This is a genomic window from Streptomyces sp. NPDC111744 (genome assembly GCF_055634995.1).
In genome coordinates this window covers 1-57,091 of the sequence record NZ_JBVKCG010000032.1, presented here as the reverse complement: position 1 = coordinate 57,091, position 57,091 = coordinate 1, and the positions used below count along the sequence as shown (strand labels likewise).

Genomic DNA, 57,091 nt, shown 5'->3' with positions numbered 1-57,091 from the left:
CACGCGCGGACCAGCGACTGTGGGCACGGCCTAGCCTCAAGGCCGTGCTGGGCTTTCCTGCCGGCGTCCGTGCCTGCTTGCTCGATCTCGACGGGGTGCTCACCCGGACCGTGAAGGTGTGCGCGGCCGCCCGGAACAAGATGTTCGACGACGATCTCTGCACACGCGTGACGAGTGAGGGGACTGGCTTTGTGCCCTTCGAGGTGGTCGACGACTACGACGACCGCGTCGACGGCGGGCCCCGTGAGGACGGGGTGTCCATGTATCTCGCCGCACGAGGCGTCCACCTGCCTGAGGGAACCCCGGACGACCCGTTGGAGGCGGAAAGCGTGAACGGATGGGGTATGCGACAGAGCGGTCTGGTGCTGCGTGCGGCAACCGCTGCCCTGGGCCGCGCGGTGGTGTCGTCCGGCGCGGACTGCCGAGGCGGGGTGCCTCCCGTCGGCAGGGACATGTTCGACGGGCGAATCGACGCGGTGGTGACACGCGGCCGCCGGCGGCGCGGCAAGCCCGCTACGACCTGCTCTGAGGCGGCCCGCGCGCGGGGAGCGAAGCCCGAGCCGGGCGCAGTGTGCGAAGACGTCCCGGCCGTCGTGGTCCGCGGTCCGGCCGAGATCCTGGAGTCGCGGTGATCACCCATCCCAGCTTCACAGTGGAGCCATGGTGCCTGCGTGAAAGCGAGCTGAACCTGGACCTGCTCGCCCAGAGCGAGTCGGTTTTCGCGCTGTCCAACGGGCACATCGGATGGCGGGGAAACCTCGACGAGGGTGAGCCCCACGGGCTGCCCGGTGCTTACCTCAACGGCGTCCACGAGCGGCATCCGCTGCCCTACGCGGAGGCCGGCTACGGATATCCCGAGTCCGGCCAGACGATGATCAACATCACCGACGGCAAGGTCATCCGCCTGCTGGTCGATGATCATCCGTGCGATCTGCGTTATGGCCGGCTGCTGGAGCACGAGCGGGTTCTGGACTTCCGTACGGGTGTGCTCAGCCGCACCGCGCGGTGGACCTCTCCCGGCGGCCGTACGGTCCGGATCACCTCGCGGCGCCTGGTGTCCTTCACCCAGCGAGCGGTGGCCGCCATCGTGTACGAGGTCGAGCCGGTCGACGGACCGGCCACGGTGGCCGTACAGTCCGAACTCATCGCCAACGAACAACTGCCCCGCCTCCAGGGCGACCCTCGAGTTGCCGCGGCGATCGAGTCCCCGTTGACGCCGGAAGAAGGCTTCGCGCAGGGCACCCGACTGCGGCTGTTGCACCGCACCGACCGCAGCGCACTACGGGTGGGAGCGGCCGCCGACCATCTGGTCGAAGGGCCGGAGAGCACCCGCTGGACGGCGGAGAGCGAGCCTGATGTCGGTCGTCTGACGGTGACGGCGGACCTGGCGCCCGGGCAGCCGCTACGGCTGTTCAAGTTCGTGGCGTACGGCTGGTCGGGGCAGCGCTCGCTACCGGCCGTGCGCGACCAGGTCGACGGCGCGGTGGCGGCCGCGGTCAGCACCGGCTGGGACGGGCTGGTGGCCGGGCAGAGGGCCTACCTGGACCGGTTCTGGGCCGGAGCGGACGTGGAGGTGGAGGGGGATGCACAGATCCAGCAGGCGGTGCGGTTCGCTCTCTTCCACGTGCTCCAGGCGGCCGCCCGGGGCGAGAACCGGGCGATTCCCGCGAAGGGGCTGACCGGTACGGGGTATGACGGGCACTCCTTCTGGGACACGGAGTCCTATGTGCTGCCGCTGCTGACGTTCACCGCTCCGGAGACCGTCGCGCCGGCGCTGCGCTGGCGGCACGGGATCCTGCCGGCGGCGCGGGAACGCGCCCGTGAGCTGAATCTGTCGGGGGCCATGTTCCCCTGGCGGACGATCGACGGTTCGGAGTCGTCCGGCTACTGGCCGGCCGGGACGGCTGCCTTCCACATCAACGCGGACATCGCCATGGCAGCGGTCCGATACGTCCTGGTGACCGGAGACGAGGAGTTCGAGCGGAACGAGGCACTCGACCTCCTCGTCGAAACAGCCAGACTGTGGCGTTCCCTCGGCCATCACGACGCGGACGGTGTCTTCCATATCGACGGCGTCACCGGACCCGACGAGTACAGCGCGATTGCGCGGGACAACCTGTACACCAACCTGATGGCCCGCCAGAATCTGCTGGCCGCCGCAGGCGTGTGCACGCGTCATCCGGACCGGGCCGAGGAACTCGGTGTCGACGACGAGGAGACCGCCGGCTGGCGCGAGGCCGCGGCCCGCATGGCGGTGCCGTACAACGAAGCGCTCGGCGTGCATGAACAGTCGGCGGGATTCACCAGTCTCCAGCGCTGGGACTTCGAGGCCACCCCACCCGAGCACTACCCGCTCCTCCTGCACTACCCCTACTTCGACCTGTACCGCAAGCAAGTGGTGAAGCAGGCCGACGTCGTACTGGCGATGCTGGAGTGCGCGTACGCGTTCACCGAAGAAGAGAAAGCGCGCAACTTCGCCTACTACGAGGCGCTGACCGTCCGTGACTCCTCTCTGTCGGCGTCCTGTCAGGCGGTGCTCGCAGCCGAGACCGGGCACCTGCGACTGGCCTACGCCTACCTCGCGGAGGCCGCGCTGATGGACCTGGACGACCTGGAGCACAACACCCGTGACGGCCTGCACATCGCCTCCCTCGCCGGGACATGGATCGCCTTGGTCTCCGGCTTCGGCGGTTTGCGGCGACATTTTGACGACGAAGGGAGGCCGGGCCTGCTGGGGTTCGCACCGCGCCTGCCCGAAGCGCTGTCCAGGGTGGCCTTCACGGTGCAGGTAGGCGGACAGAGGCTGAAGGTCGATATCGGGCAGACCCGCGTGCGCTATCGGCTGGTGGAAGGCGAACCTCTGACCGTGCTCCACTTCGGGGAGCCGATGACCGTGACCGTCGACGAGCCGGTGGACCGACAAGTCCCGCCCCCGCCCGACTATCCCGAGCCCCAGCAGCCCCGGGGCCGCCGTCCGGAGGGCCTTCCGAGCGAGGAGGAGCCCCGCGAAGAGACACAGGAATGACCTCCTCCCTCCTTGTCCGGCCTTTGGCCGGGGCGGTCCGACGGTGGCGGTCGCTGGTGTGGAAGCACTGCGGCGACGGCTGGACGATGTCGGTCATGCACGCGCGGCGGCCCGGTTCGGTCGGGCAGCCGCGTCGGGACCGTCAGGGCTGGACAGCCGGCCTGGCAGGGTTCCCGGCCGACAGTCCGTTCGTGGAGGCTCCTCGTGGATACTGGCTGGCTGTCGGGGCCCGGGCGGGAGGACCGGCGGCGCCTGTTCGACCACGGGTGGATCGTGCCGGCAAGACCGTCGTGATCCACCGTGCCGTGGAGGCAGTCGGCTCGCTCGCGGTGCGGCTCCGGCGGGAGGCGGGAACCCGAGTGATCGGCACCGGCCGGTCCGCCGACCGGGACCCCGTCATCGCTCTCGCTCCCGGCGACCGCACGTTCCTGGACCTCGACGCCGGCCGGCTGACGGCCACCGCCGAGGTTGACGTGGTGTCCGATGCGGTGTCCGACGTGATCTGCGGCGACGTCCTCCCGTGGGCGGCTGGGCGATTGCCGGGCACTACGGCTTCGGGGCGGACGGCTCCAGGCGCGGGTCGGCGCGGTCCACCCGTTGGCCGAGGCGGTCGCGGCCTTCGTGTCACCGACACCGCGAGGATCGGAAGGCGAACCGCGGCCTGATTGTCGCGGTCGGCCGGCAGGACCTCGTCGAGCAGGGGGATCAGCCGGGTGACGTCGTTGCGTTTGCCGCTGGTCAGCAGGACTGCGGGCGGGGTGCCGTGCCCATCGGTGATCAAGTGGTGTTTCGGACCGGCGGCTCAGCCCCGGCCGACCGGCGAGGGCCCGCGTGCTGCCACCTTTCGAGCGTCCTGATCGCCGCCGACGAGCACGGCGAAAGCCTTACCGACAGCTGGGAACCGACGGAACGTGGTGCTCGGGGTGACGGAATGCGCGGGACGCAAGGTCACTCCGCTGGGCGGCTGCCGCGTGTCCGTCGGCGCTCGCGGGGCTCACTGTTAGGCGTCGGCGCCCCCGCTAGCCGAGCTTCCGCAGCACCTCGGTGATGTTGGTCCGGTACCTGCGCAGCGCCTGCAACCCGGCGGCGTAACGGTCGCGGTGCTGTCTGATGTCCACGGCCTGCTTCTGCGCCCGTACAGAGTGCCAGAGCTCGGCCGTATGGTGGCGGCGCTTGCAAGTGACGTCCGCGACGGCCGTGGCCCGCTCCCGCGGCGTATGCCGGGTGTTGCCGTCACTGCCCCGCTGCCATGCGTCGTCCGTGTACGCCGCGACGGGGTCGGGATAGCGGGTGAACCCTTGTTCTGCCACACAGCGGGACCACTCATCCCAGGCCGCGCGGAGGCGCGGGTCGCGCTTGACCGCCTTGTCGACCTCGATCGCCCGTGTGCTTGCGTAGAGCCAGTCCTGCTTGACGTCGATGCCGCGCATCAGCCGCCGGCTCGCCGCGGTGTTGCAGGCGGGCAGGTCCGCATACTCAGCGTTGGTCATCCGGCGGCCCTGCGGTTGGAGGACCAGGGGCTTTGCCGGGTCCCAGCCGTAGCCCCAGCGGCGGGCGGCGGTGAGATCCAGGGCGCCGTAGTCGGTGCTGACCGCGGTGGCGACGACGGGGTCGCCGGGGTAGCGGGGGTCGAGCGGGAAGTTCGAGTGGCCACGCTCCGCCATGCACTGCCGGGTCAGCAACGCCGAGGCCCGCTGCGATCGTTGGTAGTCCTGCGGGGTGTAGTCGTAGCGGTCGGCCGGCAGGGGGCCGAGGTCCGACGCCGTGCGGATGACCTCCGGGTGTTCTGGACCGGAGGCGCAGATCGCCGCCAGCACCGCAACTCCCGCCACGGCACCCGGCCGCCACCCCCGCCTCGTCATGCGACGGAATGCTACCGGGCGGCGTACAGCGGGCGGCCCGGGCCCCAGCGGCTCATCCACGCACGCCGAGTTTCCAGGCGACAGAAAGCTCGATCAGGCGACGCCCATCGAGCAAAGCCACGTTTCAGCGGGTCAGCAAGTCAGTTGACCGCAGTTGAGTGACGGTTGTGCCCCCCCCGCCCTGATAGCTGCACCGCAGGTGGCGCGAGAGACGATGGGCGTGGCGTACGGTCGGCGCCGCGACTCTCCACCTCACCATGATCGCATCGTCGGCGGGGTCGCTGGTGGACACGGCCGTCCTGGAGCGGCATGCCACGGGCTCGCTCCCGGCTTTCGCCGGCACGCCCTCGAGTACGCGGCCATCCCCACAGGATCTCGAATAACTGACCACGACGATCGGAAAGCCCAGGGTACGGCTCGGTCGCCGCACGGTACAAAGATCAGACACCAGCGGCACCTCAAGCCGAGTCGGACACCGCCGAGTTGTTGTCGACGACCACGGCCTGCCACCCCACGAGGTTCGGGTCCGGATTCACGACGCAGGCCACCTCCGCGGATGATCGACAGGGAATCGCGCTGGATCAACACGCCAGGGGAACCTGGGTGCATGCAGACGGACGACCGCATCGTTCCCCGGATCGGTGTATAGCTCAGCCTCGGTACGCTCCACCCGGTCATCCAGCCTCAGACCGTGTGAGGCGGCTCGGGGTGCCGAACTGTCCCATGAAGCACCGCCCGGCGCCTCCGACGGAAAGCCAACTCGCCGCCCACGATGATGTCCGGACTCGGGGCGGCAGGAACTCGTATCGCAGTTGTCCGGTGTGTTCTGACGGAGTCGAGGGGCTCGCCAAGGCTGACGGCCGGTCGAAACGGCCCTTGCGGATCCCGCGTTGTCGAGGACGGACTCAACCGAACGGCGTGGTCGAGGACCACACACCGAACCACTGCTCGGCGCCCCACTCCTCGAACCGCTCCACTTCGGTGAACCCCAGCTTCGCCGCGAGGCGCATCGAGCGGTCGTTGGCCGTCTGGGTGCAGAGCACCACCGGCTCGCTGGGAAGCACGTCGGCGAACCAGTCGAGTGCCGCTGCGCATGCCTCGGCGGCGTACCCGTATCCCCACGCCTGCGGCAGGAACATGTAGCCGAGTTCGGTCTGCCCGGCATCCGGACGGACGTGTCCCGGACGCTCTGCGTCGCGCCGGTCGAGCGTGATCATGCCGACCATCGCTCCGTCGAGATCGATCACGAAGAGGCCGGGACGCTGCCCGGGCACCTCAGGCACCGCGCGCTCGAGCTCGACACGCGGTCGGGGGCCACCGATATAGGTGCCCACCTCTGGCGAGGCGAACAGCTCGATGAATGCCGCACGGTCGCGGGCCTCGGCCTCGCGGAGCACAAGCCGCTCGGTCCTGATCGGGCCAGGCGGCCAGGGGAGGGGGCCAAGCTCAGTCATGGCGGGCAACATATCGCACGCCCGTCGGGCGGCAGCCCGAGGCGACCGACAGCGCCGGCAGCTTCCGGCCCGTGGGCCCGCTCTGGATCTCGCGTCCGTGCCCGGCCCGGAATTGTGGCCGTGACCCTCCGGACAACCGGGGCGAGTTGTTCGACGGCCTTGTGCGCGGCTTCCGGGTGGGGAGGTCGGGCGGGTCCGGGCGGCCTGACCGGCGCCCGGTCGGTCCCGCGGCCGTTCCCGTTCCCGTGGATCACTGGCCGAGCAGACGGTGGACGGTGTCGGCCACGCATCGGCTGCGGTCGGCGCCCGTGGCCTCCACCGCGGTGGTGAGCCCGGGGGCGGCGGTGTCCCACATCGCCCGAGCCTTCCGCAGTGGCTCGGGCTCGGCTCCGAGACGGACGCTGCGTTACGCCCGGGCGTCGGCCGGGACCCTGACCGAACGCGACGCCGCCTGGGCGGCCCGCGGCGGTCGGTGGGAACCCTGGGGAGGGGGAGCACCCGCCCTACGGCGGTTTCCGCCTGCGACTGATGGATTCCGGGTGTGGTGCGAAGGGCCGGTCCGCCGGCGAGACCCCATCCGTGCGAAGCGTCTGCTCACCGCCCATGCCCTGGCCCGTGCCGATGCCGCACGCCGTGCCCCACTGGACTTCACGCTGCTGTCCGCTTGGCAGCGCGAAGTCCTGGGCGTAACAAAGGCACCGTTCCGCGCGAACGACGCCTATGCGAAGGCCGGGCGCGAGCGCTACGCCCTGACCTCGCACACCCAGGCCCACTTTGCCACCTGCCTGCGCGAGGCGACCGAGGCGGAGCTCCCGCTGGCGGCCCGCGCGGCCCGCGCTTACCTCGACGTTGCGTTCTTTCACCCGTTCACTGACGGCAATGCCCGCGCGGCTCTGCTGACCCTGGTCCACATCCTGGGCCGTGAGGACGTCGTCCTTCCAGAGGTCGGTCCTCTTCAGACCACCCGCTATGCGGACGACTCCGCGGCGCCGCAGACCTGGTCACACTTGTCGACGTACTCAACCGCCGCCGAAAGCAGGCGAGATCAACGCCAGCCTCCGTGGAAACGAAGCGGACCGACTGGTAACCCCATCCGCATGCCGGCACTGAGTCGTCGTGGGGCACCGGGCGGCCAATCAGTGCGAGCCATCGGTGGCAGAGCCTTTTGAACCACACCCGGTGCCCTGGGTGGGTGAACCATACGAAGGGCTCACCGCCTCCCGCAGAACAACGTAGGGAGCCCCTTCCAACCTGGCTGCCAGGGACCCGACAAGGCCGTTGGGTTGGAAGGATTGACGGGCCTCCAGGTGACGGAATCATGGCGTGCCGGGCGAGTGCGTGAGCTGCAGGCGTGGTGCTGGCGGCAGCGGCGTATGCGCTTTCGTTTCTGGTGCGGCGCGGAACGCCTCGATCACGTAGGCGGCGAAGCGGCGGGAGGCCTTGACCCGGACGGCACGCGGCGTGTCTTGGAGGCCCCGGTGGGCCATGAGCATGAGGATCAGGTCGTCGACGACGAAGCCGGGGCGCAGATGGCCGCTCTCCTGGGCGCGGCGGGCCAGTTCGCCGACCGCACGCAGAGTCCGCTCCCGGTCGGCGGCGAGGTCCATGGCCTCGGGGAATGCCGTCATAAAGGCGTCGGCGAATCCCCGGCTGTGCGCGTGGAGTTCGCAGATCCGCTCGATCAGGCTCCGAAATCCGTGCCATGGGTCCGCGTCCGTAAGAGCGTCGCGGATGGCGGCATCACAGGCTCGCCGCTGCTCGGCGAAGGTCTCCGCGATCAGTGCCTGCTTGGTCGGGAAGTGCCGGTACAGCGTTGCGGGGCCGACGCCTGCATGCCGGGCGACCTCGCGCATGGGCGCACTCAGCCCCTCTTCGCCGAAGACCGCGCGGGCGGCGTCCAGGATGCGGGCCCGGTTGTCGCGGGCGTCGGAGCGCACAGTCTGAGGCAAATGGCTGGTCATCGTTTCTCACTTTAGCCAAGCGGACGGGGGCGTCCGTTACGGTCCGATGGCGGTGCCGCCGCCCTGTCCCGGCACTTCGCCGGTGATGCCCCGGCTGTGGGGGCCGGCTCGACGCCCGCGGCCGCAGCAGCTGCGATCCGTCCCCTCCACCGACCCGAGGAGCAGAGATGAAAGCCGTCCTGATCAGGACGTTCGGAGACCCCGATGGCCTGGACGTCGTCGATGTGCCCGTGCCCGTTCCTGCCCCGGGGCAGGTGCAGATCGCCACGGAGGCGATCGGGGTAGGCGGCGTGGACGCCGTGATCCGCCGGGGAACGCTCGCCGCCTACGGTTTCCGGGAGGGCCATCTCCTCGGCAGCGAGGTCGCGGGACGGGTCACCGCGGTGGGAGAGGGCGTGGACTCCTCGTGGATCGGGCGGCGGGTGTGGGCGTTCACCGGTCTGTCCGGTGGGTATGCCGAGCAGGCCGTCGCCGTTGTCGAGGACGTCCTTGCGCTGCCCGACGGTCTGACCGGCGCCGACGCGGTCACCCTCGGAGGCTCCGGCGTGGTCGCCCACTTCGCGCTGGCCCGGGCCCGTTTCACGCCCGGCGAGACGGTGCTCGTGCGCGGTGCGGCGGGCAGCATCGGGATTACGGCGGTCCAGCTCGCAGCCAGGGACGGCGCGAGCGTGGTGGCGGTCACCACCTCGTCGGTGGAGCGTGGCGCCCGCCTGCGGGACCTGGGCGCGACCCATGTCCTTGACCGCTCCGGCAAGGGCGGCCCGGACGCACTGACGGGCTTCGACGTGGTCATCGATGTCGTGGGGGGTTCCCAGCTTCCCCTTTTCCTGGACAAGTTGAACTCCAACGGGCGGTATGTGGCTGTCGGTGTGGTCGGCGGCCAGCCGCCGGTGGACTTCGGCATGCGGCTGATGGACGCCTTCCGCAGGTCGTTGTCGTTCGCCACTTTCAGCTCCGACACCGTGCCCGGCCCCGAACAGCAGGCCGTGCGGTCGTCCCAGTTCGCCGATGCTGCGCACGGGGACCTGCGCACGGTCGTGCACGAAGTGTTGCCGCTGGAGCAGGCGGTGCAGGCCCACCGCAAGATGGACGCGGGGGAGGTGTTCGGCAGGGTCGTGCTGGCGCCCTGAGCCGGGCCGGGACGGCGTTCGCGGCCCGGTTAACGAAACGGGACCCGGCTCAGGCCGTGACTGGCACCCGGCGCCGATGGTGACCATCGTCGGCGCCGGGCAAGCGCGTGGCGTGCCCAGTTACCGTTGTCTCGTCCGGCATCAGGGATGCGTCGCCGTACGGGTGCCGCGTGATGATGCCCCGGATGGCCGTGAGCCACACCACGAGCAACCCGGTCGTGCAGGCCGAGGTCGGCATCTCCTACGTGTCGGTCGCGGGCGCGGTCGCCAACCGGACCGCGGAGAACACCGGCTGGGACTTCAATGCGACCCGCACCGTCGCACCGCATCCTTGCCTCGAATGCCCTGGTCAGGCCCTACCCGTCGCGAGCATCGCACGTTGAGAGAGAAGTCGACGCCGGGGCTCCTGCGGCGATACGCCGCCGAACTGGACGTCCCAGCAACCGCTTCGCCAGGTGAGGGAGACCGCGCGCAGGGGTGGCACGGCGAGATGCCAGAAAGCTCTTGCCGGTACGGCCAGGGCATCGATGAGCACGGCCCTGATGACGGCTCCTTCAGTGATGGCGACCGCGTGGCCCGTGTGCGGCGCCATACTGCTCAGCCAGTCCGCCGACCGGCGGCAGAGCTGTCGTACGGACTCTCCGTCGTGCGGCGTGGCATCCGGATCCGTGAGCCAGGCGGTGAACCCGGCGGGGTCGGTTGCGACGACTTCGCCGACAGTGCGACCGGACCACCTGCCCACGTCGAGATCGCGCAGCATGGGCTCGGACGATGCCATGAGACCCATGGCGTCAGCAGTCTCCGAGCAACGGATCGAAGGCGCCCGGACGGCCGGCTCGCAGGGAGAGAGCACTGCTCTCGCGGCGCCTGCCATGCGTATGCCGTCCTCGCTGAGATGGGCGTCTGCGAGGAGCGGGTCCACAGTGGGGTCACCGCCGGGCGCGCACAGAAGCGTCAGGTGAATCGACATGGGGTGTGCCCCTTTCCTGGCCGGGCGTGGCTTCAGACGGTGTGGACCGCTGCCGACACGTCGTACCTCACGTGCTCAACAGTCGGTCCAGGCCCCCCGGCAGCACCATCCGCCAGGTGTCCGAAACCACCCCGCCGACCGGCCGACCTCCCCCTGCGGCTGGTGACAGCCGGAGTGCCGGCCACAGCGTCGGCAGGAGCACGGGGAGAGCGGGAAGTGTGCGGGGACGAGGCAGGGACGGCCCCCCGCCCGCGTCCTGCGAACGCGTGGATGGTTGTCTCGGCGGCCTTCACCGGTTGCGATCATGGGGCAATTGGAGGCGGAGCTCGTAGCCACCCTCAGCCGTGGGGCCGGATGTGACGGTGCCGCCGAGGAGCTCCGCGCGCTGGGCCAGTCCCGCCAGGCCGTGGTGGGCGCTCGGCAGGGCGAGCGCGCTTCGGGTGGGGGCGGTGTTGGTGACCGTGGCGCGGAGGGTACCGTCCCTGACCTCGATACGGACGGTCACGCTGGCGCCGGGGGCGTGCTTGCGGACGTTGGTCAGTGCTTCCTGCACGGTTCGGTAGACGGCGCGCTGAACCGTGGGCGGAGGCTCCTCGGGCAGATCGATCTCCAGCTTCGCTTCGATACCTCCGGCCTCCAGCAGATGCTCCAGGTCGGCGAGCGAAGGCTGCGGGGTGAGCTCCGTGGGCCTGCTGCCCGATGCCCGCAGGACGCCGACCATGTGCCGCAGTTCTTCCAGGGTCTGCACACTCAGTCGGCGGATGGTGGCCGCGGCTTGTCTCGTCTCGGCGTCCCGGCCGCCCACCTGGAGCGCTCCGGCCTGTACGGCGATGAGACTGACCTGGTGGGAGACCACGTCATGCATCTCCCGGGCCAGCTGGGCGCGCTCCTTCGCCATTACGCTCTGCGCGGTCAGCAGCCGTTCCTGCTTGCGGGCCTCGGAGATGTCGGCGAGCCGCAGCGACAGCTCGCGTCGGGCCTGGACGAGCTGGCCCAGGAAGACGGGAGCGGCAGCGGTGGCCAGGGTGTAGCTGAGATGGAACAGGCTGTTCGTCTGGGACAGCTCGGTGGCGTCGAGGGACGACCACGGCCAGGGCAGGAAGTCGATGATGGCGTAGAGCAGTGCGCAGCCGGCCAGCAGGAGACGGTGGCGGTTGAGCGAGGACAGCGTGTACAGCGCGGTCATGGGGGCGACCACCGCGTCGGTGACCAGGCCGGTGGGGAGCGTGAGGAGGAAGGTCGTCAGGGGCAGTCGGTGACGCAGCACCAGGGCAAGGGCGCCGAGCACCGCGCAGGCCGTGGTCGGCCAGTCCCGGAGGTCGACGTGAACCCATGTGTCCGCCAGCGCGATACCGACGAGAGCGATGTCGACGAGCGCGGCCCGCGGCTGCCGGCGGTTCACCGGGCGCCCTCGTCCTGCGCGTGAGCGAGCAGGCCCGCGCGCTCGGCGATCAGAGCCGCCTGGACGCGGCTGCTCACCCGCAGTTTGCCGAGCACGCTGGTCACGTGGCCCTTGATGGTGCCGGTACTCAGGTGCAGCCGCTCGCCGATCTCGTTGTTGGCGAGTCCTTCCGCCATGAGGACGAGCACGGCACGCTCGCGCTCGGTGAGCCGGGCCGTGAGACGGACGGCGGTGGGCTCACGAACGCTGTTGTCGAGGTAGCCGCCCACCACCAGGCGAGTGACCTTCGACGACAGTACTGTCCCCTCCTCGGCGAGGGTGCGCACCAGGTAGGGAAGCTGTTCGGGATCGGTGTCCTTGAGCAGGAATCCGGCGGCGCCCGAACGCAGAGCGGTCGCCACGTACTCATCGGTGTCGAACGTGGTGAGCATGGCGACCACCGGGGGCTCCGGCATGCGGCGGAGATCGGCCAGGATGGTGAGGCCGTCCACGTCAGGCATCCGGATGTCGAGCAGGACGACGTCGGGGCGCAGTTCCCGCACCGTGTGCACGGCCTGGCCGCCGGGTACCGCCGCGACCACCTCGATGTCGTCCGCCGCCTCGAGGATGTGTGTGAAACCCGTGCGGATCAAGGCCTCGTCATCGACCACCAGTACCCGGATCATGTGCGCTCCGCTCCTCACGTGCCCCGGTCGATGCGTACCCCCGGGGAGCCTGCCTTCCGGCGGCCGGCGCACAGAACCCGCCGGTTGGCGGCGCGACCTCAGCCGGTCGGCGGGGCGGCGCCCGCTCACCGCCCCGGCGGCAGGCGCGCGACCTCTGCGAACAGTGCGCCCGCCCGCCGTGGCGCAGTCGGGACCTCCCCACTCGTCTCACTACGCTGAGCGACGGAGACTGCACGGACAAGGACAGATCGGGAGACCATGGCCCTCGAGCTCGACATCGACCGCATCCGCCAGTGCGTCGGCGAAGGTGTCCGCGACAAGGTCTACCCCGGCGCCGTCTGGGCCGTCGGTGACCGCTCCGGAAACATGGTCCTCGGCACCCCGGGGGTCCTGGATCCCGACCAGCCCGACGAACCGATGCGGCACGACACCGTCTTCGACGTCGAAGGCCTCACGGAGGTCCTCGCGGTGTGGTCGACCATCGGATCCCTCGTCGAAGACTGCAAGCTGCACCTCGACGAGCAACTGGGTGACTTCTGGTCCGAGGTGCGCGGCCATCCGCTGGGCCGGGTGAGCATCCGCCACCTGCTCACCCATACGGCAGGCATCCCTCTCCGGACCGACCTGATGGACCTGTACGGCACCGACCCCCAGGACATTCGCGCCGGCGTCCTCCACGATGCCGTGCGCTGCCCGCCCGGAGAGGCCGTGGAGTACACCGCCCGGGCCGCCCTCGTCCTCGGCTACCTCGCCGAAGAACTCTCCGGCCAGAGCCTCGACGTCCTCGCGGCCACCGAAGTGTGGCGGCCCCTGGGTATGACCCGCACTCGCTACGGCCCCCTGCCCGGCGAAGCAGCCGCCCACTGCGCGCCGACCGAGGTCGACGACCTCACGGGGTCCCGCCTGAGGGGTACCGCCCACGCCTCGTCAGCGCGCCTGCTCGGCGGAGTCTGCGGCATCTCCGGAGTCTTCTCCGCCCTCCCCGACCTCGCGGCCTTCCTCCGCCACCTGCTCCAGCCGGGACAGGACACCGGCCGACCGGGCCCCGGCACCGCCTGGATCAAGGAGTCGCTGCGGGCCCAGACCGGCGAACTCACCCCCGCAGGCGGCCTGTTCTGGCGCCCGGCCCCGGGAACGGCCTCAGGGACCGACGACAGCTGGGAGCACTGCGGCTCCGGCGCGGCAGGCGCATGGCTGTCCCCCAAACAGGGCCGCTGGGCGGTCCTGCTGACCAACGCGCGTTACTACACCACGGATTACGGACCCCTCATCCACATCCGCGACACGTTCCGCTCGCTCGCCTTCGCCTGACCGTGCGCCGGCGGGGTCCGGCACCGCCACGGGGAGACCCGTTCGGCACGGCCGCCACCGGCCCGACACAGGTATGGCCTCAGTTCATCTTTCCGGTCCGGGCGTCCCGCCACAGGTCGACGCCGCCGTCGACGGCGTACGTGTCGATCTCGGCCAGCTCCTCCAAGGTGAACTCCAGGTTCTCCAGCGCGGCGACGTTCTGCTCGAGCTGTTCGGTACGGGACGCGCCGATGACCAGCGAGGTGACCCGCTTGTCACGCAGTGCCCAGGCGAGTGCCATCTGTGCGAGGCTCTGCCCACGGCGCTGGGCGATGTCGTTGAGTGCGCGGAGCCTGTTCACCATGTCGTCCGACAGCCAGTCCGCGTCGAACGACGTGCCGGCCGCGGCCCGCGAGTCCTCCGGGATGCCGTCGAGGTAGCGCCCGGTGAGCAGGCCCTGCGCGAGCGCTGTGAACCCGATGACGCCGAAGCCCTCCTCCTGCGCCGCGTCGAGCAGCCCGTCCGTCTCGATCCAGCGGTTGACCATGCTGTACGACGGCTGGTGGATGAGCAGGGGCGTCCCCAGTTCCCGCAGGATCGCGGCGGCCTGCCGGGTGCGCTCGGCGTCGTAGGAGGAAATCCCGACGTACAGCGCCTTGCCCTGGCGGACGGCGGTGTCCAGCGCGCCCATCGTCTCCTCCAGGGGCGTGCTCGCGTCGAGGCGGTGGGAGTAGAAGATGTCGACGTAGTCGAGGCCCATGCGCTGCAGGGACTGGTCGAGGGAGGCCAGCAGATACTTGCGGGAGCCACCGCCCTGGCCGTAGGGGCCGGGCCACATGTCCCAGCCGGCCTTCGTGGAGACGACCAGCTCGTCCCGGTACGGTGCGAGGTCCTGCTTCAGCAGCCGCCCGAAGTTGAGTTCCGCGGAGCCGTAGGGCGGCCCGTAGTTGTTGGCCAGGTCGTGGTGAGTGATTCCGAGGTCGAAGGCGCGCAACGCGATGTCCCGCTGGCTCTCGAACGACCGGTCGTCACCGAAGTTGTGCCAGTAGCCCAGCGACAGGACGGGCAGGTCGAGGCCCGAACGCCCGGTGCGCCGGTAGCGCATCGTGCCGTTGTACCGGTCGGGGTCCGCGACGTGGTTCATGGGGGTCTCCGCAGGTGACAGTGGGTTTGATGCCGTTCGGGGAGCGAACGTGCCTACTGTGCCCCGGCTCGATTCCCGAGTCCAACAGCTCACGCACATCGGATTTATCGTTGTCACTTCTCAAAGAGAGCCGCGTGTCAGGGTTCGATGAGGAGGTTCACGATGAGGCCGTCGCCGAGGGTGAAGCGGTAGTGCAGGTCCACCACTCCGCCCGGGAAGTTGCCTTCGAGGTGCTGGGTGGCGACGTAGTGGTCGGTGTCGACCTTCTGCGCGCCGGTGAGTTCGGTCGTGTACGTGTACTCGCCGGCGGCACGCGTCAGCCAGGTCTCGATCGCAGGGGCTCCCCGGTGGGTCTTGCCGTCGTCGGTCACGCTGGCGCCCGGATGGAAGGCGCTGCGCGCGGTGGCGGTGTCGCGGACGCGGTGGGCGTCGAGGTAGCGGGTGATCACTTCGGGGAGGGCGTCGGCGTCGATGTTCTGGGGCTGGTCGGTGTGCATGGTGGCTTCCTGGGGGGAGGGGTCACACCGTGGGGATGGTGCCGCCGTCGATGATGTGCTCGGCGCCGACGATGGCGGAGGCGCGGTCGGAGACCAGGAAGGCGACGAGTTCGGCGACTTCCTCGGGACGGTTGGGACGGCCCAGGGGGATACCTCCGAGGGAGTCCATGAGCTGTTTCAGGGCCGCCTCCTGGGTGGTGCCCGCGTTCTCGGCGATACGGGCGACAAGGTGGTCGGCGGCGGTGGTCCGGACGAAACCGGGGGCGACCGTGTTGACGCGGACACCGTGCGGCGCGACCTCGTTGGCCAGCCCCTTGCTGTAGGTGGTCAGGGCGGCCTTGGCTGCCGCGTAGGCGAGGGTGCCGTTCCACAGCGGCATGCGGCGCTGGATCGAGGAGACGTGGATGATGACGCCACGTCCGGACTCGATCATGCCGGGCAGCAGGCCGCGATCCAGGCGGACGGCGGCCAGGAGGTTGACGTTCAGCTCCCTGGCCCAGTCGTCCTCGTCGAGCGCCGCGTATCCGCCCGACGGCGCGTCCGAGCCGCCCAGGTTGTTGATCAGGATGTCGATGCCGCCGAGACGGTGAAGGGCTTCCTCGACCACGGTGGCGGCCCCCTCGGGGGAGGCCAGGTCCGCGGCGATCATGTCCGGGGCCGGGACGTCGTCCGGTCGGCTGCGCGCCGTCACCAGCACGGTCGCGCAGGCCTGGGCCAGCCGCCGGGCGACGGCTGCGCCGACTCCTTTCGTGCCGCCGGTGACCAGGGCGCGTCGGCCCTGCAGGGATTCGCTGACTGCTGCGGTGGGGGTGGTCATGGTGAGTCCCGTTCTCGGACGCGGGCAGGCAGGTGCTCCACGCCCCTCGTTACTGCTAAAATAGAAGCTAGTAACTTCGACTTTAGCAGTAACTCGCTGGGAGTGGTCAACCTTGACAAGCCGCATCAGGGCAGAGGACCTCGAGTGCCCGCTGTCCACGACCGCGCAGCACGTCGGTGAATGGTGGACGCTCCTGCTCCTCCACGACGCCTTCGACGGGTACACCCGTTTCGACCAGTTCCAGGAGAACCTCGGCATCTCCACCAGCATGCTCACCGCACGCCTGAAGAGGCTCGTCGCCGACGGCCTGCTGGAACGCCGCCCGTACCAGACCAACCCGGTCCGCCACGAGTACGTCCTCACCGACCTTGGCCGCTCCCTGCGCCCGGTGATCATCACGCTCGCCGCGTGGGGCAATTCCCGCCTCGCCCCCGAACAGCGCAGCATGGTCCTGGTCGACGCCGACAGCGGCGAAGAAGTCGAACCCGTGGTCGTCGACGCCAAGACCGGCCGCCGCCTCGACGACAGCCGGACCTATGTGTTCACGGCCGGCCCTGCCGCCGGCCACGCCATGCGGGCCCGCTACACGCCCGGCACACCGGATGGCGCGGTCACGGCCTGACGGCCGTGGCGGCTGTGCGGGGACGGCGCGTGTGCCCCGTCCCCGTGTGCGTTCCGGTTGGTCAGACGGCCGCCGTGAAGGTGTACTGCCCGGCCGGCAGATGGTAGGTCGCCGGGCCCGCCGGGACGGCCTGTGCCGGGGCGACGACCGACTCCGGCCGTGAGGTGGGCACGGTGACGGCGGCGAAGGTGTTGACGGGCACGGTGACGTGGAGCCTCAACCGGCCGCCGGCGATGGCCCAGTTGCTCGCCGCGCTGCCGTACGGGGTGTCGTACGCGCTGACAGCGGAGGTCAGGCCGCCGCCCGGCCGCGGCGCGATACGCAGGGAGGCGTAACCAGGGGTCGCCGGGCCGAGGCCGCCGACCTGGCGGTAGAGGAAGTCGCCGACCGAGCCGAGGCCGTAGTGGTTGAAGGAGTTCATGCCCGGGTCGTTGAACGAGCCGTCGGTGCGGATGCCGTCCCAGCGCTCCCAGATCGTGGTGGCCCCGTGGTCGATCATGTAGCCCCAGCCGGGGAAGCCGCGCTGGAGCAGGATCCGGTACGCGGTGTCGACATGACCGTGGTCCGCCAGCACGGGCAGGAGGTTCTCCACGCCGAGGAAACCGACGCTGAGGTGTCCGTCCGTGGCCGCGACCTTTGCGGCGAGCTTGTCCGCTGCCGCCCGGACCAGGGAAGCGGGCAGCAACTCGAAGGCCAGGGCCAGCACGTAGCCGGTCTGGGTGTTGCCGCGGACCGTGCCGTCGTTCGAGACGAAGCGGGCGCGGAAGGCGGCCGTTACCTGGTCGGCGAGCTGCCCGTAGGCAGCGGCCTCGGTGCTACGGCCGGTGGCGGCGGCCATGCGCGACACCAGGCGAGCCGACCAGGCGAAGTAGGCCGTGCAGATGAGGTCCTGGGCCGTGTTGTCGTTGACGTTGAGCCAGTCGCCGAAGGTCTGCTGATCGCGTATCAGGTCGCTGCCGGACGTGGCGCGCAGATAGTCGACCCACTGGGCCATGGCCGTGAAATGCCTGTCCGCGACGCCGAGATCGCCGAAGCGCTGCCACAACGTGTACGGAATGATCACTCCCGCGTCTCCCCAGCCGGCCGTGCCGGAGCCGCCGATCACCGCGGGCGCGACATCCGGGAAGGCGCCGTTCGCCTGCTGGGCGTCCGCCAGGTCGTCGACGAACTTGGTGAGGAGCGTGTGCGTGTCCAGGTTGAAGGTGGAGGTCGCGCAGAAGGCGGCTATGTCGCCCGTCCAGCCCAGACGCTCGTCTCGTTGGGGACAGTCGGTCGGGATCGAGAGCATGTTGCTTCGCTCGCCCCACACGATGTTGTGCTGGAGCTTGTTGAGCAGCGCGTCGGATGCGCTGAACGTGCCCGGCTGCCGGGCATCCGTCCACACGGCGCGACCGGTGACGGTGGTGCGGTCGGGCCGGAAACCGGACGGCAGCCCGCTGAGTTCGACGTAACGGTAGCCGTGGACGGTGAACCGGGGCTCGTACGTCTCCACGCTCCCGGTGCCGGCGAGGACGAAGGAGTCGGTGGCCTGGGCGGCGCGCAGGTTGGTGGTGTAGAGCGTGCCGTCGGGGTTGAGAACCTCGCCGTGCCGGACGGTGACCGTGGTGCCGGCGTCGCCGCGGACCGCGATGCGGTTCCAGCCGGCGAAGTTCTGCCCCATGTCGAAGATCCACACCCCCGGCTGCGGCTCGGCCACCGACACCGGACGGAGTTCCTGCTGCACGGTGACACCGTTGTCGACCTGCGCCACCAGCCGGGGGACGGCCCCGTCGTGGACGGCGACGGTGGTCCAGGCGCTGTCGTCGAAGCCCGGCGAGTCCCAGCCCTCGACGTGCAGGCGCGCGTCGTAGGCCTCGCCCTGGTACAGATCGTCCGCGGTGATCGCGCCGGTGGCCGTCTTCCAGCTGCGGTCGGTCGTCACGAGCTGGGTGGATCCGTCGGTGTAGGTGATGAGCAGTTGTGCGCCGTAGAACGGCTGTGTGCCGTAATGCCGACTGCCGGCGAAGCCCAGGTTGCCGGAGTACCAGCCGTTGCCGAGCCAGGCGCCGAGCACGTTGGCTCCCCGCCGGATGTGCGCGGTGACGTCGAACACCTTGTACTGAAGGCGCTTCGCGTAGTCGGTCCACCCGGGGGCCAGCACGTCCTCGCCGACCTTCGAGCCGTTGAGCCGGGTCTCGTGAAGACCCAGCGCGGTGGTCAGCAGCCGTGCCGAGGCGACTCGTCCCCGCACGCTGAAGCTCTTGCGCAGCATCGGCGCAGGCTGCACGACCTGCACGTTCGATCCCCACGGGCCGTTGCCGTAGGAGGCGAGCGCGCGTGCGGCGGGCCAGGCGCTGTCGTCGTATCCGGGGCTCTGCCAGTCCGTGGGCGGATCCTGGTGCGACCTCCACGCGTCGTCGGTGACCACCGTCGGGCCGCCCGTCACCGTGAGTTTGGCGATGAGCCCGGCCGGCGAGGGGCTCGTGTTCTGGCTCGCGACCGCGAGGATGTTGGCGCCGCTCTTGAGATGCGCGGTGACATCGACTGTCGCGGCGCTCTTCCACGAGTCGGTCACGCGCCGTGAGGCGCTCACCCGGGTGCCGTTGACCCAGACGTCCGCGGTGTCGTCCCCGGTGACGATCAGGCCGGCGGCGCCGGGTACGTCCGCCAGCGTGAAGGTTCGCCGGAAATAACGGGTCGCGACGGGTGCCTCGGACGCGGGATCGCCTTCCGGGTACCAGATCCAGGTGGCCCCCGAGAGATCCGGGCCCGGCGGCCGTCCGATGAACGCGGCGGACCACTCCTCCGCGGGCGCGAGGAGCCCGGTCTCGAACCACTTCGGCTTGCTCCAGGAGGCTGCCCGGCCCTGCGTGTCCCAGACGCGCACCCGCCAGAAGTAGCGGGTCAGGCTCTTCAGGGGCCTGCCGGCGTAGGCGATGTCGATCTGCCGGTCGGACGCGACACGCCCGCTGTCCCACAGATCGCCGGAGCCGTCGGCCGTGGACGAGACCTGGATCCGATAACCGCCCTGGCGCTGCTGCCGCTCCTTCGAATCAAGGATCCAGCCGAAGCGCGGGTGGGCCGCGTCCACGCCCAGGGGGAGGGCACGATGCTCCACGGTGCACGCGGCCACGCTCAACGGGGACGGTGACGAGAGGTCAGGCGCGGCGACCCGGGAGTACCAGGGGGCCGTGCCGTAGGCGCCAAGATCCCGGGCGGCCGGCCAGCCGTCGTCGGCGAAACCGGGCTGTTCCCATCCTGCGGCCACGTCCTTGCCCGCCGACCAGCGGCCGTCGGTGACGACATCGGTCGTGCCACCGGTGGTCAGCACCCGGACCCGTCCGATGACACCGGCCGAGCCGCCCTCGTTCCGGCTCGCCAGCGCGATGGTGTTGGTCCCCGCGGTCACGGCGGGCCGCAGGTCCACGTACAGTGCCTCGCGCCACGACTGGGCGATTCTGGGGGAGGCGGCGAGGGGTTTGCCGTTGAGCCATACGTCGACGGAGTCGTCCCCGGTGACGACGAGTTGTGCGTCGGTCACGTCGCCCTCGGCGACGGTGAAACTTGTGCGGAAGTAGCGGTGTCCGGCGGGGGCGTCGGAGCCCGGATCTCCTTCCGGGTACCAGATCCAGTGGGCCGGGGACAGCCCGACGGGCGCGACCGGGGGTGTTCCGGTGGCCGCCTGCGCGTGGCCGGCGAACGTGCCGACGGCTCCCGCAGCGAGAGCACCCGCCGCCAGCGCCGACGCCGTGCCGAGGAAACCGCGTCTGCTGACCGGGGATTCCTCGTGGAGCGTGCGCGAACCGGAGTCGGGCGAACCGGGTGAGCCGGGGGCGGGGGGTGTGGTCTGACTGGCCAACGGAGTACTCCTTCACACGCGTCGGGCGAAGCAGGACGGCTCGGTGAGCGGCGGACGCGGACGGGAGCACCCGTCCGGTCGAGGTCTGCGGCGGGTCGGACGACCATCCGTCGGGTTGAATCGTTTCAAACTGTTAATGCGGTGGCAATGTATGAAAGTTGATGAGTGGCGTCAATAGGCTGACGCATCGTTTCATCCACACACTCGCGCACCGCTGGTGGAGGCGACCGTGCACGCACGAGACATGCACGGGAACACCGGTCAAGGGGGAGTACGCGCCATCGTCCGTGCGTGTGCTGGAGCCGCCCCGCTTCACCTCAAGGCGTGGGTACTGTCTCGTCGAAGGCGGCATTTCGTCGTGGTGAGTGGCTGCCCGGTCAATCAGCGCTGTGACAGCGTCGAGCACCTGGCCACGGCGGAACGCAACTGGTTGCAGAGGGTGCTCGCCGACCGGGCGGTCTCCCCGGTCGGTTCACGATCTGTCCCGCGCGAGTTTTGCGGCAGTGTGACGCTCGACAGCCCACGTCCACCCCGCAGCCGCTCGCATCGTCGACGTCAGCGCGACATGTGGCTCACACCATCCGCGCAAATTTTCCGCATGCTCGGTGAGATTGAAATCGAGGAGTGGAAGTGTCTCGCGGAATTGATCGACAATGCCTTTGACGACTTCAACGAGATCATGATTTTCATCATCCGAGAAGCGGCCGCGCGACGATGTCGGTTCTCATTGTGCGCCAACATCGCCTCCGCCCCGAGCTCAATGCCTTCGCCATTGCTGTGACCGCGTGCCCCCTGTTGGCTCTGCTCTTGTCAGCCGGGCTGCTCACCATGCTTTGAAAGGGCATCGATTCCAAGCTGCCACATTTCGTAGTTCCCACATTCTGCCGTGATCTCGGCCGTCGCCTGAGCCGCGGTGACGAAGTCGTCGACCACCGGCGACGTGCGCGATGCCGCCACCGCGAGGCACACCTGGTCGGGCGCCAGACCCGGGATGGGCACATAGATGACGTCCGGATGTGAGTAGAACACGGTCGCCGAACGGGCCAGGAACGAGATGCCCCGGCCGGCCGCGACATGCTCGAGCGTCTCGTCCACTCCGCGCACCAGGTACCCGGCGTCAGGGTGCGGGCGCCTGGTGGGCTGCGTGCTCGGGTCGGCATGCCAGACCAGCGGTTCGCCGGCCAGGTCGGCCTCGGTGACCTCCTCCTTGCCGGCCAACCGGTGGCCGACGGGCAGCACCGCCACCCGCGGCTCGGTGTACAGCGGGGTGACGCGCAGACCGGCCTCGTCGATGGGCAGCCGCACATAGCCGACGTCGATGCGGCCGTCGAGCAGCATCGGGGCCTGGTCGTCCCATTCGATCCGCTGCACGTCCACGACCACGTCCGGGTGCCGGGCCTCGAACGCCCGCGCCGCCGGGATGACCGGGATGCCGGCCCGGAAACCGACCACCAGCCGCCGGATGCCGCGGGCGGCCACGGACACCCGGCGGCGGACCGCGTGCGCGGAGGCGAGCAGCGGACCGGCGTCGGCCAGCAGTTGTCGGCCCGCGTCGGTCAGTGCTACGCCGTGGCGATCCCTGGTGAACAACGACGCGCCGAGATCCTGCTCGAGCGCGCGGATCTGCCGGCTGAGCACCGGCTGCGCGATATGTAGCTCATCGGCGGCGCGGCCGAAGTGCAACTGGTCGGCCACGGCGACGAAGTAGCGCAGTTTGCGCAGGTCCAAATCCATGGCGCCTCCCAGTCCGGTGATGCCTTCAGGATATCACCACGACTGAAATAGGTCTTGGACACCCACTCAGGCCAATGACAACCTGAACAGGTACCTAAGGGCCGAAGCGGATTCGGTACAAATTCGACGTCGGAACCTGATAGCAGGGCCCAGGCTCGGAATTGGGCACATCAGGAATTGAGCGCCGCGCATCGCGTCATTCGACGGCGTCGACGACACAACCGTTAATAACGGGGGTGGGCATGGCGTCCCTTTCCAGTTCCAGAAAGCAGGCATACCAATGAGCAGCATCAGCATTATCGGCCTGGGAGACATGGCCGGCGCCCTGGCCGACCGGGCGCTCGCCGGCGGCAACGCCGTCGAGATCATCGGCCGCGACCCGGCCAAGGCCAAGGAAGTGGCCGCCGCGCTCGGCGGCGCTACTGTCGGGACGGCCGGCGCCGCCCCGGCCGGGGACATCGTTGTCCTCGCCGTGCCGTACGCCAGCGCGGCGGCGGTGGTGAGCGAGTACGGGGACGCACTGAACGGCAAGGTCATCATCGACATCACCAACCCCGTCTCCCCCGATTTCCAGGGCTTTGTCACCCCCGACGGCAGTTCCGGCGCGCAGGAGATCGCGAAGGGCGCCCCCGCTGGCGCGCACGTCGTCAAGGCGTTCAACACCCTGTTCTCCCATGTTCTGGCGGCCGGCCCAGCCGAGGGTCGCCTATTGGACGTGTTCATCGCCGGCGACGACGCGCAGGCAAAGACACGCGTGTCGGCGTTCATCGAGAGCCTGGGACTGCGCCCGATGGACACCGGGCGGCTGGCAATGGCGCGGACGCTGGAGAACGTCGCCCTGTTGCAGCTGGGCCTCGTCGCCCACTCCGTCAAGCACACCAACTTCTTCCTCGGCGTCAGCATTCTCAGCTGAGCGCACCCACCCCACCACTTCTCGCGCCACATCACGCCAGTCGACCTACGGCACGAGGAGCACAGCCCCTCCACCTACTCTCACAAGGACAGTACGATGCGCGTTTTCGTCGCTGGCGGGACCGGCCATTCCGGTTCGTACATCATCCCCGAACTCATCGCCGCCGGTCACGAGGTCACAGGCCTGGCCCGGTCGGACACGGCCGCGGCGGCGGTGTCCGCGCTCGGCGCGAAGGTGCGTCGCGGCGACATCGAGGATCTCGACGGGCTCAAGGAGGCGGCCGCGGACGCCGACGGCGTCATCCACGTCGCGCACAGGCAAGACCTGCTTCCGTCCGGCGGGATCGACGCCGTGGCCGCCGCGGAGCTCCCGATCATGCTCGCGTACGGCGAGGCACTCGCGGGAACCGGAAAGCCGCTGGTCGCAGCGGGGAGTATAGGCTCGCCCGGGAGCCTGGGCCGGCCGGCCACCGAGGAGGACCCGGCCCTTCCCGGCGGCGATGAGTACAAGGGCACCCTGCGGGTTCGTAACGTCGTGGAAACCGCCGTAGTCGGCCTCGCCGAGTGGGGAGTGCGGTCTTCGGTCGTGCGGATTGCCAACATCGCGCACAGCACGACCGATCGTGCCGGCTTCCTCCCCACGCTGATCGCGCTCGCGAAGGAGAAGGGTTTCGTCGGCTACCCCGGAGACGGCGCGAACCTGTGGAACGCCGTACACATCCGCGATGTCGCCTCCTTGTTCCGCTTGGCGCTGGAGAAGGGGCCGGCCGGCAAATACTGGCACGCGGTTGGGGACGGGGGGATCCCGTTCCGCGAGGTCGCCGAGGCCATTGGCAGCCGTCTGGGCCTGCCCGCTGTGAGCGTTCCCGCGGACGTACTGATGGTGCCGGGATACTTTGGGTTCCTCGCGAACATAGTCACGCAGAGCTACCCGGCGTCCAACCTCATCACCCGCCGGACCCTCGGCTGGGAACCCGCTCAGCCCAGCCTGCTGGCCGATTTGGACAACGGCCATTACTTCTCCGCCAGCTGACGGCAGGGACCCGAATCGCAACGACCGATGAGGCCCTCATACTGGATACGGTGTCGCTGTTACGGTGCCTGCTGAGGAGGTGGGACGTTCTGTGGCAGCAGGTCCTGCGCGAGTGGGCGGGGCACCGGCGCGGCGTTCCCCGGGGCGGCCGCCCGTGCCGCTGGAACGCATTGTCTCCACCGCCTTGCAGATCGTGGACGAGCAGGGCGTCGACGCTCTGTCGATGCGGACGCTGGCCCAGCGTCTGGGCTCGGGCACGGCGACGCTGTACCGGCACTTCGACAACCGGGCAGCGCTGATCGCCCATGTCGTGGACCGCATGTTCGGCGCCGTGGAACTGAACGGCGAGGAACTCCACGCGATGGCCTGGCAGCAGGCGCTGCGGACGGCCGCGCACGCCATGTTCGACGCCCTGACCCGGCACCAGAACGCGGCGCGCCTGATGGTTGAGCAGGTTCCCCTGGGGCCGAAGGCAATGGCACTGCGGGAGCACTGTGTCGCGGTGTTGCTCGACAGTGGCTTCCGGCCGCGGCTGGCCGCGCACGCGTACGCGACCCTGGCCCGCTATGTCCTCGGATTCGCCGTACAGGTCAATAAACACGAGGACATGGGCCAGTCCGAGGACGCACAGGCGGCGGCCGTCTTCCAGAGCGTGGATCCGGACCTGTTCCCGGCAACCGTCACCGTTGCCTCCGTGATGCCCGTTCCGATCGAGGACGAGTTCTCCTTCGGCCTCGAACTTCTTCTCAGCGGGCTTGAGCGCCTGCGCGACGACGTCTGACCGAACGAGCGATGTGCGCCTGCGGCCATCCACTGCTGCAGCGTCAGAAGCGGAGCGCTCCTTCTGGCAGATCCTGTTCCGCGGTGAGCGGCAGCTCCGGAGAAGTGAGCATGTCCCGGTATCGTTCCGCCAATTGGGAAGGGAGCTTTCTGCTGAACACCACCAGCTCCCGGAAACAGCCCGACCCGAGCCGCCGTGCATGGCGCGACCAGCGCAGCGGCACCGCGTTGTCGGCGTGCTCGGGCGACAGGGCGTTGCGACACCAGTCGCCGAGGGTCGTCGTACGGCAGTTGATCTGGTCGGCGCCCGCAGAGCGCAGCGCGGTCTGCCAGGTGGGCGCTGATCAGGCCGGGGATGACGATGCGGCCGGAGAAGTCGACGACTTCGGCGTCGGGCGCCCCGATGTTCTCGCCGATGGCGGCGATGCGGTCGCCGTCGACGAGGATGCCGAGGCGTTCGGCCTCGGCCAGTCCGGCGCCATGGTGATGACCTGCGCTCCGCGCAGCAGCGTGCGGCTCACGCGGCGCCGCCCGAGCCGGGGCTGATGTGGCTCTGTTGAACATGGTGCGGCTCCTTGCCTACGGCGTCATGGTCCGTACTGCAGTCTGTGTGGTGGTGAGGAAGTCCGAAGTGGCGATGTGCCCGATGTAGCCGTCGGGACGGATCAGCAGCAGCGTGTCGCCGGTCAGGCCGTAGGCACGCTGCAGCGTGTTCCTGGGGTCGGAGAAGGCGAAGCCGTCTGTGGCTGCCGGTCCGACGACGAGTCGCTTCAGCTGGGCGCCCGTCGTCGGCCAGGCGAGCTGTTCGAGGTCCCGGGCGGCGCCGGGGCCGTAGGCGATGGCGGTGAAGTCCGGCCCGCGCAAGACGTCGAACAGCCGGGCCTTGATGCCGTCGGCGCCCAGAAGCTCGGCGTCCGGAGCGCGGTCACCCACCCGTAGCGTCCCGGTGCGCATGCCGTCGACGGGGGCGAGCGGGCCGCCGTAGTACGTCAGGGTGAGCTGCTGCTCGTCCTTGCCTCGCTTCATGCTCGACGGGTCGAGCTTTGCGATGCCGCCCCACTTGTCCGTGGACAGCCCCAGGACCCCGGCGGCGATCGGCTGCCGTTCGGCCTCGTAGGTCTCCAGCAGCGCCGGGTCCGCCCCGGCGAGGACCTGGCCGAGCTTCCAGCCGAGGTTGTAACCGTCTTGTATACCGGTGTTCAGGCCCTGGGCGCCGGCCGGGGTGTGAACGTGCGCGGCGTCACCGGCGAGGAAGACACGTCCTTGGCCATAGCTCTCCGCCAGGCGGATGTTGGGCCGGAACACCGACGTCCAGCGGATGTCGTGCAGCTGAATGCGCCGGTTGTGGGTGTGGTCGTGGATCCGCCGCAGGATGTCGTCCTTCGTCGACGGCGGTTCCTCGTCCGGCGTGAGACGGATCATCCACTGGAACATGTCGCTGTCGGGCAGCGGGCAGGCGCCGATGAACCTGCCGCCCCGGCCGGGCCACATGTGCCACCGGTTGCGGGCCAGACCGGTCACCGAGGCATCGACGATGAGCATCCGGTCGCTTTCGTCCGTCGTCCCGACGAACCCGACGCCGAGCTGCTTGCGCACGGCACTGGAACCACCGTCGGCGCCTACTACGTAGCGGGCGACGATCTCTTCCGTGCCGTCCGCGCCGGCCACCTTGGCGACGGCCGAGTGTTCGTCCTGCGTCAGCTCGGTCAATTCCCTGCCGAACTCGATCACGTGGCCGAGCTCGTCGAGCCGGGCGTGCAGGGCGCGGTCCGTGCGGAACTGAGGGATGAGCCAGGTGTTCGGGTAGGGAACGTCCGGGGTGGCCTCCCTCGGCGGGAACATCTTCCATGGCACGGCGAGGGGGCCCGCACGGAGCCCGAGCTTGGGGTAGACGCTGCCGCCGGCCAGTACATCGTCAAGAGCACCAAGATCTTCGAGGATTTCGAGGCTGCGGGGCTGCACGCCCTTGGCGCGGGAACCGTCGAAGGCGTGGGGGGACCTGTCGACGATCCGTATGTCGAGTCCCCGTCGTGCGAGGTCGATCGCCACGGCGGAGCCCGTGGGCCCCGCGCCGATGACCAGCACGTCGATGACATGTGGGCTGTTCATGAGTCGAGCCTTTCGGTGCGCGCCGCCACGAACGGGACGATCTGATCGGCGACGGCGCTGGGCCGTTCGAACGGTGCCATATGGCCGCATTGGGGTATCACGTGGTGGTGCTGGGGCTTGAGCAGCCCGCGTGCCGTGTCGAAGTGGACCAGTGGCGTGACGTTGTCCTCGTCGCCCCACAGGAGCAGTGTCGGTATGCCCAGCGCCCGCGTCTGCCGGAGGAGGTCGTCACGGCCGGAGACCTGCAGGTGCTGCAGTGTGTCGAAGACCGCATACAGCGAACCCTCGTAGCGGAAGGCGTCGAGGACCATCTCCGTCAGTTCCGCGCCGAGGTCCGGGTCGCGGACGTTGTGCCCGAGGTGTCCCTGGAGTATCTGCAGGCCGCGCCGCCGGGCGATGAGGCCGGCCAGCCAGTCGTTGCGCAGCAGCCGGTGGGGAGAGACCGGCCGCGGTTTCGTGAGACCGGCGGGGCCGACGACGGTGAGGGTGGAGACGGATGAGGGGTACTGGGCCGCATAGGTCATGGTGACCAGTGCGCCCATGGAGGTGCCGACGAGATGCAGGGGCCACGCCGTCAGGTCGAGCCGGTCCGTCAGTTCGGCAAGCTGTCGCGCGAAAAGGTTCTCGTCGTATCGCGCCCGCACTCGGTCCGAGTAACCGCGGCCGTACGCGCTGCAGGTCAGAGTCCGCAGCCCGCGGGCGTTCAGTCCGGTGGCAAGGCCGTCCCAGTAGAACAACGGGATGGTCAGTCCGCCCGCCATCACGATGACGTCCCCGTCCTCGGGGCCTGTCAGTTCGTAGTGTGTGACGCCGTCGGACAGCTCGATGAAGCTGCCGGGCATGCCTTGCCGTGCTTCGGCGGTGAGCCGGCGGTCCTCGCCCGATGCGACGAAGTACTTCATGGAACGGGACTCCTTGGCGTCAGTTCGTGGGGGTGCCGGCGGAAGAGCCGAGGAACTCGGCGATCGCGTCCGCGACCCATTGGGGTTCCTCTTCCGTCAGCAGGTGACCGCCGTGGGGATGCACCAGCTCCTTGGCGCCGGGGATGTCGCGGGTGAAGTGCTGGCCGTCGATGCCCGCGCTGCGCAGCACGAGCGTGGGCACTGCGATGCGGGAAATCTGCGCGGAGCGGTCGGGCTGGTCGGTGTTGCAGAAGTCGACGAAGGCTGAGCGGTTCCCAGGTCGGCTCATGAGCTCGTAGGCCCGGTCGATCATGGCCTCGTCCACGACGGTTGAACGTGGACCGACGGCCGAGCGGTCAGCCGCTCCGGATGGTCCAGTGCGAGGTTCCAGGCGATGTTGCCCCGAGCGAATTGCCGGCCACCGCGTAGCGGGGAACCTCCAGCGTCTCCAGCAGACCCGCCACCGTCGCCGTGTAGGTCGGGATGCGGTAGTCGCGGTCCTTGCGAGGGCCGGTCAGGCCGAACCCGGGCAGGTCGGGGCGGATGACGTCGAACGACTCCGACAGCGGTCCCGCCGCACGGTCGAAGTGCTGGAGCGACGAAGCGCTGCCGTGCAGCAGTACGAGTGCCGGGCCTTGTCCGGCGCGTTTGTAGTGGATCCGCAGACCGTCCACCACGACGAACCGGGAATCGGGCTGCGGCTCAGACCAGGTACTCATAATGGTTACAGTGTTGCCGATAAGGGGTTCTGTCAAGCGGAAGCCGGTTCGCGGTGCAGCCGAGGGGACGGCGGTCCGGTGGGGTTCGGAGGGCCGGTGCTCGCCCTTGAGGCTTGTCCGGTCGGAGAGGGGAGTCCCCACCTCTTGTTCAGGCTGGGTAATGACGATTGAGCCCGGACCGACCGATCCGGCAAGCGCCTCGGCCCGGGTCGTGAGTGGCGTAATGCGGCATACGGGGACGGCGTCGAGGTGTACGAGGTGGGCTGGAGCAGATGACGGTCTCGGGTGGCGGGCGCATGCCACCGACGGGCCGGTGGACGACGCATACGACGGGCCGCGTGAACGCGATCGCCGCCAGGCCTCCGGGGGCTCCTGCCGGGCCACATGATCCGCCAAATACCGAGCCTCCTGCCGTACGCCGACGCCGACGCCGGCCCGGACGGTGGGATGCCGCGGCCGTGCCGGCCGGGCTGCGGGTCAGTCGGCAACGGCGCCTGGGCGGCACGATCGGCGTCTCGGTCCTCGGCGCCGTACTCGCCGCCATGTCCAGAACCAGGTCACGTACGGCCTGGCCGACGCCGGTACAGCGGGTGCCGACACTCGGTCTCCCGCGGCGCAGGAGATCATCCGCGTGGCGTACGGCGATGCGACGGCACAGGTCTTCCTCGTGTCGGCCGAGGCGGCCGTACTCGCGCTCGTCGCCGCCGTCCTGCTGAAGTCGGTGACCTGCGTGGCAGCCTCGACCTGCCGGAGGGGGCCGGGGCGCGGTGGCGTCCGGCGAGCCGGCGTGACGTCTGCTGCACGCCCCCTCGGGCAGCGGCCGGTGTGCAGTGGCTCGGTACCGGGCCTGCGGGCGCAGAGGGTGGTGTCGCAGACCCGGCCTGTCCGCGAGCCGTACGGATGTGGCCTGACCTTGTTTGAGTCGCGTCGAGATGTGTACGCGAACCGCATGACCCAGTCAATGCGTGAGACAGAGCGAAAGTACGATGCTCCGTCGGCCGATGACACCTCGTGGCTGCCGGAGCTCACCGGCGTGGCCGGCACCGTGGCGGTCGAGGAGCGGGGCACCGACGAACTGGATGCCGTGTACTACGACACCGAGGATCTGCGTCTCGCCGGCGCGAGGGCCGTGTTGCGGCGACGGATCGGCGGGGACGACGCCGGCTGGCACCTCAAGCTGCCCCTGTCCGGAGACAGCCGGGAGGAGGTGCAGGCCCCGCTGTCGGACACGGTTCCGGACGCCCTGCGGGACCTGGTCCTCTCCCGCACCCGAGGCGCGGAGTTGACCCCGGTCGTCCGTATCCGGTCCACCCGCAGTACACGGCACCTCGTCGACGACCACGGAGCGGTGCTGGCCGAGCTGACCCTCGACAGCGTCCGCGCCGACTCCCTCGGCGCCAGGACCACCCGGGCCGCCTGGACCGAGATGGAGGTCGAACTCGCCGAGGACACCGATCCAGCACTGCTGGACGTCGTGGACAAGACGCTGCACAAGAACGGCATCGACCGTACGCACAGCCCCTCGAAACTGGCCCGGGCCCTGGAGGAGACGGGAGTGGGCTCGCCGCGCCTGCCGGACGCGCGCGCCGAGAACGTCGTACCCGGCTCGGCCGGTGACGAGGTCCTCAGGTACCTGGACGAGCAGGTGCGCACCCTCGTGAACCTCGATCCCGGGGTGCGCCGCGATGTGCCGGACTCGGTGCACCAGATGCGCGTCACCACCCGTCGGCTTCGCAGCACCCTGCGTTCCTACCGGGCGGTGCTCGACCGTGAGGTCACCGATCCGATCCGCGACGAGCTCAGGTGGCTCGGCGGGGAGCTGGGCGCGGCGCGGGACCAGGAGGTCCTCATGAAGCGGCTCGAATCCCGCGTCGAGGACTCGCCCCGGGAACTGGTCCTCGGGCCCGTCGTCGCCCGGCTGAAGGCCTGGAACATCGCCGGCGCCGCCGAGGCGCGCCGTCGCACCCTCGACGCCCTCGACTCCCCGCGCTACCTGGCGCTGCTGAACTCCCTGGCCGGGCTCACGGAGCGACCCCCGCTGCGCCGCAAGGCCGGCAGCACGCCGAAGAAGACGCTGGCCAAGGCGGTCCTCAAGGAGTACGACCGGCTCGCCGGCCGGGTGGCACACGCGCTGGAGCTGTCCCCGGGCAGGGAACGCGACGTGGCGCTCCACGAAGCCCGCAAGGCCGCCAAGAAGACGCGCTACGCCACCGAACCGGCGCGCGCCTCGCTGGGCAAGCCCGCGAAGCGGCTGGGGAAGCGGGTGAAAGCCGTACAGAAGGTGCTCGGGGAACACCAGGACAGCGTCGTGGCCCGGGACGCCCTGCGGGATCTGGCCGTGGCCGCGCAGACGGCGGGAGAGGCAGGCTTCACCTGGGGCCTGATGTACGGTCAGGAGCAAGCCGTGGCCGCCGAGTGCGAAGGGGAGTTGCCGTCGGTGTGGGCCGACGCGTCGAAGCCCGGTTCGCGCAAGGCGCTCGGCGAATGACAGCTGTTCTCGTCACCGGCGGGGATGCCGCATTGCTCCACCCTCAGGTGCCCTGGGTCAGCCCGGGCCCGCGAACCCTCACGCCAGGGCCGCAGCGACGTCCTCCGCCGGTATCAGGACCGTCATGTCCAGCGTGTCCGTGTACACGCTGAGGAGGTCTCGCCGCCGTCATCGTTCTGGCTCTGCGCATCACCGACCCGCCATGGCCGGCAGCCCGGACGAGCAGCCCCGCCGGGGCCCGCGGGTCACTCGCGGGTTGCCGCCGTGCTGCTCATGTCCGTGTAGCGGGTGCCGGCGACCTGAGCGGCCAGCGGTTCGAGCGCGGTGAGTTCGGCCGCGGACAGGGCGAGCGCCCGCTGCTCCGGCGTTCTCCCGCAGACGGGCGGGTCTGAGGGAGCCGGGTGTGGGCAGGACGGTGAGGCCGTGGACGCGGGACTGTTGGTGCAACCAGGCCAGCGCGATCTGTGCGGGGGGGCGGCGTGGCCCGTGCGGAGGGTCTTGAGGAGCGCGTGGGTTTGGTGTGGGCGTGCTCGCCGGTGAACCGGGGCAACGTCAAAGGGTGTCGGCCGCGCTCAGTTCACTGCTGTCGGGGAGCGCGCCGCTGAGCAGGCCACGGCCGAGGGGCGGAGTACGCGACGAACGCCACGCCGAGTTCCCGCGGCCGCGGGGACCGCTGATGTCTCGGCGTCGCGGCTGAAGAGCGACCACTCGGACTGCAGCGCGGTGATCGGGTGGACGGCGTGGGCTGCGCGCATTTCGGGGCCGGTCACCTCGCAGTCCGCGGCGGAGCACTTGGGTATCGTGCCATGCACGCTCGTCGGCACCGGTGTCCATACGATCACCTCGATACCGTGGCTACGCCGAGCTGTGCGACTGTTCCAACGATGGTCACTTCCCTCACCACGTGGCCCAAGGTCGGCTTCGAGACCGAAGGCTCCGTGATGAAGACGGCGCACACCGTCCCGGGCGACGGATCCCGCTCAACGGGGGGTGCCGAAGTCCTGGGTCCAGTAGCTGTTGGGCTGTGCGAGACCGACGCCGATCTCCTTGAACGTGCAGTTGAGGATGTTGGCCTTGTGGCCGGGGCTGGCCATCCAGCCCGCCATGACCTGCTCGGGAGAGCCGTAACCGTAGGCCACGTTCTCGCCGTAGGCGCCCCAGGTGTACCCGGCACCGGTGATCCGGTCTCCGGGGGAGGAGCCGTCGGAGCCGGAGTGCGACATGGTCTGGTGAAGCGCCATGTCCTCACTGTGTGCCTGTGCCACCTTGGTCAGGGTCGTGTTCAGGGTCAGGGCCGAACAGCCGACCTTGCTGCGTTCGGCATTGACGAGTTCCACGATGCGAGCGACGACTCCGGACGCGGTGCCGGTGGCCTTCGGGGTGCTGGACGGCTTTGGGGCCGCGGAAGCGGCGGTGGTGGTGTTCGGGGTGCTGGGCGACCGGGTGGTGGTGGGCTTGGGAGCGGTGGTTCGTGCGGTCCGCCAGGGCGCTGTGGCGTTCGGCCTCGGAGCGGTGGCCTTCGGCCTAGGCGCGGTGGTCTTCCCGGCGCTCGCAGGGGTGTGCGGAGTTTTCGTGATGCTGGTGGAGGCGCGCGGAGTCCTTGTGGCGCGCGGTGCCGCCGATGCCGTCCATGACGGCTTGCCGGCCTGGTCGGCGTTCCAGGGGCGGCCCCAGTTCGCGTCGTTCCACCAGTCCTTCTTGTTCCACGGGTCCTTCGTTGCGCTGTTCTCGGCGCTGCTGGACCGCTGTCCGCTGCTGTTGGGCCAGTCGGTGCAGGCCAGGGCGGCGGACGGTATGCCGATAGTGCCCACGGCGACGGCGGCGACGACTATCCGCCGGTAGTGCGTGTTCTTGCGATGCTTGCCCATGTGTGATCCGCTCCCGAGCTGCGGCGGTGTCCTGCGGGTCGTCATTCTTGGGACGCCTTCACAGCGAGCGCAAAGGGCTTCAGTACTAGCCGGCTTCGTAGGTTCGGTCGGACCTCGTCATGGGCGTGGGCGCGCTGGTCCGGTTTCCGCAGCCTTCTGCGGAGTGCTGTCGGTCCGTCAGAGTCCGTACGCGTGCGCAGAATGGATGAAGGCAGTTCGCGCACGGAAAGCCGCGAATCCAGGCGCGACGCGTACGCGTCCCAAGCCGGACAAATCTCATATGTCGTCAGAGCGGTCTCTACTATCCAGCACGCCTAGGTCCTGGACCCGCTGTGACGGATGTCACGGAATGATGCGTTCCGCTTCCGGCCTGACCTGGATGGTGTGGGTGCGGAGTGGGCGCAGCTCGTCGGGTGAGTCCCGTACGGCAGGGATACGGCGGCCGGGAACCGCCGACCAGTACGGTCTGGGCGGCCCTCGCGCGCCAGGCACGTACGAGCGCACGGGTCGAGGGACGAGCACGGGGACGCCGGGACCAGGAAGCGTGACTTCGACGAGACGACGAGATCGGGCTCGAGGCACCCCAGCAGCAGGGCGAGGGTGGCCGCGAAGAGCACCAGTGGCAGCTCAGTGGCAGCGGCGCACGGTCCAGCACAGCCGACAGAACAGCAGGAGGCTGACCACGGTGATCGCCGGAGTCGTGGGTAGAGGAAGCGGCCTTGGTGGAAGGGCCGGGTGCTCGTCGGGTAGTGATCGAAACGAAAACACCCCCCCGGCCAGCCGTACCGGGGGCGACTGGGGCCGAGAGTGCGCGAGTTCACCGACCGGCGCCGGCATGTGTCCGCCATCGCCGGCGCACCACCACGCGGCCGCACCGTCCCGCCCCAAGCCGTGGACGCCGAGGTCATGGCGGGGGCACACCCGCCGGACCTGTCAGGTCCATTCGAGCAGGCTCTCCTGGATCAAGATCGCGTTCGTGGACGCGGAGACGCGCCTGGTGGTGGCTGCGGCCCGTCCGGTGCCGGACGCGACCGCCGATGCGAAGGCCCGGCGGGACTCGGGCCTGGCCGGGCCGGGTCAGGGCGTCACCGTGCCCGGCGACGACGCCTGCGTCAACACCGGACCCGTCGTCCCGCACCGCCAATGCCCCGGACGGCCGCTGCTCAAGGGTGAGGAAAAGGGCAATGCCGCGCACGGCGAGGTTTGCGTTCGCATGGAGCCGTGATCGGCCGGATGAAGAACCGCGGGCTCCTTCGTGACTGCCGCTGGCACGGCGACGGCCTCCGCTGTGCGGGCCAGGCTGTCGCCCGCATACACAACGTCGCCCTCGCCGCATGGCCGAACTGGCCACCTCTGCCTTCTTTGTGAAGTATGGGGGTTGGCGTAAAGGTGACTTGGCGCCTGATGGACAGGGCAAAGTGCTGACCTCGGCACTTGACGGCACCACGCTGTCCTCCCATGAGAGACATGAACAACAGGTGGCGCCGCGGGGTCCGCCCTCCCCGGCCTCGGCACACGGCGGTGGCTGCCGCCCTCGTGGCGCTCGTGGCCGCTCTGACCGCCATCCCCGGCGCCGCCCAGGACTTCGGCCCGCACACCGGGCGAACGGATGCCGCCGCGCAGACCGTAGCGGGCCGCTCGCCGATCGTCTCCCGGCAGGGGGTCACCCTGGTCACCGGCGACCGCGTCACGCTGGAGACGGACCGCTCAAGGAATACCGGCCCAGCATTTTGACGTGGTGCCGCACGAACGGGGAGAGGCGGGCGACGTCTTCATCACGGACCTCGAAGCCGTCCGCGCGGAGTTGGGCGACGGCGGCGTCCATGTACCGGGTATTGAACAGGACCAGGGCGTTGAGGACGAGGCCAAGGGCGCCGCACCGGTCCTCCATTCCGTCCTGGTAGCGCTGGTAGAGCTGCCCCGCGCGGCCGTGGAAGATCTGCCGTGCCAGCGCGTGCCCACCTTCCTGGAGATTGGCCTGCACCTTGATCTGGCGGCGGTAGCCCGGCTCGTCGGCAAGGCGCAGGATGTGCAGGGTCTTCGCGATCCGCCCGTAGTGCGCGATCGCGTCGCCGAACGGGGTGGGGCGTCCGTCCCGGGAGAGCATGCGGATGACGTCGTAGGCGCGGACGGCGCCGGTGTGGATGGAGCCGATGATCCGAAGGATGTCCTCCCAGCGCCGCTCGATCCGGGCGAGGTCGATCCGGCCGCGGGCCGCATCCTGGAAGGCGCCACCATCCACCGCGACCAGGCCGAGCGCGTCTTCAGCCTCTGACGCACACCGCCCCTGGTCCGTGAAGCGGCTCCGGTCCGTCCCGCGGATACCGGCCGGCTCCGGGAGCGGCCGGCGCACTTCACCAGGATCGGGCGATGTGCGTTCACCAATGCGCGCCGGAGGCTGGGGTGGCTGACGGACATGAGGAGGAGCGGTGAGCGTACTGGCGGTCGGCTTGAGCCACAAGAGCGCGCCGATGGCGATCCTGGAGCGGGCCTCGGTCACCGGGGACACACTCGGCAAGCTGCTCCATGACGTGGCGCAGGCCGAGCCCGTGGCCGAGGTGTTCGTCGTCTCGACGTGCAACCGGATCGAGGTGTATGCCGACGTCGACAGATTTCACGCCGGCGTGGCGGTGATCTGCGAGCTGCTGGCGCGGCACTCCGGGGTCGCCCTCGACGACCTGACCCCCCATCTGTATGTGCACTACGAGGACCGCGCCGTCAGCCACCTGCTGGCCGTGGCCTGCGGGCTGGATTCGGTGGTGGTGGGCGAGGAACAGGTCGTCGGCCAGGTGCGCGCGGCGATCAGGCTTGCCGCCCGGCAGGGCTCCGTCGGACGGGTCCTGGGCGACCTCGGCCGCGTCGCGCTGCGGGCCGGCAAGCGAGCCCGGGCCGAGACCGGGATCGGCCGCGCCGGGGCAGGCCTGCTGGGCCTGGCGGTGGAACTGGCCTCGCCGCGCCTGGGCGAGCGGGGCCTGGCGGGCCGGGACGTGCTGGTGCTCGGGGCCGGGTCGATGAGCGCGCTGGCGGTGGCGGCCGCGGCCCGGAGCGGGGCGGCCGGGATCGTGGTGGCCAACCGGACCCGCCGGAAGGCGGAGCGGCTGGCCGCCCGCCCGGGTGCGACCGTGGCCCGGGCCGTAGGCCTGGGGGACCTGCCCGCCACCATGGCGGAGGCGGACGTCGTGATCTGCTGCACCGGTGCGGCCGGGCCCGTCATCACCGCAGACATGGTGCCCGCCGAGCGCCGCGGCAGCCTGGTGTTCCTGGACCTCGCGATGCCCCGCGACGTAGAGCCCGCCGTGGCCGACCTGCCGGGCGTGACGGTGGTCGGCATGGACGCGCTCAGCGAGCATCGGACCGGCGCCGGCACCGACGAGGTCGCCGCGGTGCGGGCGATCCTGGAGAGCGAACTCGCCGCCTACCGGTCGGCGGTCGACGCCGCCCGGGTCGCCCCCCTCGTGGTCGCACTCCGCGCCAAGGCGGCCGGCGTGGTCGACGCCGAACTGGCCAGACTGGCCGGCCGGCTGACCCCCGACGCGCCGAGCGGCCGTGTCCTTGACGAGATGGCCCAGACCATGCGGCGGGTGGTGGACAAGCTCCTGCACGAGCCGACCGTACGGGTGAAGGAACTCGCCGGCTCACCGAACGGCGAGGACTACGCGGCGGCGCTGCGCGTCCTGTTCGACCTCGATCCGCGCGCGGTCCAGGCGGTCACCCGGGCACCCGCCCCGGGGCAGGAGGAGCTCCCGTGAACGCGCAGACGCTGCGGCTCGGCAGCCGCAGGAGCCCGATGGCCATGGCACAGTCCCGGCGGGTGGCCGGCATGATCACCGAGCTGACCGGCCGACCGGTGGAGATCGTCGGGGTGACGACGCCGGGCGACGTCAGCCGGGCGCGACTGCACCGGATCGGCGGCAACGGAGTGTTCGTCGGCGCGCTGCGCGAGGCTCTGCTCGGCGGCGACGCCGACCTGGCCGTGCATTCGCTGAAGGACCTGCCGACCGGGCTCTCGGCGGGCATCGTACTGGCGGCGGTGCCGCCCCGCGACGACCCGCGGGACGCGCTGGTCGCACGGGACGGTGCCAAGCTCGCCGACCTGCCGTCCGGCGCCACGGTCGGCACCGGCTCGCCGCGACGGGCCGCGCAGGTGCTGCGCCTGCGCGGAGACCTACGGTGCGTGCCGATCCGCGGCAACGCAGGCACCCGGCTCGGCAAGGTGAGCTCCGGCGAGCTCGACGCAGTGGTGCTGGCCCGTGCCGGGCTGGCCAGGATCGGTCAGGCCGACGCCGTCACCCAGGTCTTCGAACCGGACGACATGCTGCCGGCCCCCGGCCAGGGAGCCCTCGCCGTGGAGTGCCGCGCCGACGAGCCCGAGCTCGCGGCCGTGCTGGGTGCCCTGACCTGCCGGCCCGGCCTGGCCGCGGTGACCGCCGAGCGCGGCCTGCTCCAGGCGCTCGGGGCCGGGTGCAGTGCCCCGGTCGGCGCCTACGCGGAGGGTACGCTGCCGCTCCGGATGCGGGCAGCCGTCTTCGGCGCCGACGGACGGCAGGTGCTGCGCACGCACGGCGCCACCCCGCTCGACTCCTCGTCCCCCCTTGCCGGAGCCCTGAGACTCGGCCGCGAACTGGCCGTGGAGCTGCTCTGCGCCGGGGCACGCGATCTCATGAAGGTGACCGGTTCCGGGCTCTGAGACGTGCTCACCCCTCGGTGGCGTGAGACCCGCCGGAGCGAATTCACCACCGACCTGTGCGATGGTCGGAAGTGCGCACCGTCCCCTGCCCACCTCACAGTGACCGCCATGAGAACTGCAGGCCGATCCCAGAGCGCCGACGCTCGGACGATCCCCGCTGTCCAGGGACGGATCGTCTCCCGCCCCGCGCTGTACGCACGGCTGGCCGGAGCGGCGCGCGTCACCACGGTGTCGGCGCCGGCCGGCAGCGGAAAGACCTTCCTGCTGCGGTCCTGGATCCGCGAGACAGGCCTGATGGAGCGTGCCGCGTCCGTCTCGGTGCAGCGCGAGGAGCGCGACCCGCAACGGTTCTGGATCACCGTGTGCGACGCGCTTCGGGCCACGGACGTCGCGTCCGGCCTGGTGCGGCCGCTGACGGAGGCGCCGGACCTGGACGGATGGACCATCGTGGAGCGGCTGCTGAACGACCTGGCACCGCTGGAGGACCCTGTCTGGCTGATCATCGACGACCTGCATGAGCTGCGCTCGACGGAGGCGCAACGCCAGCTGGAACTGCTGCTGCTGCGTGCGCCGCCGGAGCTGCGGTTCGTGCTCGCCACCCGGCGGGATCTGCGCCTGGGCCTGCACCGGCTGCGGCTGGAGGCGCAACTCACCGAGATCCGCGCGGACGGTCTGCGGTTCAGCCTGGAAGAGGCGGAAGCGCTGTTCCAGGGCGCCGGGGTGGACCTGTCCGGGGCTACCCTCGCGCGGCTGCACGAGCGGACCGAGGGATGGGCCGCGGGGCTGCGGCTGGCCGCTCTGTCGCTGGCCGGGCATCCGGACCCGGAGGGATTCGCGGCCGGATTCGCCGGCAGCGAGCGGACGGTGGCCGATTACCTGCTGGCCGAGGTGATGGAGCGGCAGAGCGCGGAGGTCCGGCGACTGCTGCTGCGGACCAGCGTGCTGGAACGGGTCAACGGCGAGCTCGCCGACCTCCTGACGGGGAGTTCCGGCGCGGAGCGGACCTTGCAGGACCTGGAGGAAGCCGGGGCGTTCGTCATCTCGCTGGACGCGCCGCGGTCCTGGTTCCGCTACCACACGATGTTCGCGGACCTGCTCCAGCTGGAACTGCGACGTACCGCTCCGGACGAGGTGCCCGCGGTGCATCGCGCCGCGGCCGGCTGGTACGCGGACCACGGGCATCCGGTGGAGGCCGTCCGGCACGCCCAGGCGGCGGGGGACTGGGGTCCGGCGGGCCGCCTGCTCTCGGACCACTGGATCGGTCTCGGCCTGGACGGACAGGCCGCCACGGCCCATGCGCTGCTGGCCGGCTTCCCCGCCGAGATGATCTCCGCCGACGGGGAGCTCACGACACTGGCCGCGTTCGACGAAGCCGTGAACGGCTCGCTGGCGGAGGCGGAGCGGTGGCTGGCTCTGGCCGCCCGAGGCTCCGCGCCGGTGTCCGCAGACCGGCGGGAGCACGTCGATCTGATGGTCACCGTGGTGCGGCTCCTGCTGGCTCGCCAGCGCGGCGACCTGCCGGCCGTGGTCGAGGAAGCGCAGCGGCTGCTCGCCTCCGGTGCCCTGGACGCGGTGGAGCTTGAAAGCGGGGCCGAGTTGCGCGCCCTGGCGCTGATCAGCCTGGGCATCGCCGAGACCTGGTGCCAGCGGTACGAAGACGCCGACCGGCACCTCGAGCGGGGTGTCGCACTGGCCCACCGGATCGAGCGGCCGTATCTGGAGATCCTGGGGCTGGCGCACTGGGCCGTCGTGGCGCTCAGCCGGAAGCTCGCCGTGGCCGCAGAGCGCGGCCGGCAGGCCATGGAGCTGGCCCACCGGCACGGCTGGGCCGACGAGCGGATCGTCACGGCCGCGCATGTGGCGCTCGGCCTGCACATGCTCTGGCGGGGACGGCTCGACGAGGCGGAGCCGTGGCTGGAGCGGGCCGAACGGACGGTGCGCCAGGAGGCCGATCCGGTGACCGTCCTGATCCTGCACTACGGCCGTGGGCTGCTGGATCTGGCCCGTGGCCGTGACGAGGACGCGCTGGCCGGTCTCCGCTCGGCCGAGCACGTGAGCGGTCTGGTCGCGGCCCGTCATCCGCTGGCCACGAAGGCGCGGGCGTTCCAGCTGCACACATGGGTGCGGCTCGGCGAAGGGCAGCGTGTCGAACAGGCCCTGGCCGAGATGGACACATGGGAGCTCGAAACCGGGGAGACACGCGTCGCCGTGGCGGCGCTGCGGCTGGACCGGGACGAACCGCTGGCGGCGACCGCCGCGCTCGCGCCCGTCCTCGACGGCTCCGCCCCGCTCATGGAACCCCGGGGCTGGCAGGTTCAAGCCCTGCTGCTCGAGGCGATCGCACGCGATGCGCTCGGCGACCAGGCCGCCGCCGAGCACACCGTGGAACAGGCACTCGATCTCGCCGAGCCCGACGCCACTCTGCTGCCCTTCCTCCTTCACCCCGCACCCGGAGTGCTCGAGCGGCACGCCCGGCGCGGTACCGCCCATGCCGCCATGATCTCCGAGATCCTCGACCTCCTGGCCGGCAAACAGGCGGAGCCGGCGGCCGGCGCACCGGCCCGGCTGCGCGAGCCGCTGACCCACAGTGAGACCCGCGTCCTGCGCTACCTGCCCACGAACCTGCCGGCACCGGAGATCGCCGACGAGCTGTCCCTGTCGGTGAACACCGTGCGGACACACATGCGGCACCTGTACGGGAAGCTCGGCACACACAGCCGTAGCCAGGCCGTGGGGCGAGCCAGGGCCCTGGGTCTGCTTGCCCCCTCTTCGCGCAGTTCCTGAGACAGGTCTCAGGCCTGGCGCGGGTCTCGGGCCTGGCGGCGCCTGCCGCGGACCCGGCCGCTCACGGGCGTGCCGTCGCAGCGGCGGAGCTCGATCAGCTCCAGGCCGAGCGCTTCGATCTGGGCGAGCGCGCCGTGCAGCGCGGCTCGGTCGGGCAGCGTTCCGGTGAGCAGGGTTTCGGTTCCCTGGATCTCGGCGCGCAGGCCGGGAAACGCGCCGAGGAAGGTCTGGCTCAGATGTCCGTGCACACGGATCTCGTAGCACGCGGATGTCGTCGGATCGTTCATGGTGTCAACGTTCCGCCCAGAGTCTGGGCTCGTTCCATGCCGGACTGCTGCTCCGGACGTCAGGGGGCCCGGCGCCTGTCGGCGCCAGGCCCATGGGCGGGTTCGGGCCGCCGGTCAGGGCTGCCCGTCGCGGACGGCCTTCTCGATCCTCTCGCCGAGGGTCTGGTCCACGTTCCTCCAATACTGGAAGGCGCGTTCGAGCACCGGCTCGGACACGCCGCCCAGCAGGTGGCCGGAGATGTTGGACACCAGCCGGTCGCGCCCGGCGTCGTCCAGCACCTCGCGGACCATGGTGCGGGCCTGTCCCCAGTCGTCGTCGGCACGGCGCAGCGTGTAGGCGGACCGGACCATGTCGCCGTCGGCGGACCAGTGCACCTCCGCGGCCGCCACCGGGTCGGCCTGCGGGCCGCCGTAGGAGTTGGGCGCGTACACCGGGTCGGAGACGTTGCGGACACGCATCACGCCGTCCTTGGAGTACGAGCGCACCTCGACCTTCGCCGAGTTCACCGGGATCTGCTTGTAGTTGACCCCGAGCCGGGCGCGGTGCGCGTCGGAGTAGGAGAACCCGCGGGCCAGCAGCATCTTGTCCGGCGACAGCCCGGTGCCGGGCACCTGGTTGTTCGGTTCGAACGCGGCCTGCTCCATCTCGGTGTGGAAGTCGCTCACGTTGCGGTCCAGTGTCAGCCGGCCCACCTCGTGCAGCGGGTAGTCGCCGTGCGGCCACACCTTGGTCAGGTCGAACGGGTTGAACCGGTAGGTCTTGGCGTCCTCGAACGGCATGATCTGCACCTTCAGCGTCCAGCTCGGGTACTCCCCGCGCTTGATCGCCTCGAACAGGTCACGCCGGTGGTAGTCGCCGTCCTTGCCGGCCAGGTCGTCGGCCTCGGCCTGGGTGAGGAACTCGATGCCCTGGTCGGTGATGAAGTGGTACTTGACCCAGAACAGCTCACCGTCGGCGTTGAGCCAGGAGTAGGTGTGACTGGAGTACCCGTTCATGTGCCGCCAGGTTCGCGGGATGCCCCGGTCGCCCATCAGCCAGGTCACCATGTGCGCCGACTCCGGGGACAGGGTCCAGAAGTCCCACTGCATGTCGTTGTCCCGCAGCCCGCTGTCGGCGCGGCGCTTCTGGGACCGGATGAAATGCTGGAACTTCAGCGGGTCGCGGATGAAGAACACCGGGGTGTTGTTCCCTACGAGGTCGAGATTGCCCTCGGAGGTGTACATCTTCAGCGAGAACCCGCGCGGGTCCCGCCAGGTGTCCGGGCTGCCCTGCTCCCCGGCCACGGTGGAGAACCGGATGAGCGTGTCGGTGCGGGTGCCGGGCTGGAACACCGCGGCCTTGGTGTAGGCGCTGACGTCGTTCGTGACCTCGAAGTATCCGAACGCGCCGGCTCCCTTGGCATGCGGTTGCCGCTCCGGGATCCGCTCCCGGTTGAAGTTGGCCATCTGCTCGATCAGGTAGTGGTCCTGCAGCAGGATGGGGCCGTCGGGGCCGACGGTCAGCGAATGGTCGTCGCTGGCCACCGGGATGCCGGCATCGTTGGTCGTCGGCTTGGGCTGGATGCTGGTCATGGACCGTTTCTCCTCCGTGTAGGTGGTGGAAAGAGGGGGGTGGAAAGGGGGGAAAGAGGGGCGTCCTCGGTCACTTGTCGCCGGGGTTGAGCGCCAGGAACGCCAGCCCCGCCGCGACGCCGGCGGCCAGTTGGACGACGAGGTAGACCCAGATCGTCGACCAGCCGAACAGCCCTGCTGTGGCGCCGCCCAGCGCGACCGCCGGGTTGAACACACCGCCGGAGATGCCGCCGACGGCGAAGGCGCCGGCCGCCACGGTGAACCCGATCGCGAGCCCGTAGAACCCGTTGCCGGGCTGGTCCTTGCTGGTGGCCACGTTCAGCACGACGTAGCACAGCGCGAAGGTGACCAGCAGCTCGACCACGGCGGCGGCCGCCTCGGTGTGCCCGGACAGCGTCAGGGTCCGGACCGTCGCGGGGTTGACCACGGCGCGGGCGATGATCCCGGCGACGACGCCGGCGACCACCTGCGCGACCACGTACGCGGCCGCGTCCCGGGCTCCGATCCGGCGGCGGACCAGCGCCGCCACCGTCACCGCCGGGTTGTAGTGGCCGCCGGAGATGTGCCCGCCGGCGTAGACCATGACCATCAGGGTGGCGCCCGCCGCCAGCGGCACGAATGTGCTGCCGCTCAAGGCGGCCACCGCGACCGCGAACGTCAGGAAGAACGCGCCGATGAACTCGGTGACGTATTTCCGCGCCGCCACCCCGTACTGCGGGAGAGGAACCGCATAGGTGGGCGCTGCCTCTCGCGTGGTTGCTCCTGCCATGGTGGTGCTCCGTTTCCTGCTGTTCGGCTGGGCATCGTCGGCCGCACCCGTTCCGGTTCGGCCTGACCGACGCACTCAGCCTCCCGTCCGCCCTGGTGAACGGGCATCACATGGTTCTGGTGGTTTTCGGGCCGGGCGTGCGGTCCGCGAGCCGAGCCGCCCACCGGCGAAAGCGACGACGAAAGCCCTGACGCCGGGGCCGACAGCCGACCGGCCCTTGGTGAGGCGCGTGTCACGTGAAGTCGGTGAAGCCGGAGCGCGCCTTCACGGGCGAACTGCCGGACTACGACACCCGGGGCGCCCTGCACCACACCGAACCGTCGGCCCGCCACGGCGTGAAGGGCGTCGGCCTCATCGGCTACGGGGACAAGCCGAGCGCGGGGGCCGTCGTCGTACGCGGGGAAGTCGGCCTCATCCCCGACGCCCCGAGGCACAGAAGGCGCGGCTGTCCGAGAGCGTTGTGCCTCTGGTCGCCAGGCATCCGCCGGTGAACGACGACGGCGAGGAGCGAGCGGGTCCTCGGGGCTGCCCGCTTCCTGACGCCGGAATTCCATCGTCCGTCGCAGCCACCGGTCCCGTCACGGCAAACTCACCGGTCTGAGTTCCGTGAACGACGGCGAGAGCCGACCGGACCCGACCACGTCGCACGCGGCATCGCTGCCACACCTTCGTCGGGTGCCGGAACCGACCGGCGCGGACCAGGTCCTGGACATCCGGCCGACCATGGAGGACGCGGTCGCCCCTTGAAGCGGGGCCCCGGCCGGGAGGAGACCCGAAGGCTGAGAGAGCTGGAGGTTCCCATGCCGCGCGGCATCAGCCATCGCCTTGACCAGCCCTTCTGTGGATGTCTCACGAACGCATGAGCACCACCTTCTTCGACGCTTCGTTCGACGCCACCGACGCCGCACGTGCCGCGGCGTTCTGGGCCGCCGTCCTTGGGCGCCGGGTCACCGACGGGGCGGACGAGCACGACGCCGTGCTGGAAGCCGGCAGTCGAGACCAGGAAGACCGCTGCCAGGCCCTGGGAGATCGAAGACGAGTTGTGGGCGCGCATCGAGCCGCTGCTGCCGGCCGTCCCGCGCAATCCGCGGCGTCCGGGTCGTAAGCGTCTGGATAGTCGCAAGGTGCTGTGCGGGATCCTGTTCGTGCTGTACACCGGGATCCGTTGGGAGTTTCTGCCCCAGGAGCTGGGTTTTGGCTCGGGGATGGCCTGCTGGCGACGGCTGCGGGACTGGAATGAGGCCGGGGTCTGGCAGCGCCTGCACGAGCTGCTGCTCTGCGAGCTGCGGGCCGCAGACCTGCTGGACTTCTCCCGGGCTGCGGTCGACTCCAAACACTTCCGCGCGATGAAGGGCGGGCCGGCTACCGGTCGGTCCCCGGTGGACCGGGGCAAGACCGGAAGCAAGCACCCCCTGATCGTCGAGGCACACGGCATCCCGCTCGCGACGATCACCACCGGCGGCAACCGCAACGACGTCACCCAACTGATCCCGCTGATCCAGGCCGTCCCGCCGATCCGCGGCAAGCGCGGCCGGCCACTGCGCCGCCCCAAGCACCTTTACGCCGACCGCGGTTATGACCACGAGGTCTACCGGGACAAGGTTCGCCGGTTCCAGATCACCCCGCACATCGCCCGGCGCGGCGCCGGGCACGGCTCCGGCCTGGGCGTCTACCGCTGGGTCGTGGAAGGAGCGATCGCGCTGCTGCACTGGTTCCGCCGCCTGCGTACCCGCTGGGAGATCCGCGACGACATCCACCACGCGTTCGTCACCCTCGGCTGCGACGTCATCTGCTGGCGACGACTGCGCACCGCACCTTGCTGGGAGTGAGGGCAGGCGATGTGCTTGAGGAGATGGCCCGCTCGATGCGTCAAACGCACTCGTAGCAGCCGAGCCCGCACAGCCTCACAGCCGGGATTTCAGCACGTCGACCTCACATCGTCCGCAGGGCCCGCTCGGACGCCGCGTCGCGGCAAGGTTTGTACTCGATGCATGCCGGCTCGGTGTTGCGCGTCAGCGGTGGTTGACGTAGGCGACGAATCCGCCCACTGTCAGACCCATCGTGCATCCGCGGCGGAAGGCCTCGTAGCGCATGCTTGCGGTGTGCTGCGCCTCGGTCATCGCATACGGTGCGCGGATCCCCAGTTCCATGCCGCACAGGCACACGACGTAGCCGTGACGCAGGGCGGCGGCCGCCCACTCGGGGTCGTGCGCGACCCAGGTCCGGGAGTAGATCTCACCGTCGGGCGTCCGCAGTTCCAGCCGGGAGTAGGTGTACCCGAGGCACCGATCCAGTTTTGGCTGTTCATCGGGTATCTCGTGCAGCTCCCATCCGGGGATCGAGGGCAGGTCGCAGAAGACCTCGGGCGGTAGACGCCTCATGCCGAACAGGATGGCGCCTTCGAGCTGCGGTTCCACGGGTATCTCGTCGAGCGAGGCTCCCTTCGGCACGACGTACCCGAAGTAGCCCACGCCCACAGCATGCCTGAACTCGAAGAGGGCAGTGGGCATGCGGGGTGTCTGTGCGGGATCGATGGTGATTGTGCCTTCCGCGGTCTCCAGGCCCCCCAGCACGCACTCGAGCTGCAGCGCGGGGTCGTCGCAGAACAGGATCCGCCCGTGGTCGTCGACCTGTTCGAACTGATGCCAGCTCATCTCCTGCAGCCCTCCGGTTGGTTGCCGCCGTTCCGCGTCCGCGAAGTAGACGATGGGATGTTGAACCATCCTATTGAAGGATTGTTCAACAATCCATACATTGGAACGCGTGCACCACCAGGCCGGCGGTTTCGTCGAAAGCAGGGGTGAAGGTGAGCGCGGAGGAAGCAGGCACAGGGCGCCTCGCGGCGGATCTAGCGCCGGTACGGGTCAACGCCGTCTCGCCTGGTGTCGTGGACTCGGGCGCATGGGATCGCCTTGGTGACAAAAAGACCGGCTTGTTGGGCAAGAGCGCGGCGGGGACCTTCGTCGGACGCTACGGCGAGACCGACGACGTCGTCGACACGGTCATGTGGCTCCTCCGTGCGGGTTTTGTCTCCGGCGAGACGATCCACATCGAGGGCGGCGCCCGCCATAAATCCGCCTGATGCCAAGCTGCCGAGTGCTGTCAAAACTCGGGTTCTGGTCCAACTTTTGGGGAGTGGTGACGCTCAGTGTTGCTGAAGGCCTCCGTGCATGGTGACGTGCCGCCACGACCGATGGGGTGTCGGTGGGACGGTCGATAATGCCGTCATGGCAGATCGCAGTCCGGTCCTCCGGATCGTCACCTCGGCGGCACGGGAGGCCCTGAAGCCGCTTGGCCTGGCCCAGCGCGGGCGGTCGCGGCTGTGGATCGATGATCACGAATGGTGGCTCGGGGTTGTGGAATTCACTCCGTCGAGCAGTGGTCTGTACGTCGGTGCGATGTGGCTGTGGCATGACGTGGACCACCTGGCATTCCATGAAGACGCAGTCCGGGTCGGCTCCGATCTGTTTCGCACCGAGGACCAGTTCACACGGGTGGCACTCGAACTCAGTCGGCAGGCGGCTGCGAGCGTGACCGCGCTGAGAGAGAGGTTCCGGGCTCTGCCGGATGTAGCCCTTACCTGGGTTCCAGGCCGGTTCGGCGGGGATTCCTCTGGGACAGCTTCGACTGTGGGATCGCAGCCGCTCTGGTCGGGGACCCGGACACTGCCCGCGATCACTTCGCGCGAGTCCTTCGAGAGGATCCGCTGTCCCCGTGGATGGTCGATGCCCAGGAGAAGGCGTGTGAGCTTCACGCGATCGCGGCAGATCGCGACGCCGTGACTGCCTGGGTCACCCGGTCCGTCGACTCATGCCGGAGCAAGCTGGGCCTGGATCCCGTGCCGCTCGGGATCAGCTGAACGGACCCGCTCGTTGAGCGGCAGAGCTGCGGTCAGGCCAGGAGGACTTGCTTCCGCAACAGGCCCAAGCCGGGCCGGCCGTACATTTGGCGCTTGATCATTTTAAAAGTTACGTGGAATCTGTCCGGGGTGATCATGTCTCCCCGGTGCAACCACGGACTTGGGAGATGGCTTGAGCGGCACAACGGTGCTGACGGAGATGTGGCCGGTACTTGGCCGGCACGAGCAGGCGGCGACCTGGCTGATGATGTGGACGGATCTTGGACGTGCGCCCCGCACGATCGATGCCTACGCCCGCGGACTGGCCGAGTACCTGGCGATGTGCGAACGGGAGAACGTCGAACCGGTCACCGCTAACCGCGCCCACATTGCAGCTTACGTGCGGGAGTTGACATCGCGGCCGCACCGCCGAGGGGCGAACGTGGTGGCAATCGACTCGGGGTCGGGACTGGCCAACGCCACCATCCAGCAGCGCCTGGTGCCGGTCCGCCTGTTCTACGACTGCCTCATGGAGGAGGGTCTGCGCGAGTCGAACCCGGTCGGCCGCGGCCGCTACACCCCTGGGCGCCAGCAGGGCGGGCAGCAGCGCGGACTGGTGCCGCGGGTCACGAAGCTGCCATGGATCCCCAGCGAACAGCAGTGGCTGGGGATCCTGCAGGTCGCGCGAGAGGAGTCGGTCCGCAACCGGGTGATGCTGGCCCTGGCCTACGATGCCGCGCTGCGGCGAGAGGAACTGTGCTCGCTGCGGACAGATGACCTCGATCCGGCCCACCGGACGCTGAGGGTGCGGGCGGAGTCGACGAAGAACCGGCTGGAGCGGGTGGTGCCGTACTCGGCGTCGACCGGCGTGCTGATGTCGGCCTACCTCGCCCACCGGGCCACGATCAGCCGGGCCAGGGGGCCGCTGTTCCTGTCGGAATCCCGGCGAAACCACGGACAACCGCTGACCCTGTGGACCTGGTCGAAGGTGGTCCGCAGGATCGCCCTGGCGGCCGGTGTCCCGCGGTTCTCGACCCACACCACCCGGCACCTGTGTCTGACCGATCTGGCCCGGATGGGCTGGGAGTTGCAGGCGATCGCTTCCTTCGCCGGACACCGTCACACCGACTCCACGCTTCAGTACATCCATCTGTCCGGTCGGGACCTGGCCGACAAGCTCGCCCGCGGTATGGAGCACATCCATGCATGGCGAATAGAGGCGCTCACCTCCCCGAACGGCACGGCAACGGAGGTGGCACGGTGAACACATCTCGCCTGGCCCTGCCAGCTGAGAACGGGCCCGAACGCTGGTCCTGGCCGATCATCCCGGACCACTACGACACTGCTGTCGAGGTCCGGCCCGCCGAGGCGGTGGCAGTGAGCGAACTCGGGGTGCGGAATCTGCGCCGGCTCAAGGACCACGATCCGTCCGCTGCCGGCTGGCGGGTGATCCACCGTCTGCTGGTCCCGCTGGAGGCGGTCAACGCCGCTGTGGACTCGCCACCTACCCCGCACCGTCGACGCGCGATGCTCGACGTGATCGCTGTGCTGCTGACCAGATGCGCGGAGACTGGCCGAACCTTTTGGGGATGGACCCCGCAGGAGTGGATCCATCTGCTCGGCCGCAACCAGACCGAGTTCCACGAGCACGCCCCGGGCTGGGTCAACGACGAGGTCCGCCCCTATCTCGCCGCGCACGCATACCTGCTGGGCTCCTTCAACGAATTCCACCGACTCGGCAGCTTCCAGCGACTCACCTTGTCCTGGCGGGTCTTCGGACGCGGCCTGGTGACCAGCGAGATCGCCCGCATCCGCGCCGTCCTCGCGTCCTGGGGCTATCAACTGGGGCGGGACGACGACACGCTGCTGCCGATGGTCGTCTGCCAGCTGCTTCTCCTCAACCGGAGCCCGCATCTGGAGGATCTCGACACCTCGCTGTTCGACCGGGTCCGGCGCGAGAAGATGCTGGCCGGCTCACAGCGCTACACCCTGCACGCCACACAGCGGGCGGTTGCCGAACTCGGATTCTGTGATCCTCCGCAGCCCATCACCGGCCGCCAGTCGGCACGGGCGACCGGCGGCGCGAAGACGTGGGAACAATGGGTCGATCGCTGGTACGCCACCTCTACGCTCACTCCGGGCGTCCGCGGCGCCATGCGCTCCGCCCTCCTCAGGGTGGGCCGGTGGATAGCCGCGGAACAGCCCGACACTGCTGACCCGAGATACTGGACGCGGCAGACCTGCGCGACCTGGATCGCCGCCGTGGACCGGATGAGGGTCGGTGACTACGTTCAGCGGACGGCCGGCCTGGGAGACCGTCTCGGCAAGCCGCTCGAAGCGGCGACCAAGGCCGGGCAGATCACCGCGCTGCGGACGTTTTTCAGGGACTGCCAGGAATGGGAGTGGCTGCCCCGCAGCTTCGACCCACTGCGCGCGCTGGCGATCCCTCGCAGCATCACAGCCCTCCTCGGCCCCGACCCACGGGTGATCGCCGATGAGGTCTGGGCGAAGCTTCTGTGGGCGGGTTTGAACCTGGAAGCTGCGGATCTCCCACAGTCCCAGGCCGGGCAGTTCTACCCCTTCGAACTGGTCCGCGCGGTTACACTGACCTGGTTGTTCTCCGGACAACGCAGCAACGAAATCGCCCGATTGAGAGTGGGCTGCATCCGTTGGCAGCACGACGGCACCCCCATTACCGGTGACTCCCAGCAGGTCCTGGCCCGCGACACTGTCTGTCTCCTCGACGTCCCGCCCCACAAGACCGGCACCGCCTTCACCAAGCCGGTCGACCCGATCCTCGGCCAGGCCGTCGACGCCTGGCAGGCCGTCCGCCCGGATCAGCCGAAGTTCACCGACCGCCGCACCGGCGAGCGCGTCGACCTGCTGTCCGCCATCCGGGCCCGCCGCGTCTCCACGCACTACATCAACAACACGATCATCCCGATGCTCTGCCGCAAGACCGGAGTCCCGGACACCGACGTCCGCGGGAACATCACCAGCCACCGGGCCCGGTCCACCATCGCCAGCCAGCTCTACAACGCCAAGGAACCGATGACGCTGTTCGAACTGCAGGCCTGGCTCGGACACCGATCGCCGCAATCCACCCAGTACTACGCGAAGATCACATCCAACACCCTCTCCAAGGCCTACTCCGAAGCTGGCTACTTCGAGCGCAACGTGCGCACCATCGAGGTCCTGGTCGACCGCGACGCCGTCGCCTCCGGCGCCGCCGCGACCGGTGAGCCCTGGCAGCACTACGACCTCGGCCACGGCTACTGCAGCTACACCTTCTTCGAGCAATGCCAGCACCGCATGGACTGCGCACGCTGCGACTTCTACAGCCCCAAGGAGTCCACTCGATCCCAACTACTCGAAGCCAAAAGCAACTTGCAGAAGATGGCCGTGTCCATTCCGCTGACCGACGATGAGCAGGCAGCCGTCGACGACGGCCAGGCGGCCCTGGACCGCCTACTCGACCGCCTCGCCGACACACCCACTCCGGCCGGCCCGACACCACGCGAACTGGACCTGCCGGCGACAGCCCGTCTTCTGCCGCTCGTAGACGTCCGACAGGGCGGGGCAGGCACCGCACCGCGCTGATATCGGAGTGCGCACAGGCCCAAGAGAGTGTCACAGTCACGGCCGTGACCTTGATGAACGTGCTCGTCGACTTCGCCCGAACCGGCCGGATCGGCCCTCTTCACTGCGGGATGCCCCTGACCGAGGCTGAAGACCTGCTCGGCCCGGGGCGCCCGCACCCCGCCCACATCATGAAGGGGCCCGATATCGACGGCTACCCCTACTCCTGGAACGGGCTGCGACTGGTGGTCACGCAGCGAGCCGTCAGTGCCATCTGGATCAACCTCTGGCCTGGTTCGACCGCCAAACTCCCACCGCTCGTCCTGCCCGATGCCGAGTCATTCGAGGCCACCGTGCTCCGCGAGGAACTGGTCACTGCCCTCGACACCGCCGGCTGCCACCACGAGGTCAACCCTGTCCTGACCTTCGGCGAGCAGTCGAGCATCCTCACCCAGCCGGCCGAGGTCTGCGCTGTGTTTAGCCTGCCTGGCCGGGACCACCACGTTCCGCACCACGATCGGCACTACCTCGACGTGATGCACAAGCACACGGCTTGACATCGCTGATTCCACAGAATGATCCGGTTGACGTGGCCCTCGACGACGCCGGAGCTCCAGGGCAGCGTGAGGCCGGCGGTGACGGCGGCGAGATCCCGTTCGAGGCCGTTGACGAAGGCGTGGACGCTGGGCAGGTCGTCGGCGCGGACCGCCTTGATCCACTGCGGCAGCTGGTCACCCTGGAGCTGGGTGAGTATTTTCCCGAACGCGCGGACGTGCCCGGTGAGGGCATCCGGTTCGGGGCAGCCGGGCAGGACAGATTTGAGCCTCAGCCGCTCGCTCTCCGGCAGGGTGTCGGGGTGGGTCAGGATCCAGCTGGCGACCGTGCGTGGGCACGGTGGACGGGCTGCAGGTGCGGGTTGATGAGGCTCTTCGAATGTGGATCTGGCCACGATTGCGTGAATGACTTGGTTGGGTGCGCAGTGCTCAGTTCTCCTGCACTCGCCGACAAGCGGTTGTAGGAGGTGAGGAACAGTTCAACAGCCGGTGACCGGGTGGGTGGCCGGGGGAGTGGTGGCCTGGAGGTCCCAGTCGGAGGGGTTGAAGGCCGAACCGCCCAGCAGTTGCACGGTGCCCTGGACATTCCTGGCCACGGTCTTGTGCCAGTACCAAGGCCCGGTGGGGGCGGAGTTCGCGGTATCGAAGGTCCAACCCGACTTTCGCAGGGCTGACTTCAGATGCGCGACGACCTGCGCGTCCGTGCCTCCGCCGGTGAACTCCAGGTTCGCCGTCGGCTCGTCCCAGCCGTAAGTGGACTCAATCCCATCACAGGAGTCCCACCTCGGCTTGGTCGCGTACCTCGAAGAGATATGTGCCCCCGCCGGAGCGACGGCAAGCACCGGCTTGATCGCCGCAAGCAACCGTCCGCCCGGATCAGGATTCCCGACCGGCTGCGGCGTGCTGCTCCCGCACCCGGCCAGAACCACGACTGCCGCAAACCCGACTACTGAAGCCGCCACCCCGCGTCTCCACCCGTGTGCCGCCATCCTCGGAGCGTTGATCATGGCTTTCAGGACGCCCACCCACCATATTCGGTTCCCCACAGGCCCCCCTCGCACAGGGGGTGGCGGGTCCTGCTGTGCGGGGCACGGCGGTGTCGCGGTCGACCAGCCGGGTTGGCCGTTGTGGCGGTTGGATGTGCGGTGATGTCCGTCCGACAGCTGGATGTGTGGTGGCTGAGCCTGTCCGTGTGCGCAGACTGACCGATCAGGAGGGGCAGAAGCTGCAGCAGATCGTGCGTCGGGGCAGCACCGGCTCGGTGCGCTATCGGCGGGCGATGATGCTGCTGGCTTCGGCCGGCGGGAACCGGGTGCCGGTGATCGCCCAGCTGGTGCAGGCCGATGAGGACACCGTGCGCGATGTGATCCACCGGTTCAACGAGATCGGCCTGGCCTGTCTGGACCCTCGGTGGGCGGGAGGCCGTCCCCGCCTGCTCAGTCGTGACGACGAGGACTTCGTCATCCAGGCGGCCACCACACGTCCCACCAAACTCGGCCAGCCTTTCACCCGCTGGTCACTGCGCAAACTCGTCGCCTACCTGCGCAAAGTCCACGGTCGGGTGATCCTCATCGGCCGCGAGGCGTTACGGTGCCTGCTCGCCCGCCGCGGCGTCACCTTCCAGCGCACCAAGACCTGGAAGGAATCCCCGGATCCCGAACGCGAGGTGAAGCTGGACAGGATCGAGGAAGTCCTTGACCGCTTTCCGGACCGGGTGTTCGCCTTCGACGAGTTCGGCCCGCTCGGCATCCGGCCCACCGCCGGTTCGTGCTGGGGCGTGCGGAAACGCCCCGACCGGCTGCCTGCCACCTACCACCGCACCCACGGCGTGCGGTACTTCCACGGCTGCTACTCGGTCGGCGACGACCGTCTGTGGGGCGTCAACAGGCGCAAGAAGGGCGCCGTCAACACGCTGGCCGCGCTGAAGTCCATCCGCGCCGCCCGGCCCGACGGCGCACCGATCTACGTGATCCTGGACAATCTCTCCGCCCACAAGGGCACCGACATCCGCCGCTGGGCGAAGAAGAACAAGGTCGAGCTGTGCTTCACCCCGACCTACGCCTCCTGGGCGAACCCCATCGAGGCCCACTTCGGACCGCTGCGGCAGTTCACCATCGCCAACTCCCATCACCCCAACCACACGGTGCAGACCCAGGCCCTGCACGCCTACCTGCGCTGGCGCAACGCCAATGCCCGCCACCGCGACGTCCTGGCCGCCGAACGCAAGGAACGCGCCCGCATCCGCAGCGAGAAGGGCATCCGCTGGGGCGGACGCCCCGCAGCGAAGACCACATGAGGATCCGGGCGCCGCAGTCAGTCCGGGCGACAGCGGGCAATGAGCTGTGCACCATCAGCGGTGAGCAACTGCGGCATGAGCCGACGCAGCGCAGCCGCATGCTGATCGACACGCTTAAGCGTGGCTCGACGGGTCGGGGCCGAGCCGGGCACGTCTTGAGCGGGACCGCATCCACTGAAGACGTACAACTCGTCCAGCCACACTCCCCTGGTCCTCACTCCGTCCGATGCAACCGGGGCGACCAGCGTCGCCACCATGGGCTCGTGCCCGTCGAGGAACCAGACCTCCACGTCGAGATCGCTGCTGTGGAAGAGCAGTCCAACGTCAGTCTGCTCCGGGCCCGAGAAGCCTGCGTCCTCGACCAGGAACGCGAACTCAACGCGTGCTTCCGCCCGGAATGCGTCGGACAGTCCCCCTTGATGCCCCACACTCCGATACTCCGAGGCCATCAGCACCGGCGGAAGGCCCTAACCCGGCCAACCTTCCCGGTCACAGCACTAGCAAGCGTGGTCTCTCAATGCAGAAGACCGTGGCTCCGAGCAGTTGTACTGTCAGGCGCTGTGAGTACGGACATCCACGGCGGTATCGAGTTTCGCCATCCCGGCGTCGGCACGGACTACTACGAGGGCGAGCCGTGGGTCGGCGCCATGGATCTCTGGCCCGGTAATTCTCCCGACCGCCCTCGGCCCGCTCGCCGGGCTCGTGCCCCAGATGACCAGTAAGCTCGCCCTCCAGCGCGGACTCCAGCACCCGCTTGGTCAGCTGCTGCAGCAGGCCACCCTCCCCGGTGAGTTTCACCCCACCGGCCTGGGCCCGGGCCACCAGCTCGGCGACCAGCCCGTCATCCACGGTGCCCGTCGCACCCACAGCGGCCTCCCCGGCCTCGATGTCACTCGTCACGTCAGTCATCAACTGTCGCTTCCGGCTCGGGAGTTACACCGCTCACCGTACAGACCCGGCTGCCGAACGCAAGGAACGCGCGCGCATCCGCAGCGAGAAGGGCATCCGCTGGGGCGGACGCCCCCTCGCGGTCGCAGCCTGAACTCGGGTGGGTCCTCGCGTCACCTTCGCCAGAACAGGTGGTGCGTCACGCCGCTCGGGCTGAGCACGACCTCCAGGTGGAACCGGTCGAGCAGTTCATCGGGGGACTCCCAGAGTCGCAGTCCGGACCCGAGCTTTACCGGCGAGACCGCCACGTGCATGGTGTCGACGAGGCCGGCATCAAGGAACTGCCGGATGGTGGTGACCCCGCCACCGAGCCGGATGTCCTTGCCCTGCGCCGCTTCCCGCGCCCGTTCGAGGACCGTGGACGGGTCGCCGTCGACGAAGTGGAACGTGGTGTCGGAGAGCGTGAACGACGGACGCGTGTGGTGGGTCATGACGAACACCGGACTGCGGAACGGGGGCTCGTCACCCCACCAGCCGCGCCACTCATGGTCCTGCCAGGGCCCGCGTTGGGGCCCGAACTTGTTACGGCCCATGATCTCGGCACCGATGTTGCGTGCGAAGTCCCGCGTGAAGTAGTCGTCCAGGCCCCGGCTCCCTCCGGGATCCGTGCGCATGGGCCAGCTCGCCGTGGCTCCGGCCCAGGCGAACAGCCTCTCGGGATGGTCGTGGCCGAACGGCCTCTCGAGACTCTGGTGCTCACCGGCACCGATTCCGTCGCTCGAGACGTTGAAGTTCATGACTCTCAGCAGTTGATCCACGTGTTCCTCGTCAGGTCCTGTCGCGTCATCGTGCGGCGAGGCGCCGCACATCATGACGTCGAACGGGACGTGGCCGGATCGACAGCGGCCCGCAACTTTTTTTCCAAGGCGTGTCAGGAAGCGGCCCACGCGTCGCACCGGACGTCACTGCCCTTCCAATCGTTCCCACACCAACCCGGCGAACGTACGCGGTCAGAGCACTAGTTGTCTTCTGAGTCTTCCGACGGCGGGTGGATGGCGCGAGAAAGCGTGAGCGGACCGTTCATTCAGGAATGAAACAGATCAGCCGTGGCGTATCCCGGGTCCGGAGGCGCCTCCGAACGCACCTCACGGTCGGCTTTGGCCAATCCCCGATAGGTCCAGCGGTAGCGGCCTGCGGTGGCTCGGACCACGCTGTCGAGGGTCAAGTCGGCATCACGCCAGAGACTTTCGAGTGCGCTGAAGTCGACGTCGGCCGTGCGGGCCTCGTATCCGACATCCTCCTTGGCCAGATCAACGCGGGCGAGCATTCCCGGTTGAACCGACGGTGTCCAGCTGGACACTCCTCCCTTGATGAAGGCGACGAAGGCTTCGAGGGAATCGAAGACTTCGGACTCCAGCTCGCCGGGATTCGGTGCCGCATGCACGAGCGCCGAGAACAGGCGCTGGCCGTCGGTGTGGCTGACACTGACCTCGGTCACGCCCTCGGAGTGGGCCACGTCAGCCTTCACGAGGGGAATCGTGTCTTTCAGGACGAAGGGCGCAACAGTCGCGATCAGCGGCCGGTCCGTGTTCCTATCCGTGATGTACACCGTCGGGACCGGCTGCGAAGAGGAAAGATCGACGGCTCCGCAACGGTAGGCGCAGGAGACAGTGCGGACATTGACCACCGGGGGAATCGGCCACAGGGTCACCTGGTCAAGGACCAGAACACAGAAGGATGCCACCGACCAGCCGTTGAACACCTGCGGCTGCAGCCAGGTGGCGGGGAGCCGTTCGTTCAACTTGTCGGGGCGCAGCCTGAAGTTGAAGATGAACCGTTCCAGGAGCTGGGCGGTGACGATTCTTGGGACCATCACAGGAATCGACCTCCAAACGGCAGACCTGCCGCTAGGGACGCCTGTACGTAGCCATATGGACGCCCGTACAGGCCTGTATCGACGCCTCGACCGCCGCCTACACGGAAACGGTCACGCTGAACGGCTGGTCGGCAGGACCGGGCAGGCCTTCGACGGAACCGAGCGAGTGCTTCTGTTGAAGGAGGACCACGGGCTCGCCGTCATCGACACTCGTGTAGGCCTCGTAGTCTGGGTATGCATTGGTCGCTCCCCGAACGGACACCGTACGACCAACCGGATCAATCGTGAAGAAGGCAGTCAGGTCTGCGCTGGGGGCTCCGGGCGGTGCGAGGGGGTTGATGGCAGCTCCGTCGTAGAGGAAATTGACGCAGAACTCGTTCGGGTTGTCGATCACGCCACCCTCGGGGTCGGGAAAGGTGTTTCCGACATTGAAGTGGTGGAACGACATCGCATCGGTGTTGGCCGTCTCTGTGGCGAGTACTTCACCCGTCGCGCAGTCCAGTTTCTGGGATTCGCCGCACTGATGAAAGTCCGTCTCCGACGGCTGCTCCGCGAGGAAACCGGTCACGATGATGTCAGACCGTGCACGGAACCGCTGCTCATTGAAGTCTTCTCGGCAACGTAACGGTTACGGTGCGTGATGGTGTTGGACGGTGGGATGGTGACTCGGCGTCAGGCATGAGTGAAGCCCCTGGTAGGAACGGGTCTGCGAAGATCACGTCCGTACAACCAGAGGCTT

At 69.3% G+C, this 57,091-nt stretch carries 47 protein-coding genes and 5 pseudogenes; 26 read left to right on the top strand and 26 right to left on the bottom strand.

Translation table 11 applies throughout. From position 1 onward, the window contains the following. Positions 1–44 precede the first annotated feature (44 nt). Positions 45–632 (top strand): hypothetical protein, encoded by a 588-nt coding sequence (locus tag ACZ7OO_RS39895; protein WP_471512310.1) that lies wholly within the window; start codon positions 45–47, stop codon positions 630–632. Continuing rightward, complete coding sequence (locus tag ACZ7OO_RS39890; protein ID WP_471512309.1) at positions 629–3,025, top strand: glycoside hydrolase family 65 protein; 2,397 nt, start codon at positions 629–631, stop codon at positions 3,023–3,025. The genes ACZ7OO_RS39895 and ACZ7OO_RS39890 overlap by 4 nt, the downstream gene beginning before the upstream one ends. A 679-nt stretch (positions 3,026–3,704) precedes the next feature. On the opposite strand, the pseudogene ACZ7OO_RS39885 reads toward ACZ7OO_RS39890, so the two are convergent. The 3 genes and pseudogenes from ACZ7OO_RS39885 to ACZ7OO_RS39875 all read right to left on the bottom strand — a co-directional run. After that, positions 3,705–3,857: pseudogene (locus ACZ7OO_RS39885) on the bottom strand (IS5/IS1182 family transposase); the annotation flags it as partial. Positions 3,858–4,044: 187 nt separating this feature from the next. Next, entirely contained in the window at positions 4,045–4,887 is an 843-nt protein-coding gene (locus tag ACZ7OO_RS39880) for a hypothetical protein (RefSeq protein WP_471512308.1), read from the bottom strand. Positions 4,888–5,792: 905 nt separating this feature from the next. Then, positions 5,793–6,341, bottom strand: a complete 549-nt coding sequence (locus ACZ7OO_RS39875; protein ID WP_471512307.1) for a GNAT family N-acetyltransferase — start codon at positions 6,339–6,341, stop codon at positions 5,793–5,795. Between the two features lie 539 nt (positions 6,342–6,880). On the opposite strand from ACZ7OO_RS39875, the gene ACZ7OO_RS39870 reads away from it, so the two are divergent. Further along, positions 6,881–7,510: a Fic family protein gene (locus tag ACZ7OO_RS39870; RefSeq protein ID WP_471512306.1), complete on the top strand. Its 630-nt coding sequence runs from the start codon at positions 6,881–6,883 to the stop codon at positions 7,508–7,510. 147 nt (positions 7,511–7,657) lie between these two features. Here ACZ7OO_RS39870 and ACZ7OO_RS39865 read toward each other — a convergent pair whose 3' ends face one another. Continuing rightward, positions 7,658–8,302 carry a TetR/AcrR family transcriptional regulator gene (locus tag ACZ7OO_RS39865; protein WP_471512305.1) on the bottom strand — a complete coding sequence of 215 codons (645 nt, stop codon included), beginning with the start codon at positions 8,300–8,302 and terminating at the stop codon, positions 7,658–7,660. Positions 8,303–8,469: 167 nt separating this feature from the next. Between ACZ7OO_RS39865 and ACZ7OO_RS39860 the strand changes: the two genes are divergently transcribed. Then, on the top strand, positions 8,470–9,432 hold the full coding sequence (locus tag ACZ7OO_RS39860; RefSeq protein WP_471512304.1) for a zinc-binding dehydrogenase: 963 nt from the start codon (positions 8,470–8,472) through the stop codon (positions 9,430–9,432). A 185-nt stretch (positions 9,433–9,617) separates the two neighbouring features. Continuing rightward, positions 9,618–9,815, top strand: coding sequence for a hypothetical protein (locus ACZ7OO_RS39855; protein WP_471512303.1), 198 nt, complete (start codon positions 9,618–9,620; stop codon positions 9,813–9,815). Here the strand turns inward: ACZ7OO_RS39855 and ACZ7OO_RS39850 are convergent. The 3 genes from ACZ7OO_RS39850 to ACZ7OO_RS39840 form a co-directional block, all read right to left on the bottom strand. After that, a complete protein-coding gene (locus ACZ7OO_RS39850; RefSeq protein ID WP_471512302.1) occupies positions 9,782–10,402 on the bottom strand; it encodes a histidine phosphatase family protein in 621 nt (206 codons plus the stop codon). The two genes, ACZ7OO_RS39855 and ACZ7OO_RS39850, sit on opposite strands and share 34 nt — an antisense overlap. Positions 10,403–10,691: 289 nt before the next feature. After that, entirely contained in the window at positions 10,692–11,804 is a 1,113-nt protein-coding gene (locus tag ACZ7OO_RS39845) for a sensor histidine kinase (protein WP_471512301.1), read from the bottom strand. Next, positions 11,801–12,469, bottom strand: coding sequence for a response regulator (locus tag ACZ7OO_RS39840; RefSeq protein ID WP_471512300.1), 669 nt, complete (start codon positions 12,467–12,469; stop codon positions 11,801–11,803). The genes ACZ7OO_RS39845 and ACZ7OO_RS39840 overlap by 4 nt, the downstream gene beginning before the upstream one ends. 258 nt (positions 12,470–12,727) lie before the next feature. On the opposite strand from ACZ7OO_RS39840, the gene ACZ7OO_RS39835 reads away from it, so the two are divergent. Next, positions 12,728–13,780, top strand: coding sequence for a serine hydrolase domain-containing protein (locus tag ACZ7OO_RS39835; protein ID WP_471512299.1), 1,053 nt, complete (start codon positions 12,728–12,730; stop codon positions 13,778–13,780). Positions 13,781–13,859: 79 nt separating this feature from the next. Here the strand turns inward: ACZ7OO_RS39835 and mgrA are convergent, their stop codons facing one another. The 3 genes from mgrA to ACZ7OO_RS39820 all read right to left on the bottom strand — a co-directional run bounded on the left by mgrA (position 13,860) and on the right by ACZ7OO_RS39820 (position 16,217). Beyond that, positions 13,860–14,903 (bottom strand): L-glyceraldehyde 3-phosphate reductase, encoded by a 1,044-nt coding sequence (gene mgrA, locus ACZ7OO_RS39830; RefSeq protein ID WP_471512298.1) that lies wholly within the window; start codon positions 14,901–14,903, stop codon positions 13,860–13,862. 137 nt (positions 14,904–15,040) lie between these two features. Next, positions 15,041–15,400, bottom strand: coding sequence for a nuclear transport factor 2-like protein (locus ACZ7OO_RS39825; RefSeq protein WP_471512297.1), 360 nt, complete (start codon positions 15,398–15,400; stop codon positions 15,041–15,043). Positions 15,401–15,422: 22 nt separating this feature from the next. Next, positions 15,423–16,217, bottom strand: a complete 795-nt coding sequence (locus ACZ7OO_RS39820; RefSeq protein WP_471512296.1) for an SDR family oxidoreductase — start codon at positions 16,215–16,217, stop codon at positions 15,423–15,425. Positions 16,218–16,329: 112 nt separating this feature from the next. Here ACZ7OO_RS39820 and ACZ7OO_RS39815 point away from each other — a divergent pair, with 112 nt between their 5' ends. After that, positions 16,330–16,839 (top strand): winged helix-turn-helix transcriptional regulator, encoded by a 510-nt coding sequence (locus ACZ7OO_RS39815; protein ID WP_471512295.1) that lies wholly within the window; start codon positions 16,330–16,332, stop codon positions 16,837–16,839. Positions 16,840–16,900: 61 nt separating this feature from the next. On the opposite strand, the gene ACZ7OO_RS39810 is transcribed toward ACZ7OO_RS39815, so the two are convergent. Next, a complete protein-coding gene (locus ACZ7OO_RS39810; protein WP_471512294.1) occupies positions 16,901–20,677 on the bottom strand; it encodes a family 78 glycoside hydrolase catalytic domain in 3,777 nt (1,258 codons plus the stop codon). Positions 20,678–20,906: 229 nt separating this feature from the next. Here ACZ7OO_RS39810 and ACZ7OO_RS39805 point away from each other — a divergent pair, with 229 nt between their 5' ends. Then, positions 20,907–21,458 carry a hypothetical protein gene (locus ACZ7OO_RS39805; RefSeq protein ID WP_471512293.1) on the top strand — a complete coding sequence of 184 codons (552 nt, stop codon included), beginning with the start codon at positions 20,907–20,909 and terminating at the stop codon, positions 21,456–21,458. A 29-nt stretch (positions 21,459–21,487) separates the two neighbouring features. Here the strand turns inward: ACZ7OO_RS39805 and ACZ7OO_RS39800 are convergent, their stop codons facing one another. After that, positions 21,488–22,411 carry a LysR family transcriptional regulator gene (locus tag ACZ7OO_RS39800; RefSeq protein WP_471512292.1) on the bottom strand — a complete coding sequence of 308 codons (924 nt, stop codon included), beginning with the start codon at positions 22,409–22,411 and terminating at the stop codon, positions 21,488–21,490. A gap of 280 nt (positions 22,412–22,691) precedes the next feature. On the opposite strand from ACZ7OO_RS39800, the gene ACZ7OO_RS39795 reads away from it, so the two are divergent. From ACZ7OO_RS39795 to ACZ7OO_RS39780, 4 genes are all read left to right on the top strand, one after another. Further along, positions 22,692–23,324: an NADPH-dependent F420 reductase gene (locus ACZ7OO_RS39795; RefSeq protein ID WP_471512291.1), complete on the top strand. Its 633-nt coding sequence runs from the start codon at positions 22,692–22,694 to the stop codon at positions 23,322–23,324. Between the two features lie 96 nt (positions 23,325–23,420). Next, on the top strand, positions 23,421–24,356 hold the full coding sequence (locus ACZ7OO_RS39790; protein WP_471512290.1) for an SDR family oxidoreductase: 936 nt from the start codon (positions 23,421–23,423) through the stop codon (positions 24,354–24,356). A 154-nt stretch (positions 24,357–24,510) separates the two neighbouring features. Further along, positions 24,511–25,137, top strand: a complete 627-nt coding sequence (locus tag ACZ7OO_RS39785) for a TetR/AcrR family transcriptional regulator (protein ID WP_471512289.1) — start codon at positions 24,511–24,513, stop codon at positions 25,135–25,137. Between the two features lie 83 nt (positions 25,138–25,220). Next, positions 25,221–25,682: a hypothetical protein gene (locus ACZ7OO_RS39780; protein ID WP_471512288.1), complete on the top strand. Its 462-nt coding sequence runs from the start codon at positions 25,221–25,223 to the stop codon at positions 25,680–25,682. 33 nt (positions 25,683–25,715) lie between these two features. Here the strand turns inward: ACZ7OO_RS39780 and ACZ7OO_RS39775 are convergent, their stop codons facing one another. The 3 genes and pseudogenes from ACZ7OO_RS39775 to ACZ7OO_RS39765 form a co-directional block, all read right to left on the bottom strand. Further along, complete coding sequence (locus ACZ7OO_RS39775; RefSeq protein WP_471512287.1) at positions 25,716–27,245, bottom strand: FAD-dependent oxidoreductase; 1,530 nt, start codon at positions 27,243–27,245, stop codon at positions 25,716–25,718. After that, complete coding sequence (locus ACZ7OO_RS39770) at positions 27,242–28,147, bottom strand: alpha/beta fold hydrolase (protein ID WP_471512286.1); 906 nt, start codon at positions 28,145–28,147, stop codon at positions 27,242–27,244. Before ACZ7OO_RS39770 ends, ACZ7OO_RS39775 begins: the two co-directional genes overlap by 4 nt. A 19-nt stretch (positions 28,148–28,166) precedes the next feature. Further along, positions 28,167–28,866, bottom strand: a pseudogene (locus ACZ7OO_RS39765) (alpha/beta fold hydrolase). Between the two features lie 949 nt (positions 28,867–29,815). Here ACZ7OO_RS39765 and ACZ7OO_RS39760 point away from each other — a divergent pair. Continuing rightward, positions 29,816–31,354 (top strand): CYTH and CHAD domain-containing protein, encoded by a 1,539-nt coding sequence (locus tag ACZ7OO_RS39760; protein ID WP_471512285.1) that lies wholly within the window; start codon positions 29,816–29,818, stop codon positions 31,352–31,354. A gap of 980 nt (positions 31,355–32,334) precedes the next feature. On the opposite strand, the gene ACZ7OO_RS39755 is transcribed toward ACZ7OO_RS39760, so the two are convergent. Further along, the gene (locus ACZ7OO_RS39755; protein ID WP_471512284.1) at positions 32,335–33,222 is read right to left on the bottom strand and encodes a CAP domain-containing protein; all 888 of its coding nucleotides are present in this window, start codon (positions 33,220–33,222) and stop codon (positions 32,335–32,337) included. A gap of 976 nt (positions 33,223–34,198) precedes the next feature. On the opposite strand from ACZ7OO_RS39755, the gene ACZ7OO_RS39750 reads away from it, so the two are divergent. Next, positions 34,199–34,447 carry a hypothetical protein gene (locus ACZ7OO_RS39750; RefSeq protein WP_471512283.1) on the top strand — a complete coding sequence of 83 codons (249 nt, stop codon included), beginning with the start codon at positions 34,199–34,201 and terminating at the stop codon, positions 34,445–34,447. Positions 34,448–34,909: 462 nt separating this feature from the next. On the opposite strand, the pseudogene ACZ7OO_RS39745 reads toward ACZ7OO_RS39750, so the two are convergent. Continuing rightward, positions 34,910–35,461: pseudogene (locus ACZ7OO_RS39745) on the bottom strand (Tn3 family transposase); the annotation flags it as partial. Between the two features lie 190 nt (positions 35,462–35,651). On the opposite strand from ACZ7OO_RS39745, the gene ACZ7OO_RS39740 reads away from it, so the two are divergent. From ACZ7OO_RS39740 to ACZ7OO_RS39730, 3 genes are all read left to right on the top strand, one after another. Further along, complete coding sequence (locus ACZ7OO_RS39740) at positions 35,652–36,971, top strand: glutamyl-tRNA reductase (protein WP_471512282.1); 1,320 nt, start codon at positions 35,652–35,654, stop codon at positions 36,969–36,971. Next, positions 36,968–37,909 (top strand): hydroxymethylbilane synthase, encoded by a 942-nt coding sequence (gene hemC / locus ACZ7OO_RS39735; protein WP_471512281.1) that lies wholly within the window; start codon positions 36,968–36,970, stop codon positions 37,907–37,909. Before ACZ7OO_RS39740 ends, hemC begins: the two co-directional genes overlap by 4 nt. A gap of 108 nt (positions 37,910–38,017) precedes the next feature. Next, positions 38,018–40,693 carry a winged helix-turn-helix domain-containing protein gene (locus tag ACZ7OO_RS39730; protein WP_471512280.1) on the top strand — a complete coding sequence of 892 codons (2,676 nt, stop codon included), beginning with the start codon at positions 38,018–38,020 and terminating at the stop codon, positions 40,691–40,693. Positions 40,694–40,701: 8 nt separating this feature from the next. Here ACZ7OO_RS39730 and ACZ7OO_RS39725 read toward each other — a convergent pair whose 3' ends face one another. From ACZ7OO_RS39725 to ACZ7OO_RS39715, 3 genes are all read right to left on the bottom strand, one after another. Beyond that, positions 40,702–40,980 (bottom strand): hypothetical protein, encoded by a 279-nt coding sequence (locus tag ACZ7OO_RS39725; protein WP_471512279.1) that lies wholly within the window; start codon positions 40,978–40,980, stop codon positions 40,702–40,704. A 114-nt stretch (positions 40,981–41,094) separates the two neighbouring features. Then, positions 41,095–42,552, bottom strand: coding sequence for a catalase (locus ACZ7OO_RS39720; RefSeq protein ID WP_471512278.1), 1,458 nt, complete (start codon positions 42,550–42,552; stop codon positions 41,095–41,097). Positions 42,553–42,622: 70 nt separating this feature from the next. Then, the gene (locus ACZ7OO_RS39715) at positions 42,623–43,321 is read right to left on the bottom strand and encodes an aquaporin (protein WP_471512277.1); all 699 of its coding nucleotides are present in this window, start codon (positions 43,319–43,321) and stop codon (positions 42,623–42,625) included. A gap of 236 nt (positions 43,322–43,557) precedes the next feature. Here ACZ7OO_RS39715 and ACZ7OO_RS39710 point away from each other — a divergent pair, with 236 nt between their 5' ends. The 3 genes from ACZ7OO_RS39710 (at position 43,558) to ACZ7OO_RS39700 (ending at position 45,150) form a co-directional block, all read left to right on the top strand. Beyond that, positions 43,558–43,812 (top strand): hypothetical protein, encoded by a 255-nt coding sequence (locus tag ACZ7OO_RS39710; protein ID WP_471512276.1) that lies wholly within the window; start codon positions 43,558–43,560, stop codon positions 43,810–43,812. A 368-nt stretch (positions 43,813–44,180) separates the two neighbouring features. Continuing rightward, positions 44,181–44,426, top strand: coding sequence for a hypothetical protein (locus ACZ7OO_RS39705; protein WP_471512326.1), 246 nt, complete (start codon positions 44,181–44,183; stop codon positions 44,424–44,426). Beyond that, on the top strand, positions 44,350–45,150 hold the full coding sequence (locus ACZ7OO_RS39700) for an IS5 family transposase (RefSeq protein ID WP_471512325.1): 801 nt from the start codon (positions 44,350–44,352) through the stop codon (positions 45,148–45,150). Before ACZ7OO_RS39705 ends, ACZ7OO_RS39700 begins: the two co-directional genes overlap by 77 nt. 183 nt (positions 45,151–45,333) lie before the next feature. Here ACZ7OO_RS39700 and ACZ7OO_RS39695 read toward each other — a convergent pair whose 3' ends face one another. Then, positions 45,334–45,975: a hypothetical protein gene (locus tag ACZ7OO_RS39695; RefSeq protein ID WP_471512275.1), complete on the bottom strand. Its 642-nt coding sequence runs from the start codon at positions 45,973–45,975 to the stop codon at positions 45,334–45,336. Between the two features lie 152 nt (positions 45,976–46,127). On the opposite strand from ACZ7OO_RS39695, the gene ACZ7OO_RS39690 reads away from it, so the two are divergent. From ACZ7OO_RS39690 to ACZ7OO_RS39675, 4 genes are all read left to right on the top strand, one after another. After that, positions 46,128–46,403, top strand: coding sequence for an SDR family oxidoreductase (locus ACZ7OO_RS39690; protein ID WP_471512274.1), 276 nt, complete (start codon positions 46,128–46,130; stop codon positions 46,401–46,403). 949 nt (positions 46,404–47,352) lie between these two features. Further along, positions 47,353–48,423 carry a tyrosine-type recombinase/integrase gene (locus tag ACZ7OO_RS39685; protein WP_471512273.1) on the top strand — a complete coding sequence of 357 codons (1,071 nt, stop codon included), beginning with the start codon at positions 47,353–47,355 and terminating at the stop codon, positions 48,421–48,423. Further along, positions 48,420–50,759 (top strand): tyrosine-type recombinase/integrase, encoded by a 2,340-nt coding sequence (locus ACZ7OO_RS39680; protein ID WP_471512272.1) that lies wholly within the window; start codon positions 48,420–48,422, stop codon positions 50,757–50,759. Before ACZ7OO_RS39685 ends, ACZ7OO_RS39680 begins: the two co-directional genes overlap by 4 nt. 44 nt (positions 50,760–50,803) lie before the next feature. Next, the gene (locus tag ACZ7OO_RS39675; RefSeq protein WP_471512271.1) at positions 50,804–51,295 is read left to right on the top strand and encodes a hypothetical protein; all 492 of its coding nucleotides are present in this window, start codon (positions 50,804–50,806) and stop codon (positions 51,293–51,295) included. Here ACZ7OO_RS39675 and ACZ7OO_RS39670 read toward each other — a convergent pair. After that, entirely contained in the window at positions 51,262–51,687 is a 426-nt protein-coding gene (locus ACZ7OO_RS39670; protein ID WP_471512270.1) for a hypothetical protein, read from the bottom strand. The genes ACZ7OO_RS39675 and ACZ7OO_RS39670 overlap by 34 nt on opposite strands. 779 nt (positions 51,688–52,466) lie before the next feature. Between ACZ7OO_RS39670 and ACZ7OO_RS39665 the strand changes: the two genes are divergently transcribed. After that, positions 52,467–53,588 (top strand): IS630 family transposase, encoded by a 1,122-nt coding sequence (locus ACZ7OO_RS39665; protein WP_471512269.1) that lies wholly within the window; start codon positions 52,467–52,469, stop codon positions 53,586–53,588. A gap of 660 nt (positions 53,589–54,248) precedes the next feature. Here ACZ7OO_RS39665 and ACZ7OO_RS39660 read toward each other — a convergent pair. Beyond that, positions 54,249–54,497: pseudogene (locus ACZ7OO_RS39660) on the bottom strand (IS256 family transposase); the annotation flags it as partial. 34 nt (positions 54,498–54,531) lie between these two features. On the opposite strand from ACZ7OO_RS39660, the pseudogene ACZ7OO_RS39655 reads away from it, so the two are divergent. Further along, a pseudogene (locus tag ACZ7OO_RS39655) lies at positions 54,532–54,630 on the top strand (integrase); the annotation flags it as partial. A 19-nt stretch (positions 54,631–54,649) separates the two neighbouring features. Here the strand turns inward: ACZ7OO_RS39655 and ACZ7OO_RS39650 are convergent. The 3 genes from ACZ7OO_RS39650 to ACZ7OO_RS39640 all read right to left on the bottom strand — a co-directional run bounded on the left by ACZ7OO_RS39650 (position 54,650) and on the right by ACZ7OO_RS39640 (position 56,920). Continuing rightward, positions 54,650–55,294 carry a dihydrofolate reductase family protein gene (locus tag ACZ7OO_RS39650; RefSeq protein WP_471512268.1) on the bottom strand — a complete coding sequence of 215 codons (645 nt, stop codon included), beginning with the start codon at positions 55,292–55,294 and terminating at the stop codon, positions 54,650–54,652. A 266-nt stretch (positions 55,295–55,560) separates the two neighbouring features. After that, positions 55,561–56,349, bottom strand: a complete 789-nt coding sequence (locus tag ACZ7OO_RS39645) for a hypothetical protein (RefSeq protein WP_471512267.1) — start codon at positions 56,347–56,349, stop codon at positions 55,561–55,563. A gap of 100 nt (positions 56,350–56,449) precedes the next feature. Further along, a complete protein-coding gene (locus tag ACZ7OO_RS39640) occupies positions 56,450–56,920 on the bottom strand; it encodes a hypothetical protein (protein ID WP_471512266.1) in 471 nt (156 codons plus the stop codon). Between the last annotated feature and the right edge of the window lie 171 nt (positions 56,921–57,091).

Excerpts from the sequence above, each read along its gene's own strand:
- ACZ7OO_RS39730 (WP_471512280.1), top strand. The coding sequence starts at position 38,018 with ATGAGAACTGCAGGCCGATCCCAGAGCGCCGACGCTCGGACGATCCCC.
- ACZ7OO_RS39840 (WP_471512300.1), bottom strand. The coding sequence starts at position 12,469 with ATGATCCGGGTACTGGTGGTCGATGACGAGGCCTTGATCCGCACGGGT.
- ACZ7OO_RS39875 (WP_471512307.1), bottom strand. The coding sequence starts at position 6,341 with ATGACTGAGCTTGGCCCCCTCCCCTGGCCGCCTGGCCCGATCAGGACC.
- ACZ7OO_RS39695 (WP_471512275.1), bottom strand. The coding sequence starts at position 45,975 with ATGAGCTGGCATCAGTTCGAACAGGTCGACGACCACGGGCGGATCCTG.
- ACZ7OO_RS39880 (WP_471512308.1), bottom strand. The coding sequence starts at position 4,887 with ATGACGAGGCGGGGGTGGCGGCCGGGTGCCGTGGCGGGAGTTGCGGTG.
- ACZ7OO_RS39855 (WP_471512303.1), top strand. The coding sequence starts at position 9,618 with ATGGCCGTGAGCCACACCACGAGCAACCCGGTCGTGCAGGCCGAGGTC.
- ACZ7OO_RS39760 (WP_471512285.1), top strand. The coding sequence starts at position 29,816 with ATGACCCAGTCAATGCGTGAGACAGAGCGAAAGTACGATGCTCCGTCG.
- ACZ7OO_RS39645 (WP_471512267.1), bottom strand. The coding sequence starts at position 56,349 with ATGGTCCCAAGAATCGTCACCGCCCAGCTCCTGGAACGGTTCATCTTC.
- ACZ7OO_RS39725 (WP_471512279.1), bottom strand. The coding sequence starts at position 40,980 with ATGAACGATCCGACGACATCCGCGTGCTACGAGATCCGTGTGCACGGA.
- mgrA (WP_471512298.1), bottom strand. The coding sequence starts at position 14,903 with ATGAACCACGTCGCGGACCCCGACCGGTACAACGGCACGATGCGCTAC.
- ACZ7OO_RS39825 (WP_471512297.1), bottom strand. The coding sequence starts at position 15,400 with ATGCACACCGACCAGCCCCAGAACATCGACGCCGACGCCCTCCCCGAA.
- ACZ7OO_RS39800 (WP_471512292.1), bottom strand. The coding sequence starts at position 22,411 with ATGGATTTGGACCTGCGCAAACTGCGCTACTTCGTCGCCGTGGCCGAC.
- ACZ7OO_RS39860 (WP_471512304.1), top strand. The coding sequence starts at position 8,470 with ATGAAAGCCGTCCTGATCAGGACGTTCGGAGACCCCGATGGCCTGGAC.
- ACZ7OO_RS39775 (WP_471512287.1), bottom strand. The coding sequence starts at position 27,245 with ATGAACAGCCCACATGTCATCGACGTGCTGGTCATCGGCGCGGGGCCC.
- ACZ7OO_RS39720 (WP_471512278.1), bottom strand. The coding sequence starts at position 42,552 with ATGACCAGCATCCAGCCCAAGCCGACGACCAACGATGCCGGCATCCCG.
- ACZ7OO_RS39715 (WP_471512277.1), bottom strand. The coding sequence starts at position 43,321 with ATGGCAGGAGCAACCACGCGAGAGGCAGCGCCCACCTATGCGGTTCCT.
- ACZ7OO_RS39820 (WP_471512296.1), bottom strand. The coding sequence starts at position 16,217 with ATGACCACCCCCACCGCAGCAGTCAGCGAATCCCTGCAGGGCCGACGC.
- ACZ7OO_RS39865 (WP_471512305.1), bottom strand. The coding sequence starts at position 8,302 with ATGACCAGCCATTTGCCTCAGACTGTGCGCTCCGACGCCCGCGACAAC.
- ACZ7OO_RS39835 (WP_471512299.1), top strand. The coding sequence starts at position 12,728 with ATGGCCCTCGAGCTCGACATCGACCGCATCCGCCAGTGCGTCGGCGAA.
- ACZ7OO_RS39755 (WP_471512284.1), bottom strand. The coding sequence starts at position 33,222 with ATGGGCAAGCATCGCAAGAACACGCACTACCGGCGGATAGTCGTCGCC.
- ACZ7OO_RS39770 (WP_471512286.1), bottom strand. The coding sequence starts at position 28,147 with ATGAAGTACTTCGTCGCATCGGGCGAGGACCGCCGGCTCACCGCCGAA.
- ACZ7OO_RS39790 (WP_471512290.1), top strand. The coding sequence starts at position 23,421 with ATGCGCGTTTTCGTCGCTGGCGGGACCGGCCATTCCGGTTCGTACATC.
- ACZ7OO_RS39705 (WP_471512326.1), top strand. The coding sequence starts at position 44,181 with ATGAGCACCACCTTCTTCGACGCTTCGTTCGACGCCACCGACGCCGCA.
- ACZ7OO_RS39795 (WP_471512291.1), top strand. The coding sequence starts at position 22,692 with ATGAGCAGCATCAGCATTATCGGCCTGGGAGACATGGCCGGCGCCCTG.
- ACZ7OO_RS39850 (WP_471512302.1), bottom strand. The coding sequence starts at position 10,402 with ATGTCGATTCACCTGACGCTTCTGTGCGCGCCCGGCGGTGACCCCACT.